At 71.0% G+C, this 56,091-nt stretch carries 52 protein-coding genes (1 of these 52 only partly in view); 30 read left to right on the top strand and 22 right to left on the bottom strand.

Annotated features, from left to right (window positions below; translation table 11 throughout):
• Window positions 1-114, top strand: the final stretch of a protein-coding gene (locus V5E28_RS35940) for an EI24 domain-containing protein (protein ID WP_336213712.1). The gene continues 630 nt to the left of window position 1, outside the view; only the last 114 of its 744 coding nucleotides appear in the window; its start codon lies beyond the left edge, outside the window; it ends in the stop codon at window positions 112-114.
• A gap of 281 nt (window positions 115-395) precedes the next feature.
• The gene (locus V5E28_RS35935; protein WP_336213710.1) at window positions 396-1,550 is read left to right on the top strand and encodes a DUF4192 domain-containing protein; all 1,155 of its coding nucleotides are present in this window, start codon (window positions 396-398) and stop codon (window positions 1,548-1,550) included.
• 41 nt (window positions 1,551-1,591) lie between these two features.
• Here V5E28_RS35935 and V5E28_RS35930 read toward each other — a convergent pair whose 3' ends face one another.
• Together V5E28_RS35930 and V5E28_RS35925 are read right to left on the bottom strand one after the other, a co-directional pair.
• A complete protein-coding gene (locus V5E28_RS35930; protein ID WP_336213708.1) occupies window positions 1,592-1,810 on the bottom strand; it encodes a hypothetical protein in 219 nt (72 codons plus the stop codon).
• Window positions 1,811-2,092: 282 nt separating this feature from the next.
• Entirely contained in the window at window positions 2,093-2,440 is a 348-nt protein-coding gene (locus tag V5E28_RS35925; RefSeq protein WP_336213706.1) for a hypothetical protein, read from the bottom strand.
• 141 nt (window positions 2,441-2,581) lie between these two features.
• Between V5E28_RS35925 and V5E28_RS35920 the strand changes: the two genes are divergently transcribed.
• On the top strand, window positions 2,582-3,166 hold the full coding sequence (locus V5E28_RS35920; RefSeq protein ID WP_336213704.1) for a DUF1707 and DUF4870 domain-containing protein: 585 nt from the start codon (window positions 2,582-2,584) through the stop codon (window positions 3,164-3,166).
• Window positions 3,167-3,557: 391 nt separating this feature from the next.
• On the opposite strand, the gene V5E28_RS35915 is transcribed toward V5E28_RS35920, so the two are convergent.
• From V5E28_RS35915 to V5E28_RS35905, 3 genes are all read right to left on the bottom strand, one after another.
• Window positions 3,558-4,319 (bottom strand): septal ring lytic transglycosylase RlpA family protein, encoded by a 762-nt coding sequence (locus tag V5E28_RS35915; RefSeq protein WP_336213703.1) that lies wholly within the window; start codon window positions 4,317-4,319, stop codon window positions 3,558-3,560.
• A 271-nt stretch (window positions 4,320-4,590) separates the two neighbouring features.
• Window positions 4,591-5,055, bottom strand: a complete 465-nt coding sequence (locus V5E28_RS35910) for a GNAT family N-acetyltransferase (protein WP_336213701.1) — start codon at window positions 5,053-5,055, stop codon at window positions 4,591-4,593.
• Window positions 5,056-5,178: 123 nt separating this feature from the next.
• Window positions 5,179-5,787, bottom strand: a complete 609-nt coding sequence (locus V5E28_RS35905; protein WP_336213699.1) for a CGNR zinc finger domain-containing protein — start codon at window positions 5,785-5,787, stop codon at window positions 5,179-5,181.
• Window positions 5,788-5,922: 135 nt separating this feature from the next.
• On the opposite strand from V5E28_RS35905, the gene V5E28_RS35900 reads away from it, so the two are divergent.
• The 5 genes from V5E28_RS35900 to V5E28_RS35880 are packed head-to-tail and all read left to right on the top strand — an operon-like array spanning window position 5,923 to window position 9,143.
• On the top strand, window positions 5,923-6,375 hold the full coding sequence (locus tag V5E28_RS35900) for a VOC family protein (RefSeq protein ID WP_336213696.1): 453 nt from the start codon (window positions 5,923-5,925) through the stop codon (window positions 6,373-6,375).
• Window positions 6,376-6,431: 56 nt separating this feature from the next.
• Window positions 6,432-7,319: a pyridoxamine 5'-phosphate oxidase family protein gene (locus V5E28_RS35895; RefSeq protein ID WP_336213695.1), complete on the top strand. Its 888-nt coding sequence runs from the start codon at window positions 6,432-6,434 to the stop codon at window positions 7,317-7,319.
• A 33-nt stretch (window positions 7,320-7,352) separates the two neighbouring features.
• Entirely contained in the window at window positions 7,353-7,544 is a 192-nt protein-coding gene (locus V5E28_RS35890; RefSeq protein ID WP_336213694.1) for a ferredoxin, read from the top strand.
• A 4-nt stretch (window positions 7,545-7,548) separates the two neighbouring features.
• The gene (locus tag V5E28_RS35885) at window positions 7,549-8,691 is read left to right on the top strand and encodes an NAD(P)/FAD-dependent oxidoreductase (protein WP_336213693.1); all 1,143 of its coding nucleotides are present in this window, start codon (window positions 7,549-7,551) and stop codon (window positions 8,689-8,691) included.
• Complete coding sequence (locus tag V5E28_RS35880) at window positions 8,688-9,143, top strand: nuclear transport factor 2 family protein (RefSeq protein WP_336213692.1); 456 nt, start codon at window positions 8,688-8,690, stop codon at window positions 9,141-9,143. The genes V5E28_RS35885 and V5E28_RS35880 overlap by 4 nt, the downstream gene beginning before the upstream one ends.
• 6 nt (window positions 9,144-9,149) lie before the next feature.
• Here the strand turns inward: V5E28_RS35880 and V5E28_RS35875 are convergent, their stop codons facing one another.
• From V5E28_RS35875 to V5E28_RS35865, 3 genes are all read right to left on the bottom strand, one after another.
• Window positions 9,150-10,091 carry a YbgA family protein gene (locus V5E28_RS35875; RefSeq protein WP_336213691.1) on the bottom strand — a complete coding sequence of 314 codons (942 nt, stop codon included), beginning with the start codon at window positions 10,089-10,091 and terminating at the stop codon, window positions 9,150-9,152.
• Between the two features lie 45 nt (window positions 10,092-10,136).
• On the bottom strand, window positions 10,137-11,663 hold the full coding sequence (locus V5E28_RS35870) for an ATP-dependent DNA ligase (RefSeq protein WP_336213688.1): 1,527 nt from the start codon (window positions 11,661-11,663) through the stop codon (window positions 10,137-10,139).
• A gap of 119 nt (window positions 11,664-11,782) precedes the next feature.
• Window positions 11,783-12,157 (bottom strand): FKBP-type peptidyl-prolyl cis-trans isomerase, encoded by a 375-nt coding sequence (locus V5E28_RS35865; protein ID WP_336213686.1) that lies wholly within the window; start codon window positions 12,155-12,157, stop codon window positions 11,783-11,785.
• A 67-nt stretch (window positions 12,158-12,224) separates the two neighbouring features.
• Here V5E28_RS35865 and V5E28_RS35860 point away from each other — a divergent pair, with 67 nt between their 5' ends.
• A complete protein-coding gene (locus V5E28_RS35860; protein ID WP_336213683.1) occupies window positions 12,225-12,980 on the top strand; it encodes an SDR family oxidoreductase in 756 nt (251 codons plus the stop codon).
• Window positions 12,981-12,984: 4 nt separating this feature from the next.
• On the opposite strand, the gene V5E28_RS35855 is transcribed toward V5E28_RS35860, so the two are convergent.
• A complete protein-coding gene (locus tag V5E28_RS35855; RefSeq protein WP_336213682.1) occupies window positions 12,985-14,424 on the bottom strand; it encodes a GuaB1 family IMP dehydrogenase-related protein in 1,440 nt (479 codons plus the stop codon).
• A gap of 98 nt (window positions 14,425-14,522) precedes the next feature.
• Between V5E28_RS35855 and V5E28_RS35850 the strand changes: the two genes are divergently transcribed.
• From V5E28_RS35850 to V5E28_RS35825, 6 genes are read left to right on the top strand one after another with little or no spacing between them, the layout of a single operon-like run.
• Window positions 14,523-14,975, top strand: coding sequence for a GyrI-like domain-containing protein (locus tag V5E28_RS35850; RefSeq protein WP_336213680.1), 453 nt, complete (start codon window positions 14,523-14,525; stop codon window positions 14,973-14,975).
• Window positions 14,976-15,011: 36 nt separating this feature from the next.
• A complete protein-coding gene (locus V5E28_RS35845) occupies window positions 15,012-16,163 on the top strand; it encodes a glycosyltransferase family 4 protein (RefSeq protein WP_336213679.1) in 1,152 nt (383 codons plus the stop codon).
• A gap of 11 nt (window positions 16,164-16,174) precedes the next feature.
• A complete protein-coding gene (locus tag V5E28_RS35840; protein ID WP_336213677.1) occupies window positions 16,175-16,891 on the top strand; it encodes a hypothetical protein in 717 nt (238 codons plus the stop codon).
• Entirely contained in the window at window positions 16,888-17,247 is a 360-nt protein-coding gene (locus tag V5E28_RS35835) for a hypothetical protein (protein ID WP_336213676.1), read from the top strand. Before V5E28_RS35840 ends, V5E28_RS35835 begins: the two co-directional genes overlap by 4 nt.
• Window positions 17,247-18,329, top strand: a complete 1,083-nt coding sequence (locus V5E28_RS35830; RefSeq protein ID WP_336213675.1) for a glycosyltransferase family 4 protein — start codon at window positions 17,247-17,249, stop codon at window positions 18,327-18,329. Before V5E28_RS35835 ends, V5E28_RS35830 begins: the two co-directional genes overlap by 1 nt.
• Window positions 18,326-19,054, top strand: coding sequence for a hypothetical protein (locus tag V5E28_RS35825; RefSeq protein WP_336213674.1), 729 nt, complete (start codon window positions 18,326-18,328; stop codon window positions 19,052-19,054). The genes V5E28_RS35830 and V5E28_RS35825 overlap by 4 nt, the downstream gene beginning before the upstream one ends.
• 1 nt (window position 19,055) lies before the next feature.
• On the opposite strand, the gene V5E28_RS35820 is transcribed toward V5E28_RS35825, so the two are convergent.
• Window positions 19,056-20,177, bottom strand: coding sequence for a CaiB/BaiF CoA transferase family protein (locus V5E28_RS35820; protein WP_336213673.1), 1,122 nt, complete (start codon window positions 20,175-20,177; stop codon window positions 19,056-19,058).
• A 153-nt stretch (window positions 20,178-20,330) separates the two neighbouring features.
• Between V5E28_RS35820 and V5E28_RS35815 the strand changes: the two genes are divergently transcribed.
• From V5E28_RS35815 to V5E28_RS35800, 4 genes are all read left to right on the top strand, one after another.
• On the top strand, window positions 20,331-21,875 hold the full coding sequence (locus V5E28_RS35815) for a serine/threonine-protein kinase (RefSeq protein ID WP_336213671.1): 1,545 nt from the start codon (window positions 20,331-20,333) through the stop codon (window positions 21,873-21,875).
• A complete protein-coding gene (locus V5E28_RS35810; RefSeq protein ID WP_336213670.1) occupies window positions 21,872-22,855 on the top strand; it encodes an NAD(P)-dependent oxidoreductase in 984 nt (327 codons plus the stop codon). The genes V5E28_RS35815 and V5E28_RS35810 overlap by 4 nt, the downstream gene beginning before the upstream one ends.
• Window positions 22,856-22,984: 129 nt before the next feature.
• Window positions 22,985-24,334, top strand: coding sequence for an FAD-binding oxidoreductase (locus V5E28_RS35805; RefSeq protein ID WP_336213669.1), 1,350 nt, complete (start codon window positions 22,985-22,987; stop codon window positions 24,332-24,334).
• Window positions 24,335-24,338: 4 nt separating this feature from the next.
• Window positions 24,339-25,598 (top strand): cyclopropane-fatty-acyl-phospholipid synthase family protein, encoded by a 1,260-nt coding sequence (locus V5E28_RS35800; RefSeq protein WP_336213667.1) that lies wholly within the window; start codon window positions 24,339-24,341, stop codon window positions 25,596-25,598.
• On the opposite strand, the gene V5E28_RS35795 is transcribed toward V5E28_RS35800, so the two are convergent.
• The 3 genes from V5E28_RS35795 to V5E28_RS35785 all read right to left on the bottom strand — a co-directional run bounded on the left by V5E28_RS35795 (window position 25,599) and on the right by V5E28_RS35785 (window position 28,758).
• Window positions 25,599-26,408, bottom strand: coding sequence for an alpha/beta fold hydrolase (locus V5E28_RS35795; RefSeq protein ID WP_336213666.1), 810 nt, complete (start codon window positions 26,406-26,408; stop codon window positions 25,599-25,601).
• A 62-nt stretch (window positions 26,409-26,470) separates the two neighbouring features.
• Window positions 26,471-27,025 carry an AAA family ATPase gene (locus V5E28_RS35790; RefSeq protein WP_336213665.1) on the bottom strand — a complete coding sequence of 185 codons (555 nt, stop codon included), beginning with the start codon at window positions 27,023-27,025 and terminating at the stop codon, window positions 26,471-26,473.
• Between the two features lie 197 nt (window positions 27,026-27,222).
• On the bottom strand, window positions 27,223-28,758 hold the full coding sequence (locus V5E28_RS35785; RefSeq protein WP_336213664.1) for a long-chain-fatty-acid--CoA ligase: 1,536 nt from the start codon (window positions 28,756-28,758) through the stop codon (window positions 27,223-27,225).
• 148 nt (window positions 28,759-28,906) lie between these two features.
• Here V5E28_RS35785 and V5E28_RS35780 point away from each other — a divergent pair, with 148 nt between their 5' ends.
• Genes V5E28_RS35780 through V5E28_RS35770 form a run of 3 tightly spaced genes read left to right on the top strand, consistent with a single transcriptional unit; the run spans window position 28,907 to window position 32,632 of the window.
• Window positions 28,907-30,454, top strand: a complete 1,548-nt coding sequence (locus tag V5E28_RS35780; protein ID WP_336213662.1) for a GMC family oxidoreductase — start codon at window positions 28,907-28,909, stop codon at window positions 30,452-30,454.
• A gap of 31 nt (window positions 30,455-30,485) precedes the next feature.
• On the top strand, window positions 30,486-31,739 hold the full coding sequence (locus V5E28_RS35775; RefSeq protein WP_336213660.1) for a cytochrome P450: 1,254 nt from the start codon (window positions 30,486-30,488) through the stop codon (window positions 31,737-31,739).
• A 53-nt stretch (window positions 31,740-31,792) separates the two neighbouring features.
• Complete coding sequence (locus V5E28_RS35770; protein ID WP_336213659.1) at window positions 31,793-32,632, top strand: alpha/beta fold hydrolase; 840 nt, start codon at window positions 31,793-31,795, stop codon at window positions 32,630-32,632.
• On the opposite strand, the gene V5E28_RS35765 is transcribed toward V5E28_RS35770, so the two are convergent.
• Window positions 32,601-33,647, bottom strand: a complete 1,047-nt coding sequence (locus V5E28_RS35765; protein WP_336213657.1) for a methyltransferase domain-containing protein — start codon at window positions 33,645-33,647, stop codon at window positions 32,601-32,603. The genes V5E28_RS35770 and V5E28_RS35765 overlap by 32 nt on opposite strands.
• Window positions 33,648-33,874: 227 nt before the next feature.
• Between V5E28_RS35765 and V5E28_RS35760 the strand changes: the two genes are divergently transcribed.
• Window positions 33,875-35,116, top strand: coding sequence for a cytochrome P450 (locus tag V5E28_RS35760; protein WP_336213655.1), 1,242 nt, complete (start codon window positions 33,875-33,877; stop codon window positions 35,114-35,116).
• An 18-nt stretch (window positions 35,117-35,134) separates the two neighbouring features.
• Here V5E28_RS35760 and V5E28_RS35755 read toward each other — a convergent pair whose 3' ends face one another.
• Window positions 35,135-36,946 (bottom strand): hypothetical protein, encoded by a 1,812-nt coding sequence (locus V5E28_RS35755; RefSeq protein ID WP_336213653.1) that lies wholly within the window; start codon window positions 36,944-36,946, stop codon window positions 35,135-35,137.
• 445 nt (window positions 36,947-37,391) lie between these two features.
• Between V5E28_RS35755 and leuS the strand changes: the two genes are divergently transcribed.
• A complete protein-coding gene (gene leuS / locus V5E28_RS35750; protein ID WP_336213650.1) occupies window positions 37,392-39,845 on the top strand; it encodes a leucine--tRNA ligase in 2,454 nt (817 codons plus the stop codon).
• A 33-nt stretch (window positions 39,846-39,878) separates the two neighbouring features.
• Here the strand turns inward: leuS and V5E28_RS35745 are convergent, their stop codons facing one another.
• Window positions 39,879-40,847: a TIGR03557 family F420-dependent LLM class oxidoreductase gene (locus V5E28_RS35745; RefSeq protein ID WP_336213649.1), complete on the bottom strand. Its 969-nt coding sequence runs from the start codon at window positions 40,845-40,847 to the stop codon at window positions 39,879-39,881.
• A 50-nt stretch (window positions 40,848-40,897) separates the two neighbouring features.
• Window positions 40,898-41,332, bottom strand: coding sequence for a hypothetical protein (locus V5E28_RS35740; protein WP_336213648.1), 435 nt, complete (start codon window positions 41,330-41,332; stop codon window positions 40,898-40,900).
• Between the two features lie 177 nt (window positions 41,333-41,509).
• On the opposite strand from V5E28_RS35740, the gene V5E28_RS35735 reads away from it, so the two are divergent.
• The gene (locus tag V5E28_RS35735) at window positions 41,510-44,659 is read left to right on the top strand and encodes a S41 family peptidase (protein ID WP_336213647.1); all 3,150 of its coding nucleotides are present in this window, start codon (window positions 41,510-41,512) and stop codon (window positions 44,657-44,659) included.
• 152 nt (window positions 44,660-44,811) lie between these two features.
• Here the strand turns inward: V5E28_RS35735 and V5E28_RS35730 are convergent, their stop codons facing one another.
• The 4 genes from V5E28_RS35730 to lexA form a co-directional block, all read right to left on the bottom strand.
• Window positions 44,812-45,492 (bottom strand): NPCBM/NEW2 domain-containing protein, encoded by a 681-nt coding sequence (locus V5E28_RS35730; protein ID WP_336213646.1) that lies wholly within the window; start codon window positions 45,490-45,492, stop codon window positions 44,812-44,814.
• Window positions 45,493-45,534: 42 nt separating this feature from the next.
• Window positions 45,535-46,647: a MalY/PatB family protein gene (locus V5E28_RS35725; protein ID WP_336213644.1), complete on the bottom strand. Its 1,113-nt coding sequence runs from the start codon at window positions 46,645-46,647 to the stop codon at window positions 45,535-45,537.
• A 238-nt stretch (window positions 46,648-46,885) separates the two neighbouring features.
• On the bottom strand, window positions 46,886-47,293 hold the full coding sequence (locus V5E28_RS35720) for a DoxX family protein (RefSeq protein WP_336213643.1): 408 nt from the start codon (window positions 47,291-47,293) through the stop codon (window positions 46,886-46,888).
• Between the two features lie 322 nt (window positions 47,294-47,615).
• Window positions 47,616-48,323, bottom strand: coding sequence for a transcriptional repressor LexA (gene lexA, locus V5E28_RS35715; protein WP_336213642.1), 708 nt, complete (start codon window positions 48,321-48,323; stop codon window positions 47,616-47,618).
• Window positions 48,324-49,703: 1,380 nt separating this feature from the next.
• Between lexA and V5E28_RS35710 the strand changes: the two genes are divergently transcribed.
• The 5 genes from V5E28_RS35710 to V5E28_RS35690 all read left to right on the top strand — a co-directional run bounded on the left by V5E28_RS35710 (window position 49,704) and on the right by V5E28_RS35690 (window position 55,070).
• The gene (locus V5E28_RS35710) at window positions 49,704-50,210 is read left to right on the top strand and encodes a LysM peptidoglycan-binding domain-containing protein (RefSeq protein WP_336213639.1); all 507 of its coding nucleotides are present in this window, start codon (window positions 49,704-49,706) and stop codon (window positions 50,208-50,210) included.
• Between the two features lie 341 nt (window positions 50,211-50,551).
• Complete coding sequence (nrdR, locus tag V5E28_RS35705) at window positions 50,552-51,007, top strand: transcriptional regulator NrdR (RefSeq protein WP_336213637.1); 456 nt, start codon at window positions 50,552-50,554, stop codon at window positions 51,005-51,007.
• A complete protein-coding gene (locus tag V5E28_RS35700; protein ID WP_336213636.1) occupies window positions 51,004-53,805 on the top strand; it encodes a vitamin B12-dependent ribonucleotide reductase in 2,802 nt (933 codons plus the stop codon). The genes nrdR and V5E28_RS35700 overlap by 4 nt, the downstream gene beginning before the upstream one ends.
• Window positions 53,806-54,135: 330 nt before the next feature.
• Complete coding sequence (locus V5E28_RS35695) at window positions 54,136-54,417, top strand: hypothetical protein (RefSeq protein WP_336213635.1); 282 nt, start codon at window positions 54,136-54,138, stop codon at window positions 54,415-54,417.
• A 74-nt stretch (window positions 54,418-54,491) separates the two neighbouring features.
• Window positions 54,492-55,070: a hypothetical protein gene (locus V5E28_RS35690; protein WP_336213633.1), complete on the top strand. Its 579-nt coding sequence runs from the start codon at window positions 54,492-54,494 to the stop codon at window positions 55,068-55,070.
• A 203-nt stretch (window positions 55,071-55,273) separates the two neighbouring features.
• On the opposite strand, the gene V5E28_RS35685 is transcribed toward V5E28_RS35690, so the two are convergent.
• Window positions 55,274-56,053, bottom strand: a complete 780-nt coding sequence (locus V5E28_RS35685; protein ID WP_336213631.1) for a maleylpyruvate isomerase family mycothiol-dependent enzyme — start codon at window positions 56,051-56,053, stop codon at window positions 55,274-55,276.
• Between the last annotated feature and the right edge of the window lie 38 nt (window positions 56,054-56,091).

Here is a 56,091-nt window from a genome sequence, read left to right as displayed (position 1 = left end):
ATCTTCCTGCTGTTCCTGGTGCCGTTCGTGGCGGTCATCGCGATGCCCGCCGCCGTCGCGGGCGCCGCCCTGCTGGTCCGGCAGCGGCTCACGCCGACGGTGGAGACGCCGTGAGACGTGCCGGGATCGCCGGAGGCTGAGGGGCCACCCTGCGGGCGTCGCGCCTGGGGTGTCCGGCCGGCCCCCGGCAGCTCGCCGGCTCCGGGCTCTTTGACAGGTACGTCCTTCGGTCGGGAGCTTGGCCTACAGGAAGCCCGCTGACTTCGAGGTCTTTCACCGGTACGACCTCCCGCGAGGATCGTTGTCCACAGGGCGCCCGCTGCTCCGGGCCGCCTATCCCCAGAACCGCTTTCGGCGCTCCGGGATCATCGCCGCCGCGGGCACGCTCCTTGTCCATGACGACCAACATCTCCGAGCCCTGCCTCACCCTGACCAGCCCCGCCGACGTCCTGGCAGCCGTGCCCTACCTTGTGGGGTTCCATCCCGACGACAGCCTTGTGGTGATCGGCCTCGATCGCGGCCAGGTCAAGGTGACGGCCCGCTGGGGGCTGCCGTTCCCGCCGGGCACGCTGGCGCCCCTCGTGCCGCTGCTCGCTCGCGAATCGGTGACCGAGGTCGTCCTGGTCGGTTACGGTCCCGGCGAGCGGGTGACTCCGGCGGTCGACGAGGCCAGGGCACTGGCCGCGCAGGCCGGAGTGGAGGTGGGCGAGGTCCTGCGCGCCGACGGCGGCCGCTTCTGGTCCTACGTCTGCGACAGCACTGCGTGCTGCCCGCCCGAAGGCACCCCGTACGATCCGAAGGCCAGCCGGATAGCGGCCGAGGCGACGGTGCGCGGCCTGGTCGCCCTGCCCGATCGCCGGAGCCTGGAGCGCACGATCGCGCCGGTGACCGGCCCCGTCCGGATGGCGATGCGCCGGGCGACCGCCGAGGCGGTCCATGACCTGCGAGCCAGGCTGTCGGCCTCGGCCGACGCCGACGCCTTCGCGAGGGAGTTCACGGCCCAGGGCCTCGCCAGGGTCCGCGCCGCGCTCGCCGCCCACGCCGCCGGAGGCCGCCTCGATGACGGTGAGGCGGCCAGGCTGGGTTTGGACCTTTCCGTGGTCAGGGTGCGCGACGAGGCTTGGACACTCCTTGAGGAGTCCCACGCCGGTCTGTGGAAGGATCTCACCCGCCGCCTGGAGCCGAGCTTCGTGCCGGCGGCGGCATCCCTGCTCGCCATGGCCGCCTGGCGAGCAGGAGACAGCATCCTGGCCACCATCGCCCTGGAGCGCGCCCTCACCGCCGACCCGCACTACTCCATGGCCAACCTGCTCATGCACGCTCTGCAGCACCTGGTGCCCCCGGGCATACTCAGCGGCCGCCTCCCCTCCCCGGCAGAGCTCGACGCCGCCATGGGCCAAGCCCGCGCGACCTGGCTGCTCCCGCTGCTCGACCTGGCCGGCGACGCCGCACCACCGTCCGGCGACGACCTGTCGGCCGGCAACGACGATCCGTCGCCCAGCGGTGCTCTGCCGCCCGATGGCGGACCTCCTGATGGGGGAGGTGGCTAGGTGCCGTGTCAGGCAACGTCGCCGGCTACAAGGCAGCGGCCTTATGCAAGGTGCCGGGCGAAGAACCGCAGCGCATCGTCGGTCTCGAACGCGGGGATTCCCCCGTGGTCGCCGGGGTTGGCGTGCAGCGTCTTCTCGATGGAACCCAGGGCGTTGAACAGCGCCAAGGCCTGGTCCCTGGGCACTCGCGTATCGTCCCATTGGAGCAGGAACTGCACCGGCACGGTGACCCGGGCGGCGGGTGCGGCCAGCCCGTGCACGCCGAGTAGGTCGAGCCGTACAACGCGGAGCCCGCCAAGTGCAGCGACCTAGCCTGGCCCCCTCGACCGGCTCCGGCCGAGGGGGGCCGTCCCCGGAGGCGGCGGTGCGCGATCGCCAGGGGCGACCGCTTCACCCGGCAGGTGTCGCTACTTCCATGCCTGCGGCCGCAGGGGCTCGTCGAGCTCGACCGGTCCGGCGAGGTTGTCGACCAGGCCGACCAGGGTGGCGAACGCGCACTCGGTGACCAGCTGCAGCAGGTCAGCCGGCCCAAGCCCGGCGCTCTAGTCCAGGCTGTCTCCTTCGCGGCGGCGACGATCGTTGTAGGCGCGCATGCGCTGGGGATATCCCGTGAGCTGCACGTCATAGACAGGCAACGCAAGGTCACGGGCCACCTTGCGGATCACTGCCGGGGAGCCGACCCTTCGCCGGGTCCATTCGCCGTCGTCGGCCACGGCGACAGCCGTCGTGTCGGTCGCGAACGTCTCAGGCTCGACGTAGAACTCAACGCCACGCCGCGAACGGGCAAAGGCGATGAGCGCTTCGATGTCGGCGTCTGTCGCCTCGCGATCGAACTTCGCGATTTTGGGGCCGCGCAGCCGCCGGATTCCGTAGCGGTCTCGCCATCTCATGAATCCTTTTTATACCGTCAAACGCCCGCGCGCGTCGGGGCTCATCTCGGGGATACCTCCGGGATTCACCCGATGCCACGCCTGCCCGCCGTAACGCAGTATGGACGATGACAGTCCGATCTAAGGAGAGGCATGGCTCTTATGGCTGGGGTACCCACACCCTCGAAGCCGGGACAGGTGCCGCCAGCTCACCTGCGCGTCACCAACCAGGACCGCGAACACGTGGTCGAGCACGTCCAGGCGGCTTACGCCGAAGGCCGGCTCGACAAGCTCGAGTTCGACGAGCGGCTGGAGCGCGCGATGACGGCGCGCACGCATGGCGACCTGATGCCCATCATGTCGGAGCTGTACGGCACGCAGTCGGTGCCGCGCCTGGCTCCGCCCGCGCCCATGGCGCGACCCGAGGCGCAGCCCGAGAGCAACGAGCGCCTCGGCGCCTCCGCGGCGCACCTGCTGGCTCTCCTCGGGTTCCCCATCCTCGGCCCGCTCATCCTGCTGCTGACGGGCGGCAAGACCTCGCCCTACATCCGGCGCCACGCCATGGAGGCGCTCAACTTCCACCTCACGGTCACGGGCGCCACCTTCCTGCTGCCGTTCACCGTCATCGGCATCGTGCTCCTGCCGGTGATCTGGGTGGGCGCCATCGTCCTGTCCATCGTGGGTGGAGTGGCGGCCCTCACCGAAAGCTCCTTCCGCTACCCGCTCACGATCCGCCTGGTGAAGTGACGGCGCCTCACACGGAACCTGCTTCGCGACCGTACAGCGGGCCTTCGCGCGCACGCCGGAGCGTCGCCTCCACGTGTGCCAGGCTCGCCTATGTGCCCGGAAGCCGGCATTCGCGATGCGGCCTTCGGGGTGTGCGGAGTTATGCGCAGGCCCGCCTTCGCGGGCGCAAAACTGATTGATTCCCGTAAGACGGTTCCCGGACCTTGGAAACCGTCTTCGTGGCGCATGTCCAACCCGCCTTCGTGCAGTTGAGGGCGGGTTTTCGTTCTCGGCTCTGGGTGATATATCCAGGATTCTGGGCGTCGGTCACGCAAGGATTAACTGCGTTCGTTCACTGGAAGAGCTGCTCGGTGTCTCGGGCCGGAAATCGAGCCGGTGAGCCGCTGAATGGTCAGCGGGCCAGGACTTCGTACTTGACCCTCATGACTCCGGCGTCCGTGCTGCCGATCTTGGCGAAGGCAGCTCTGGAGAGGTCGAGGCAGCGTCCGCCGACGTACGGGCCGCGATCGTTGATGCGCACCGTCACGGACTCACCGCTGGCCGGGGCCGTGACGCGGACCCTGGTGCCGAGGGCCAGGGTCCTGTGGGCCGCGGTCATCGCCGAGGGGTTGAAGCGCTCGCCGCTGGCCGTCATCTGGGGCTCGTCGTAGAAGGACGCACCGCAGGCACCCGAGGAGATGACGCGGGCCTTGGGCTTGGCCGACCTGGTCTCCGCCCTGCGCTCGGCTGCCTTGACGGGCTTCGGCGGGGACGTGGCGACTGTCCGGGGGGACTCGGCCTCCGTCGCCGGCGTGGGGGTGCCGGTCGCTCGCCTGAGGGACGCCGTGGCGGTGGGCTGGACGCCTGGCGAGCCGGCAGGGGACGCGGTGGCCGCACCGCCCGGCGAGGTGCTCGCCGGTGTGGTTGCTGCGGCGTTCGACGGGGTGAAGGCGGAGGCGGTCACGGAGGTGTTCAGGTGATTCGCCGCGGCCCAGGCGGTGGTGGAGGCGGCGGCGATGACGGCCACGCCTGCGGTGACGGTGACCCAGCGGCGCCTGCCCGGCGTCGACCGCCGCCGAGGGCTCGGCTCAGGGGAGTGCTGATCCTTGTCTTCAGGGGAAAGCGAACGGTGGGCGGGAAGCAGGCCGACCCTCATCGCGCGGTCGCGCCGCATGACCGAATGACCGAGCGGTCCGCTGGTGTGTTGCGATGGGCCGCAGTCCTACCGGTCCGTGCGAGGTGGGGGACCCCTTCAGGAGGCCAGGGTGGTAGGCGCGGCGCTGAATCTCGGTGCGGGTCCGCTGGGGCGGTCGGGCGAGGGTGGGTGTGACCTCTCGGAGGCGCGGCTCCGCGGTGGCCGGCTTGTCGCGCCGAGGTGCCGGTGCGATCGCCGGCAGATCAGCGGTGGCTGCAAGAAGAGCGGCCGGGACCGCGGCGCGGCCCGCTCACTGCTGCTCGGCGTGGTCCCGTGGCAGGTCGATCTGGTACTTGATGAAGCCGTGGTTCTCGGCCACCTTGTCGTACAGGTGGCGCGCGGTGATGTTCGAGGCCTGGGTGTTCCAGTACACGCGGGAGCATCCCTGGGTCGTGGCCCAGGTGGTGACGGCCTCGATCAACGCGCGTGCCACGCCCTGGCCCCGCACGTCCGGGGCGGTGAACAGGTCCTGCAGGTAGCACACGTCGGCGTCGGGCGCCGATGTGCTGCCGTGGACGAGGAAATGCGTGATGCCGACGAGCCTGCCGTCCAGCCTCGCTCCAAGGGCGTGCAGGCGCGTGTCCGCCTGGAATTCCCGCCAGGCCCGGTCGTACATTTCAGCCGGCTCGACCCGCTGGTAGAAGTCGATGTACGCGACGAACAGGGCCTCCCAGGCGTCTCTATCGGACGGGAGGAGTCTGCCGACGCTGATCACGTGATCGTCTCCTGAGGCGGGGGCGCTTGCGGGTGTCGAGCCTAGGGGCGAGTGGCCTGTCGTGGTACGGCCACTTTCCGGCTGAACGGAGAGACCACTCCTCGGCACGTGGGCGGAACGCCCTCAGGAGCTGTGCGGCCCGTGGTCGCGCACCTTGGCGTAGTGGCGGGCCGCTCGGGCGCGGTTGCCGCAGCCGGCCGAGCACCACTCGCGGCGCGGCGTCTCGCGGACGAAGTGGAGCCGGCAGCCGGGCCCCTGGCATGCGTGCACGCCGTGCCGTGCCGGCCCGCCGAACAGGGTGACCGCGTCATCGGCGAGCGCGGAGAGCGCGGCCGCCACCGGGCGGCCCTCGGCGCACACCACCACATGCGGCTCGGGGGCGACGCGCAGCTCGTGCCAGCGCGCGGCCTGCCGTGCGAGGTGGTTGAGCGTCGTGACCGCGCCGGGATCGGCATCCTGGCCTGCCGCGGCCGCGGCCGCCAACTGCCGGATCGTCTCGCGGAGCTCGCGGGCCAGGCGCAGGTCGTCGCCGGTCACGCCGAGCAGGTCGGCGTCCGACGGCCGGATCGCCAGGCGTGGGCGTACGTCCCGCAGCCAGGCGGCCAGGTGGTCGATGGTCTCCAGACCGTCCATGAGCCGGCCGCGAACCGCGTAGGCGGTGTTGCCGAGCTCGATCGGCAGCGGCTCGCCCAGGATGGGGGCTCCACCACCGGTGATGTCGGCCACGTTCATGCTTCTAACGGTACCGGCCGTTTGACGCCGTGAGAAACATCCGCCACTATCTAACGGTATCCACTCTATCGATCCATTAGAAATTCCGGTGGCGGAGCCTGCCTGGCCACCGGTACGCACCCACGGAGGTACCGCATGAGCACGCCCACTCTGCAGACCGGTCATGTCGGCTTGAACGTGACCGATCTCGCCCGCTCGATCGCCTTCTATCGCCAGGTCTTCGACTTCGAGATCCTCGGCGAGCAGACCGAGGGTGACCGCAGGTTCGCCTTCCTCGGCCGCGACGGCACCCTGCTGGTGACGCTGTGGCAGCAGAGCTCCGGCACGTTCGCCACCGGCCTGCCCGGACTTCACCACCTGTCGTTCCAGGTGCCCGACATCGAGGCGGTGCGGCGCGCCGAGACGGTCCTGCGCGATCTCGGCGCGGAGCTGGTCTACGACGGGATCGTGCCGCACGGCGAAGGCGCGTCCTCCGGCGGCGTGTTCTTCACCGACCCGGACGGCATCCGCCTGGAGATCTACGCGCCGGCCGGCGCCGAGACCGCATCGGCCCCCACGCAGGGTGCGCCGACCTGCGGATTCTTCTAGAAACCCCCGGCCCGGGCCGCCGCGCGTCCCGGGCCGGCCTCGAGAAAGGAGTCGCCATGCTCCACGAAGGCGAACAGCGGGTGCAGCGCCGCGCCGGAGTCACCGCCGGCAGCTGGGGATCGGCCGGCGTCGGCGCTGCCATCCCCCCGGTGGCAGCCGAGTTCCTCAGCCGGCAGCGCATGCTGGTGATCGCGGCGGCCGACGACGCCGGGGCGGTCTGGGCCAGCGTGCTGACGGGGCCGGCCGGCTTCACCGCCGCGCCCGACGCCCGCACCGTCGTCGCCGGCCTGTTGCCCCGCGACGGCGATCCGCTGGCCGGACGCTTCGACACCGAGCGGGACATCGGCATGCTCGCCATCGAGCCGGCCAGCCGCCGCCGGATGCGGGTCAACGGCCGGGCCCGCAGGGACGGCGACCGGCTCCGTGTGCACACCGAGCAGGTGTACTCGAACTGCCCGAAATACATCCAGACCCGTACGGTGGACGAAGACGACCTCCCCGTGGCGAGCACCACGGCGCTCACCAGCCGGACCCCGACCGCCGACCAGGTTCGGTGGATCTCCGCGGCCGACACCTTCTTCGTCGCCACCCGCGCGGCCGGCCTGGGCACCGACGTGTCACACCGCGGCGGCAACCCCGGCTTCGTCGAGGTGACCGGCGACCGGCGGCTCACCTGGCCCGACTATGTCGGCAACTCGATGTACATGACCCTGGGCAACCTCGACCTCGACCCGCGCTGCGGCCTGCTGTTCGTCGACTGGGAACGCGGTCACACGCTGCACCTGACCGGCCGCGCCCGCGTCGACTGGGCCCCGGAGCGGGCCGCGGCGGTGCCCGGCGCCCAGCGGCTGGTCGACTTCGACGTCGACCAGGTCGTCCAGGTCACGGACGCGGTCCGGCAGCGCTGGTCGTTCGGCAAGTACTCCCGGTTCAACCCAGCCTGAAAGCCCCCGAAGCCCAGCCCGAGAGGAGCCGTGATGCGCGTCAGTGTCGACATGACGCTCTGCCAGACCCATGCCCAGTGCGTGTTCGCCGCCCCGGAGGTGTTCTCCCTCGACGAGGACGACGAGCTGGTCTACGACACCGCGCCGGAGCACACCGAACGGCCCGCGGTCGAAGAGGCCGTCCGTGCCTGCCCCGTACAGGCCATCGTCCTGGACAGGGCCTGATCCGGTGCGCCGGATCGCCGTCGCCGGCGCCGGGCCGGCCGGTCTGAGCGCCGCGCAGGAGCTCCGCCGGCTCGGGTACGACGGCGAGCTCGTGATGGTCGGCGCCGAGCGCCATCGCCCCTACCGGCGGCCGCCGCTGTCCAAGGAGTACCTGCTGCCCGGAGCGGGCGGTGTCGAGCTGCCCGGCGCGGCAGACCTGGGCGCGAGCTGGCTGCTCGGCCAGCCGGCGACGGGCCTGGACCTGCCCGGACGCAGGCTCCTGCGAGGCCGCCTGCCGCCCGTCGCCTACGACGGGCTGGTGATCGCGACGGGGGTCCGCGCCCGCGGGCTGCCCGGTTCGGACGCGCTGCCGGGCGTGGTCACGCTGCGTGGCCTCGACGACGCCCGGAGGTTGCGCGCCGCCCTCGCCACCCGGCCCCGCGTGGTCATCGCGGGAGCCGGGTTCGTCGGTTCGGAGCTCGCCGCCACCCTGCGGACCCTTGGCCTGCCGGTCACCCTGGTCGGCTCCGGCCGGGTGCCGCTGCGCCGGCCGCTGGGGGAGCGCGTCGGCGCGATCGTCGCCGGCCTGCACCGCGCCCACGGCGTCGACCTGCGGCTCGGCCGCCGCGTCCGCGCCGCCACCGGCGGCGGCCGGGTCGAGCGGGTCCACCTCGACGACGGCACCGTGCTGCCGGCCGATCTCCTCGTGCCGGCCCTCGGCGCCGAGCCGGAGGTCGACTGGCTCCGCGGTTCCGGTCTGCGCCTCGACGGCGGCGTCGTGGTGGACCGGTGGGGGCTGGCCGCGCCGGGCGTGGCCGCGGCCGGTGACGTCGCCCGCTGGCCGTCCTCCCTTCTCGGGGGCCGGACGACCCGGGTCGAGCATTACAGCAACGCCGTCGGGCAGGGCGCCCACGCGGCCCGCGCGCTGCTGGGCGTCGGCGGCCGGTTCGACCCCGTGCCGTCGTTCTGGTGCCATCTGTACGGCCACCGGCTGCAATCCGTCGGTCTCACGGGCGCCGGCTACGAGACACGCCTGGTGGCCGCCGAGCCCGACGGCCGGTTCCTCGCCGAATACCGTCGTGATGATCGCGTTGTCGGCGCGGTCACCGCCGGTTTCCTCCGGAGGCTTCCCGACTACCGCAAGCTGATCACCAAGGAGTACGCATGACGCGCCCGCCCGTCCCGCCCTTCACCGCCGAGACCGCCCGTACCAAGGTCCAGGCCGCCGAGGACGCCTGGAACACCCGCGACCCGGAGCGGGTGGCGCCGGCCTACACGCCGGACTCGGTCTGGCGTAACCGCGACCAGTTCGTCACCGGCCGGGACGAGATCGGCGCCTTCCTGACGCGCAAGTGGGAGAAGGAGCTCGACTACGCGCTCCGCAAGGAACTCTGGGCGTTCACCGACAACCGCATCGCCGTCCGTTTCCAGTACGAATCGCACGACGCGGACGGGCAGTGGTGGCGCAGCTACGGCAACGAGCTGTGGGAGTTCGACGAGGGCGGCCTCATGGCGCGGCGGGAGGCGAGCATCAACGACCTGAGGATCACCGCCGCCGAGCGCCGGATCTTCGGCCCGCGCCCGCAGAGCGAGCACGGGCAGCCGTTCCCGCTCGCCTGATCGAGGTCAGGGAGTGACGTGGTTGCGCAGGGCCAGCTCGTCCGGATACGGGCGGAAGTACGTCTGCTCTGCGAGATAGGCGGCTTCGGCTCGCCGCGCGTGATGGCGCAGGAGCGCCATCGGCACGCTCAGCGCCACCCGCCTCGCCCGGTACGACTCGATCACGTCGAGCAGGTCGTCCCGGAGGACGTGGTCGAGATCGAGCATGCCGAGGCAGTGCTGCAACGCGTTCACGTGGCGGCCGACCGACGTCCGGTGGGTGAGCGCGCTCTTGAACGCCTCGGCGTACTCGGTGGCGAGAGGCTCCCGGGGACGGGTGCCTGACGCGGCGGCGAGGCGGCCCGTCTCCTGGTAGGAGGCGTGGGACATGATCTGCATCTTGTGCCTGGCCTGGAACGCCATCAGGTCGCGCGGCAGCCAGTCGCCCTCGAGGAGGGCGCGCAGGCGGGCGTGCGCGAAGACGCGTTCGACGAACGCCTCCCGCAGGACAGGGTCGTGCAGCCGGCCCTCGTCCTCCACCGGAAGCAGGGGGTGCGCGTCCATCACCGCGGCGGCGAACAGGCCGCGGTGTTTGTGGTCGACGACGGTGCCGCCCCGGTGCAGCGTCACGCCGCGGACTCCGCAGCTCGGGCTCTTGGCCTTGAAGACGTAGCCGTCGGCGTCCAGCCGCGGGATCCGGGAGGTGGCCAGCGCGTTCATGGGCTCGGTGTGGTCCTGACCGGTCCGGCGGGTGACGAGGTGGGGGCCGCCTTCGGAGTCTTCGAGGCGGAGCGCGTCACGGGGCGCGCCCAGCCCGATCTCCATCTCCGGGCAGATGGGGATCCAGTCGACGTGCTGAGAGAGCGTGTCGTCCAGGAACCTGTCGCGGCTGTGACCGCCGTTGTAGCGCACGGGGACGCCGAGCAGGCAGCTCGAGATGGCGATCCGCGGCCGTTCGGTGTCCCCCATGACTGCCCCATTCCCCGAACCGCCGCGGCCACGCGACTCGGGTGGTCACACCATCAGGGAGCGGACCGTCTCCACGGTGTCGGCCTCTTCGGGGCGCTTGTCGAGGCGGTAGCGCAGCACGCGGGCGAAACGCAGCGCCATGCCGCCGGGGTAGCGGGGTGAGCGCTGCACCCCGTCGAAGGCGATCTCCACCACCAGCTCGGGGCGGAGCGGGACCGTCCACTCGTCGGTGGGGCCGTCGGCCAGCTCCAGGAAACGCTCGGTCTGCCAGGCGAGGAGCTCGTCCGTCAGGCCCTTGAAGGTCTTGCCGAGCATGACGAAGCCGCCGGAGTCCGGGTCGCGGGCGCCGAGGTGGAGGTTGGACAGCTTGCCCTCGCGGCGGCCGTGGCCCCATTCGGCCGCCAGGACGACCAGGTCGAGGGTGTGGCGGGGCTTGACCTTGATCCAGCCGGCGCCCCTGCGGCCCGCGGCGTAGGGGGAGCCGAGGGACTTGACGACCAGGCCCTCGTGGCCGGCCTTGACCACCTCGGTGAAGAACTTCTCCGCCTCCGCCACGTCGGAGGTGACCAGGCGGGGGGTGAGGAGACCCGGGGGGACCGCCCCGGCCAGGGCCTGCTGCCGCTCGGAGTAGGGCAGGTCGAGCAGGTCGGCCCCGCCGACGCGGAGCGCGTCGAAGAAGAACACGTGCAGCGGGGTCTCCTCGCGCAACCGGGCGACGTTGGTCCTGCTGCTCGTGCGTGCGGCCGTCACCTGGAAGGGGTGCGGGCGGCCGTCGGGGCGCAGGGCGATCACCTCGCCGTCGAGCACCAGGTCGTCGGCGGCCAGCGCGAGCACGGCCTCGACCAGCTCCGGCACCTGGGCGGTGATGTCGTCGAGGGTGCGGGTGAACACCTTGACCTCGCCACCGGAGCGATGCGCCTGGACGCGGATGCCGTCGAGCTTCCACTCCAGGGCCGCCGGGGTGTGGGCCTTGTCCAGGGCGGCGGCGACATTGGGGGCGCTGCCGGCCAGCATGGGGGAGACGGCCCGGCCGACCTCCAGCTTGAAGGCCCGCAGCTGGGCCACTCCGCCCGCCAGCGCGGCCGCGCCCACCGCGGGCAACCAGCCGCGTAGCGTCAGCGCTCGCCGCACGTCGGCGGACGCGGCTCCCGACGCCTTGGCGATCGCCTCGATCATCACCCCGTCGAGCGCGCCCTGACGCAGCTCGCCGCTCAGCAGCTTGAGCATGAACGCCTGCTCCTGGCTGGTGAGCCCGCCGAACAGCTGCGTGACCAGGGCTTTGCGCGCCGCCTGTGAACCCTGGCCGGACACCGCCTTGATCTTCGTCAGGAGGGCGTCGACGTCGGTGAGCGTGGCCGTGGCCGCCAGTTTGGGGCCCGGCAGATCCTGCAGGCCGCGCCAGCCCACGCCGACCTGGCGCTGCGGCAGCTCGCCCGACAGATAAGAGATGGCGATCTCCGCCTCGTCCGGGCCGACCCGGCCGAGCAGCTCCGCCAGATGGCCGACCTTGCCGAGCCGCGCGGACGTGCGCGTCACCGCTTCGGACACCCGGACCACGTCGATCAGTAGCACACCGCTATGGTGCCTCACCCAGGCGACAATTCCCCAACCGAGGCCGTGCCGTATTCAAAAAGGCCTCCACCGGAGCAGGGACCCGAAAAGCTGAATTTCCGGATCCCTGCCCGAATGGGCTAGCGGACGCCGAGGAGGTCCACCACGAAGATGAGCGTCTCTCCCGGCTTGATGCGGGCGCCCGCGCCGGCGTTGCCGTAGCCGAGCTGCGGCGGGATGACGAGCTTGCGGCGGCCGCCGACCTTCATGCCCGCGACCCCCTTGTCCCAGCCCGCGATGACCCGGCCGCCGCCGAGCGGGAACTCGAAGGCCTGGCCGCGGTTCCACGAGGCGTCGAACTCCTCGCCGGTGGAGAACGCGACGCCGACGTAGTGGACGCTCACGTTGTGACCCGGCTTGGCCTCGGGGCCGTCCCCCACGACGATGTCCTCGATCTCCAGGTCGGCGGGCGGGTTGCCCTCCGGGAAGTCGATCTCCGGCTTCTCGAGTGCCACGAAGTGCTCCTGATGACGATGGGAATGAACCCGACGACTCTATGCGGTCGGGATATCGTCATCGTCCATGGCCGCACTTTCTCCCGATGCGATCCTGCTCACCGGGCGCGTCGCCGTGGTCACCGGAGCGGCCCGGGGGATCGGGCGGGCGATCGCGGAGACCTTCGAGGCCTTCGGGGCCCGGGTCGCCACCTGCGACCTGGACCAACCGTACGGTGAGCCGGCGATGACGCTGGACGTGCGCGACCCGATGGCCGTGGAGGTGTTCGGGCAGGCGGTGGCCGAGCGCTGGGGCCGCGTGGACGTGCTGGTCAACAACGTCGGGGGGACCTTCCACGCACCCTTCGCCGACGTCTCGGCGAAGGGCGAGCGCACCCTGATCGACGAGAACTTCACCCAGGTCACCGGCATGATCAGGCGCATGCTGCCGCTGATGGGCCCGGGCTCGTCGATCATCAACCTCACCTCCAGCGAGGCTCATCAGGCGGCGCCCGGGTTCGCCGTCTACGCGGCCATGAAGGCGGCTCTGGAGAGCCTGACCAGGTCGCTGGCGCTCGAGCTGGCCCCGCGCGGGATCAGGGTCAACTCGATCGCCCCCGACGCCCTGCCCACCGAGGGGGAGTCGGGGGTGCGCGAGCGCATGCTGGCCGCACCGCTCCCGTTCGATCCGGTACGGACTCCGCCGCTCGGCCATCTCGGCGATCCGGCTGACGCGGCGGGCGCGGCGGTCTTCCTGGCCGGCGATCTGGCCAGGTTCGTCACCGGCACGACCCTCCACGTGGACGGCGGCATCCACGCGGCGGGCGGCTGGCGGCGCACCTGAGGCGTCACCAGCTCTGGTGCAGCGGCATGCCCTCCGCATAGCCCGAGGAGCCCTGGATGCCGACGACGGCCTGCTGGTGGAACTCCTCCAGGTTCGAGGCGCCCGCGTAGGTGCACGAGGAGCGCAGGCCGGCCACGATCGCGTCGATCTGGTCCTCCACGCTGGGCCGCCGCGGATCCAGATACATGCGCGAGGTGGAGATGCCCTCCTCGAACAGTGCCTTCCGCGCCCGGTCGAACGGGCTGTCCTCGGCGGTGCGCAGCCGCACGGCGCGTGCGGAGGCCATGCCGAAGTTCTCCTTGTACTTGCGCCCGTCCGCGTCGGTGCGGGCGTCGCCGGGCGACTCGTAGGTGCCGGCGAACCACGAGCCGACCATCACGTTCGCCGCCCCGGCCGCCAGGGCGAGCGCCACGTCGCGCGGGTGGCGGACGCCGCCGTCGGCCCACACGTGCCGGCCGAGCCGGCGGGCCTCGGCCGAGCACTCCAGCACGGCGGAGAACTGCGGCCGGCCGACGCCGGTCATCATCCGGGTGGTGCACATCGCGCCGGGTCCGACACCGACCTTGACGATGTCGGCGCCCGCGTCGACCAGGTCGCGCACCCCTGCCGCGGTCACCACGTTGCCCGCCGCGACCGGCACGCCGGGGTCGAGCGCCCGTACGGCCCTCAGAGCGGAGATCATCTTCTCCTGGTGGCCGTGGGCGGTGTCGACCACCAGGCAGTCGACGCCGGCCTCCAGCAGCTCCTTCGCCTTGGCGGCGACGTCGCCGTTAACGCCGACGGCGGCGGCGACGCGGAGCCTGCCCTCGGCGTCGAGCGCGGGGGCGTAGAGGGTGGCGCGCAGCGCGCCGAGGCGGGTGAGGATGCCGACCAGGCGGCCGTCGCCGTCCACGATGGGGGCCAGGCGGTGGCGGCCCTCGTGCAGCCGGTCGAAGGCGGTACGCGGGTCGAGGCCGGCGGGCAGGGTCAGCAGCTCGCTGGACATCACCTGGGCGAGCTGGGTGTACATGTCCACGCCCTGGCAGTCGGCTTCGGTCACCACGCCGACCGGCCGGTTCTCCCAGTCGACGACGATGACCGCGCCATGGGCGCGCTTGGGCAGCAGTTGCAGTGCCTCGCCGACGGTGTCGTGCGGGGTGAGGGTGAGCGGGGTGTCGTGCACCAGATCGCGCTTCTTGACCCAGTCGACGACGTTCGCGACGACGTCGAAGGGAATGTCCTGCGGTATCACCGTGATGCCGCCCCGCCGCGCGATGGTCTCGGCCATGCGCCGGCCGGCCACCGCGGTCATGTTGGCCACCACGAGGGGGATGGTGGTGCCCGTGCCGTCGTGCGTCGAGAGGTCGACCGCGAGCCGGGAGTTGACCGACGAGCGCGACGGGACCATGAACACGTCGCTGTAGGTCAGGTCGTAGTGCGGCTCCATGCCGTTCAGAAATTTCACGTTCATCCATCTTATGAGGTGACAGTCTCAACAATGGAATTCCCCCTTTCTCGGGGGCTTATGATCGGCCGGGGTACTTATGGGGGATGGAGAGGCATGTGGACGTCACCAATCGGGACGAACTGGTCGTCGTAGGCTTTGCCGTACGCACCACGAACGCTGACGAGCTGGACCCTGACCGGGCCAAGCTGCCCGTGCTGTGGCAGCGGGCCGGTGCCCCCGGCGCGTTCGCGCACGTACCGGGCCGCGCCGACGAGCTTCTCTACGCGGTGCTCACCGACTACGAAAGCGACCACCACGGTGCCTACACGCAGATCGTCGGCATAGCCGTGCGCACCGTGCCACGGCTGCCCGAGGGCATGGTCGCCGTGCGCGTCCCGGCGGCCAGGTCGCTCAAGGTCGAAGCACGCGGGCAGATGCCGCAGGCGATCGTCGACGCCTGGCAGCGGGTCTGGAAGCACACCGAGTCCGGCGGCACGCCCGCCCGGTCGTTCGCCACCGATCTGGAGGTGCACCACCCCGGCGGCGCGGACCTTTACATCGCCGTCTGACGTCGTACGCCGGTGGGCGCCCCTAGGCTGTGGGCCGTGCGCGCGGCCTACTTCGCCTTCGACCGGTTCCCCTCCAGCAAGGGGTCGGCCGTGCACATCGGCCAGATGGCGGGCGAGCTGTCCGACCACTTCGGCGGCGGACTGCTGGGTGTGCTCGGCGGGGGCGGTCTGCCGCGCTACCAGCAGGAGGGCGACGTCCGGATAGCCCGGTTCGACATGCGGGTGCCCAACCTGATCGACCGGGCCGAGGCCTACTCGCACTGGGTGGCCGCGCATCTCCGGGCACACCAGGAGACGCTGGAGCTGGTGCACGTGCGCGACCCGTGGAGCGCGCTGCCGGCGCTCGGCCTTCCGGTCAAGCTGGTGTACGAGGCGAACGGGCTGCCGTCCATCGAGCTGCCGCACACCTGGCCGCAGGCGGCCCCCTCGACGCTGGCCAAGTTGCGGGCGCTGGAGCTGCGCTGCTTGGAGCGTGCTGACGCGGTCGTCGTGCCTTCGCGCGTTATCGGGGATGCCATCCGCAAAATGGGGATAAATCCGGAAAAGATCTACCACGTCCCCAACGGCGCGCACCCTGTCCCCTCCGGCCACGGCCCCAGCCCAGGCAGCCCCGCCACGGCCCCTGTCTCCCCGGCGGGTGCGGGACCGTACCTGATCTACGTCGGTGCGCTGCAGCGCTGGCAGGGCGTGGACGTGCTGTTGCGGGCCTTCGCCAGGCTGGCCGACCTGACCACGCTGCGCCTGGTGATCTGCTCGTCGGTGCCCGAGCGCCGCGCCAGGCCGTTCCAGCGCCTGGCCGAGCGGCTGGGCGTGGCGGAGCGGGTCGTGTGGCGGTTCACGCTGCCGCATGAGCAGGTGGCCGGTTGGCTGGCCGGGGCGGCGGTGTCCGTGGCGCCGCTGACCGCCTGCCCGCGCAACCTGGACCAGGGCTGCGCCCCGCTCAAGATCCTGGAGTCGATGGCCGCCGGCACCCCGGTCGTCGCCTCCGACCTGCCCGCCGTACGGGAGATCCTCGGCGACGACGGGCGGTTGGTCGCGCCCGACCGGCCGGCCGAGCTGGCGCGTGCGATCAGGATCACGCTGGAGTATCCCGAGGCGGCCCGCGAGCTCGCCGGGCGGGCCCGCCGCAGGGTGCCCACCTGGGCCGATTCCCGTGAGCGCCTCGCCGCCGTGTACCGCCGTGTGTAGGGTTTCGAAGCATGTTCTGGCGGAAGACACGGGCGGCCATCGCCGGGTTCCATCCGCTGCACCAGAAGCTCATCTGGGAGCGCACGCTGTCGGCGACGCTGCCGAGGGCGGAGTGGGCGGCGCTGATCGCCAGCCTGGCACGCCACGGAGCGGTCGTCCGCAGGCGCAAGTGGCGGCTGCCCGAGCGCACCGAGAGCGTGCTGGTGCCGCTGATCAGGCTGCTGTGCGAGGACGTGGACCGCGGCAGGGTCGGCGTCACGGCCGATCTGCGGGGCCGCGACGTGCCGGGCAAGGCCGGGCCGCGGCAGGACCTGCCGGTCGTGCGCCCGGTGCGCAGGGCCCAGCAGTGGTGGGTGTTCGACTCCTGGCTGAGCGTGCGCTCCGAGCTGCGCGACGGCAGCGTGCTGGAGCTCGCCGTCACCGACGTGGTCAGGCACCGCCACGTGGTGAAGGTCAATCCGCGCGGCAAGCGTAAGAGCAAGACCAAGACGAAGGCGGTGCAGCGCGTCTACGCGACCCGCTCGCTGGCCAAGGGCCAGCCGTTCCAGCAGCCGGGCAGCCCACCTCCGCCGTGGATCCGGGTGCGGCCGCGCGGCCGCTCCCGGATGGTGATCAGGGCGGTGGCCAAACTGCCCATGCCGAGGCAGGCCGACGAGCTGCCGCTGATGATGACGGTGGCGACCGAGCTGTTCCGGTGGACCCCGGCGAGAAGGAGGCGGAGCGCATGACCCCGTGCCTGGTGAGCACCGGATTCCTGGTGCTCGGCCGCTGCGGCAGGGCCTCGGTGACCGCCTGCGCCCGCTGCGGCCGGCCGGTGTGCGACCGGCACGCGGTGCCCGGCGCGTACGCCGGGCTGTGCCCCGAGTGCGCGGCCGCCCAGGGCTACGGCACGCCGTACGACCCGCTGTGGACGGTCGGCTACCGCGGTCACCACTCCCACCAGACCCTGCCCGCCTACACCCAGCCGGGCTGGTACACCGACTTCGACGACTTCGACCGGGGCGCGTTCGACCCCGAGGACCAGGCGGACTTCGGCGACCCCGGCGACTTCGACGACGGCGAGCGCGACTTCGTGGACAGCTGATGCGCATCCTGTGGATCACCGAGCACTACCCGCCGAGCCGCGGCGGTATGGCCGAGTCGTGCTACAGGATCGTGCGAGGGTTGCGCGGGGCGGGGGCCGAGCTCGACGTGGCCCACCTGACCAGGCGGGAGCGGCCCTGGCGGGTCGAGGCCGGGCAGGGCGGGCGGCTGCTGACCGCGCCGCTGGAGGACAACCCGGAGCACGCGCTGCGCAGGCTGTGGACGGTGCTGGCGGGCGAGCGCTACACGCACGTGGTGGCGTTCGGCGGCTCGTACGGGATGCTCGCGGCCCCGGTGCTGGCCGCCTGGCTGGGGGCGCCGCTGGTCACGCTGCTGCGCGGCAACGACTTCGACACCGGTGTGTTCTCGCTTCGGCGCAGGACGGCGCTGCTGGACGCGCTGCGGGCCTCGGACACGGTGTGCGTGGTGGCCTCGGGGCACGCGCCGCTGGTGTCGGCCCTGGTGCCCGGTGCGCGGGTGCGCTGGGTGGCCAACGGCATCGACACCTCCGGCTGGGAGCTGCTGCCTTCGGAGCGCGAGGCGGCCCAGGCCCGGCGCGCCGCCGCCGGCGGCAGGCGGATGATCGGGCTCGTCGGCCAGCTCAAGAACAAGAAGGGCGTCGGCTTCCTGCTCGACGCGCTGGCCGCCTCCGGTCACGCGGACGCCTTCCACCTGCTGCTCGTCGGCGAGCTCGAGGAGCGGCTGGCGGTGCCGGTCGAGCACACCCGGCTGCCGTTCCTCGACCGCTACGAGCTGCCCGCCGTCTACGCCTCCTGTGACCTGGTGGCGCTGCCGTCGTTCTACGACGGGCTGCCGAACGTCGCCCTGGAGGCGGCCGCCCTGGGCGTCCCGCTGCTCGCGTCCGACGCGGGCGGGCTGGCGGACCTGGTCGACGACCGGATCGGCTTCCGGTTCAGGGCCGGGGACCCGCACGACTGCCGCAGGGCCGTGGACCGGGCGGCCAGGGCCACCGGCGAGGAGCTGGCCAAGCTCGGCAGGGCGGCGGGGGAGCGGGTGCGCGGGGACTTCACGGTGGCCGCCGAGACGGAGGGCTACCTGCGGGTGTTCGGCGAGATCGAGTGATCGTCTGCTATGCACGCGGCGGCGGCTTCGGCCATCTCACCCGCGTCCGCGCCTACCTGCACACCGTCCATCCGGGCGCCGAGGCGACGATCCTGACCGAGTGGCCGGACCGGCTGCCGGACGCGGCCGAGATCGTGGTCGACGCCTTCCCCGCCGGGCTGGAGGGTGAGCTCACCCGGGCCGGGCTGCCGCCGGGCGTGCCGGTGGTGCACCTGGCGCGGCTCCTGCGGTGGGACGCCTACCGGCCGCTGATCTCCCAGACGCCGCGGTTCGACCGGACGTGGCTGGTCGAGCCGGTGTCCGGGCCGCACCTGGCGTTCCTCCGGTCGGTGTCGGCACGGGTCGAGCCGCTGGCGCTGACCGACCCGCCGGCCGGCGACGTGCCCGTCCTGGAGGCGGGCGGCTGGCTGGTCGTGCACTCCGGGCCGCCGGAGGAGACCATGGAGCTGGTCGCCTACGCCCGCGAGAGCGCCGCCGCCGAAGGGGCCCGACCCCGGATCACGCTGGTCTCGCCGGTCGCCCCGGCCGGTCTGCCACCCGAGGTGGCCCATCTGGCCGCCCGCCCCGCCTGGCCGCTGTTCGCGGGCGCCGCGCGGATCATCTCCGCCGCCGGGTTCAACACGGTCCGGCAGGCCGCGCCGCACCGGCACAAGCATCGCGTGCTGCCGTTCCCGCGCCGGTTCGACGACCAGTTCACCAGGGCCGCCCGCCTTCGGGCCGGGTGAGTCAGGCCAGCACCCCCTGGGAGCGCAGCTTGGCGGCGGCCTCCGCGGTGATCCCCCAGGAGGAGAGGTCTTCGAGTCTGGTCGCGGGGGCCAGGTCCTGGGCGGGCGTGCCGAGCAGGCGCGGCGCGGGCGCCGGCTGGCTGACGCCGCCGACCTGGACGAAGCCGCCCCGGGCGATGTTGTGCGGGTGGTCAGGCGCCTCCGCCATGGACAGGACCGGCGAGACGCACGCGTCGGAGCCCTCGAACACCGCCTCCCACTCGGCGCGGGTCCTGGACTTGAACTCCCGCGCCAGCCGCTCCTTCAACGCCGGCCACTGCTGCCGGTCGCCGCGGTCCGGCAGGTCCGTCAGGCCCATGAGGGTCACCATGGCGTCCCAGAACTGCGGCTCCAGCGAGCCCACCGCCAGATACTGGCCGTCGGCCGTCTCGTAGGTGTCGTACATCGGGGCGCCGGTGTCGAGCAGGTTCGTGCCGCGCGGGCCCCAGCCGCCGCTCCGCACGCCCTGGTAGAACATCGCGAACAGGATCGCGGCCCCGTCGACCATGGCCGCGTCGATGACCCGGCCCTGGCCGGTGCGCCCGCGCTCCAGCAGCGCCAGCAGCACGCCGTAGGCGAGCATGAGACCGCCGCCGGCGAAGTCGCCCAGGATGTTGATCGGCGGGGTGGGCTTGTCGCCCTCGCGGCCGAGCATGGACAGCACCCCGGAGATCGCGATGTAGTCGATGTCGTGACCCGCGGTCGGAGCCAGTGGCCCGTCCTGTCCCCAGCCGGTCATCCGGCCGTAGACCAGCCGCTCGTTCACCGCGTGCAGGTCGTCGGGGCCGATGCCGAGCCGCTCGGCCACACCCGGCCTGAAGACCTCGATGACCACGTCGGCGCCGCGCACCAGGTCCTTGAACGCGGCCACGCCCTCGGGTGACTTCAGGTCCAGGCCGATCGTGCGCTTGCCGCGATCCATGACGTCCGTGCGAGGCCGGTCGGACACGGCGGAGACCCGGTCCACCCGCAGCACCTCGGCGCCGTGGTCGGCGAGCATCATCCCGGCGAACGGCCCGGGCGCCAGCCCGGCGAGCTCGAGCACGCGGATCCCGGACAGCGGGCCCTGTCGGGCTTCGGACATGAACGACTCCTCGGGTGGATCTGGGCGACCTAGGGCGACATCAGTAGAACAACATTCGGTGACTCGTGGCAAGACGCCTCCCCGACCGTCCGCCAGAGGCATATGAGGTATGGGAAACTTGCCCACTATTCGGGTGGTCTACAGGGGTAGGACATGGTTTCGGATAGCAGCCGGTTGATCGCCAAGCGCTACGAGTTACTTCGCGAGCTTGGCCGCGGGGGGATGGGCGTGGTCTGGGAAGGCCGCGACACGCTGCTCAACCGCCAGTGCGCGATCAAAGAGGTGGTGCTCCCGGACGGGTTGCCCCGGGCCGACCACGAGCGCCAGCTCGTCCGCACCGCGCGCGAGGCGCGCACCGCGGCCAAGCTCAACCATCCCGCGGTCGTGGCGATCTACGACGTGGTCGAGGAGGACGGCCGCCCGTGGATCATCATGGAGCTGGTGAGCGCCTCCTCGGTCGAGGACGTCGTCGCCGCCTCCGGAGCCCTTCCGGTGCGGCAGGCGGCCGACCTGGGACGGCAGGTGCTGTCCGCGCTGCGCGCCGCCCACGAGCTCGGCATCCTGCATCGCGACGTCAAGCCGAGCAACATCCTGCTGACCGACGAGGGCAGGGCCGTGCTCACCGACTTCGGCATCGCCACCGCCGAAGGCGACTCCTCGCTCACCAGCACCGGCATGGTGACCGGCTCGCCGAGCTTCCTGGCGCCCGAGCGGGTGCGCGCCGCCGAGGCCGGCCCGGCCTCCGACCTGTGGTCTCTGGGCGCCACGCTCTACGCCACGCTGCTCGGCCGCTCGCCGTTCGAGCGGGGCGAGCCCATGGCGACACTCAACGCCCTGCTCAACGAGGAGCCCGACTACCGCAGGATCCCGCCGGCCATGCATCCGGTGCTCAAGGGGCTGCTGCGCAAGGAGCCGGAGGATCGGCTGACCGCGCAGGAGGCCGACGAGTTGCTCGCCGCGATCTCCGCGGCCAGGCCCGCCCATGCCGATCAGCACGTGCCGCCGAGCCGGCCGCGCCGTACCAGCCGCGCGCTCCTCGCCGCGGCCACGGCGGCGGTCCTGGTCGTGGCGGCGGGCACGGTCACCTACCTCAAGCTCGCCGCGCCCGCCGAAGGCTCGCCGCGCCTGGCGCAGCACGCGGCCGCCACCAGCCCGCTGCCGAGCGCGCCGGCCACGCCCACCACGCCGGGGGTGAGCGCGACGCACACGCTCACCCCGACGCCCTCCCCGACCGTGACCCGCTCGCGGGTGCGCGCCTACACCTCGACCGACGGCTGGTCGATCGCGCGGCCCGTCGGCTGGAGGGGCGCGCGGGGGGAGTCCTACACCGAGTGGACCCGGCGTGACGGGAGCGGCCACCTGGGCGTGGCGGCCGTCTACGCCGAGGTGGACCCGCACCAGCTCCTGCGCGACGCGGAGGAGCTGGTGCGACGCGACGCCGGGGACGTGCGCAACATCGGCCGCAGGACGGTCAGCCACCAGGGGATCAGGGCCGTGGAGTGGGAGTTCGCCTGGACCGCGGGGACGGGCGGTGACACGCCGTGGGCCGCGCAGGGGACGAGGTACCGCGAGGTGCGGCGCGCCGTCGCGGTCGGCGACGCCGCCTACATCCTGTCCTGGACGTTCACCGAGGCCCAGTGGCGGCGCAACGCCGGGCTGATGCGCAAGGTGATCGGGAGCTTTACGGTGGGCGCATGACGCCCTGGAACCTCCTGGCACTCCCGCCCCTGCCCGAAGACCTGATCCGCAGGCTGCTCTCCCCGCTCGCAGACCGGGTGGAGGTGCGGGTGCCGGCCGCGCGCGACCGCGACTCGCTGCTCGCTGCGCTGCCCGGGGCGGAGCTCGTGCTCGGCGACTGGACGGGCGTGCTCACGCTGGACGCCGAGGCGGTCGCGGCGGCGCCCCGGCTGGCGTTCGTGCAGCAGCCCTCGGTCGGCGTGGACGGTCACGACCTGGCCGCCCTGGCCGCGGCGGGGGTCGCGGTGGCCAACACGGCGGGCGTCAGCGCGGTGGCGGTGTCGGAGTGGTGCCTGGCCGCCGCGCTGTCGCTGACGCGCAGGCTCGCCGAGGCGGACGGCGCGGTCCGCGCGGGCGGCTGGCCGCAGCAAGGGCTGCGTCCCCGCGAGCTGCACGGCCAGCGCGTCGGGATCGTCGGCTACGGCCCGATCGGCGTGGCCTGCGCAGCCCTGTTCGGTGCGCTGGGCTGCGAGGTGTCCTACTGGACGCGCACGCCCCGGCAGGACCCCGGCTACACCGAGCTGGAGACGCTGCTGTCCACCAGCGACGTGGTGGTCGCGGTGATCGCCCTGTCGGAGGAGACCCGCGGCCTGATCGACCCGGCCCGGCTCAAGCAGGGCGCGATCCTGGTCAACGCGGCCAGGGGCGGAGTCGTCGACCAGGACGCGCTGGTGGCCGCGCTGCGTGAGGGCCACCTGGCCGGCGCGGCCCTCGACGTCTTCGACACCGAGCCGCTGCCGGACGGCGATCCACTGCGCGAGCTGCCCGGCGTGCTGCTCTCGCCGCACGTGGCCGGCGTGACCCCGGAGTCCACCGGACGCCTGGTCACGGTCACGGTGGACAACCTCGCCGCCGCGCTGGACGGGCGTGAGGTGGCGAACGTGGTGAACGGAGTTTCTGCGGTGATCCGTAGAAAATTCTCGGATTCGCCTGCTTTGTAGTGGTTCTAGTGGCACGATAAACAGTTTTCGTGTCTTTAACGACCCCGGTCTGTTCCGGGTTCCGCCGGAGAGATACCGTCTTCTCGACGATCTCTACCGGCTCAAGGGGGTGCTTGCGTGAAGACGACGATGTCGACACACCAACGGGCAGTAGAGCACATCAGGCAGTCGTACGCCGAGATCCCCGGCGACGCCTCGCCACGCCTGGCCAAGGCCACGTCCAACCTCTTCAGGTTCCGCGATTCCGGCAAGACCGCGAAGCTGTCGGCCAGGGACCTCGACGAGGTCATCAGCGTCGATCCCGACACGATGACCGCCGAAGTCCAGGGCATGACCACCTACGAGCATCTGGTGGACGCCACCCTCCGGCACGGGCTCATGCCGTACGTGGTCCCCCAGCTCAAGACCATCACCCTCGGGGGAGCGGTGACGGGGCTGGGCATCGAGTCCACCAGCTTCCGCGACGGGTTGCCGCACGAGTCCGTCGAGGAGCTGGAGATCCTGACCGGCGACGGGCGCGTCGTCGTCGCCCGCGCGGACAACGAGCACCACGAGCTGTTCAAGGCGTTCCCGAACTCCTACGGCACGCTCGGCTACGCCCTGCGGATCAGGATCAAGCTGCGCGCGGTCCAGCCGTACGTCCGGCTCACGCACGTCAGGTTCACCGACGCCGACAAGTGCATGCTGGCCATGCAGGAGATCTGCGAGAGCATGGAGTACGACGGCGAGCCCGTCGACTTCGTGGACGGGGTCTTCTTCGATCCGCAGGAGATGTACGTCACGGTCGGCCGCTTCGCCGATCGCGCGCCGTACGTCTCCGACTACACCGGCATGCGCATCTACTATCAGTCGATCAAGCAGCGCAACCGAGACTGGCTGACGATCCGCGACTACCTGTGGCGCTGGGACACCGACTGGTTCTGGTGCTCGCGCGCGTTCGGCGTGCAGCAGCCGGTGGTCCGCTCGCTGATGCCACGCCGCTGGATGCGCTCCGACGTCTACCGCAAGCTCGTCGCGCTCGACCGCCGCTACGGGGTGACCGCCAGGGTCGACAGGTGGCGCGACCAGCCGGTGCAGGAGTCGGTCATCCAGGACGTGGAGGTGCCGGTCGAGCGGGGCGCGCAGTTCCTGGAGTTCTTCCACGACAAGGTCGGCATGACGCCGGTGTGGATGTGCCCGCTGCGAGCCGGCTCACGCTGGCCGCTCTACCCGCTGGAGCCGGGCAAGCTGTACGTCAACTTCGGCTTCTGGGGCATGGTCCCGTTGCCTCGGGGACAGTTCGACGGCTACTACAACCGGCTCATCGAGAGCTCTGTGCACGAGCTCCACGGGCACAAGTCTCTCTATTCGACCTCCTTCTACGCCCGTGACGAGTTCTGGCAGCTCTACAACGGCGATGCCTACTGGCCGGTCAAGCGGGAATACGACCCCAACGGTCGCCTGCTGGACCTGTACGACAAGTGTGTACGGGGAAGGTGATGAGATGGCTCTCGCGTCCATCTTCGAGAAGATCGTCGGCTCTGACGCGAACATCGCGTTCATGGCCTACGACGGCAGCAAGGCGGGCCCGGACGGCGCGGACGTCGCCATAGAGGTGAAGTCCCCGATCGCCGTCGCCTACCTGGCGCAGGCTCCCGGGGAGCTGGGGCTGGCCAGAGCCTACGTCTCCGGCCACATCGACGTGCATGGCGACCTCTATACGCTGCTCGACCGCATGTGGAACATCACGACCAACGACCTGACCGCGGCCGAGAAGCTCGCCGCGGTCCGGTCGCTGGGCGTGAAGCCGCTGCTGATGCGCGTGCCGCCGCCGCCGCAGGAGATCCGCCAGAGCGCGCTGGCCAGGCTCGGCTCCCGCCACGCCAAGCAGCGCGACGCCGAGGCCATCCACCACCACTACGACGTGTCCAACCGCTTCTACAACTGGGTGCTCGGGCCGTCCATGGCCTACACCTGCGCGACCTTCCCCGAGGAGACCTCCTCGCTCGAAGAGGCCCAGTTCGCCAAGTTCGACCTGGTGGCGCGGAAGCTCGGCCTGGAGTCCGGCATGCGGCTGCTCGACGTCGGCTGCGGCTGGGGCGGCATGGTCATCCACGCGGCCAAGCACTACGGCGTCAAGGCCCTCGGCGTGACGCTCAGCAAGCAGCAGGCCGAGTGGGCCCAGAAGGCCATCGCCGAGGAAGGGCTGCAGGACCTGGCGGAGGTCCGCTTCATGGACTACCGCGACGTCACGGAGTCCGGCTTCGACGCGGTCAGCTCCATCGGCCTGACCGAGCACATCGGCAGGGACAACCTGCCCGACTACTTCGGTTTCCTCTACGGCAAGCTCAAGCCGGGCGGCCGCCTGCTCAACCACTGCATCACCCGGCCCACCGGCAAGGAGAAGACCTTCAACAAGGGCGGCTTCATCAACCGCTACGTCTTCCCCGACGGTGAGCTGGAGTCGGTCGGCGTGCTGGTCAGGGAGATGGAGGACCGCGGCTTCGAGATCCGCCACGAGGAGAACCTCAGGGAGCACTACGCCAGGACGCTCAGGTTCTGGTGCGACAACCTGGACGCCAACTGGGAGGAAGCCGTCCAGGAAGTCGGCATGGGCACCGCGCGGGTCTGGGCCCTCTACATGGCGGGCTGCATCGTCGGCTTCGAGCGCAACAAGGTCCAGCTCCACCAGGTGCTCGGCGTCAAGCTGGACCGCGACGGCCGCTCCGGCGTCCCGCTGCGCCCGTCGCGCGACTGGCCCTGATCAGCGCTCCAGCACGTCGTTCAGCGCCTTGGCGAACTCGGCCGGGTGCGTGAGGAAACCCACGTGCCCGCCGGGGAAGTCCGCGACCTCGATGCCGAGCTGTTCGGCGAGGATCACGGACGTGCCGTAGCCGAGGGTCTCGTGCGTCCCGGCGCCGTTCGCCACGGCGAACGGCCCATCGCGCAACGCGTCCAGGTCCGGCGCGAACCGCACGAACGACCGCAGCTCGTACTCCAGGCAGAAGGGCAGGTTGGCGGCGACCCGCGCCAGCATCGCGGCGACCGGAGCGGGTAGCGCGGCGCCGGGTTCGGGCGGGCCTTCCACGCCCAGCTCGTCGCTCAGCCGCCGCAGGGCCACCTGGGCGCCCTCGCGCCGGAAGACGTCGTGCACCTCCTGGAACACCGCGTGCCAGTGCTCGGCGTCGGGCAGCAGCTCGATGAGGAGCGGCTCGTGCGCCACCAGGGCCCGGACCTGCTCGGGATGGCGGGCGAGCACGTCCATCCCGACCATGCCGCCGTAGCTGTTGCCGAAGATGTAGGCGGGCTCGCGGGTCAGTGCCCGCAGCAGGAGGTGGGCGTCGCGGGCGTGCTCCTCGATGCGCTGCTCGCCGACCGGGCCGGTGAGGCGGCTGCGCGAGTTGCCGCGCGGGTCGTACGTGATCACCGTGTAGCCGTCGGCCAGTTGCAGCGCCAGCGGCGCGTACATGGCCGCGTCGCCGTCGCCGCCGTTGATCAGCAACAGGACCGGTCCCGCCCCGCGCACCTCGTAGTAGAGCTCGGCGCCGGGCACGGCCAGCGTGCCAGTCTCCATGATCCCTCCGTGGTCTCGCCGTCCACGTTCTGATCGCTCGCCGGCCCCCGCGCGTTTCGCCCTCACCCCGATCGGTCCGAGAGCGTGGCGACGACGAACCGGGCCCGCTCCTCCACCCCGGCCCGAGGCAGCGTGACCAGCTCGTAGCCGTGGGCGGCATAACCCGCCACGCACGCCTCGTAGACCCGCTCGGCCTCGTCCAGGCTCTGCTCGCGCTCCGCGTCCCGCTCGTAGATCTCCGGCCACGGCGGCGCGGCGAAGACCCGCCTGCCGTAGCGGACCGTCTCCGCGGCGCGGCGCATGTGACCGGGGACCGGCCGGCTCAGCGTCTCGAGATAGCAGACGACGTCCACGACCCCGCGATCGAACAGCACCGTGCCGTGCTCGGGCGCCTCCCGGTGGTTGCGCAGATCCCAGGAGAGCATCAGCTCGGCGAACAGCCCGGGATCGAGCCAGGGCAGCGCCGGGCCGGAGAGGCCCACCTGCTCCCTGATGATCGCCCGCCCCGCCTCGGGACGGGTGGCGAAGCCCTTCCCGCGCAGGTGCCGGAGCAACGTGCTCTTCCCGGCTCCGGGCCCACCGGTGATGACCACGAATCGGTCGATGTTCCTGGGCATGCTGCAGCCTTCCCTCGCTCGGGTGGAGTGATCGGGACCTCGCGAGGGATCCGCCGGACCGGCGCGAGGGGGACGGCGCCGGGAGCCGCGAGACAGGCGGCATGACATCGGTTCGGCCGTCAGGCCCACCCTAGCCGCACCCGGACAGCGCGAAGGCCCTCTGCCCGGCGGGGAGAGGGCCTTCGCGGGAGTCGGGGTCAGCGCAGTTCGCGCTTGAGGATCTTGCCCGTGGCCGTCATGGGCAGCGCGTCGCGGAACTCGACGATGCGCGGATACTTGTAGGCCGCCATGGTGTCGCGGCTCCAGGCGATGAGCTCCTCCTCAGCCAGCGAGGATCCCGGGGTGCGGATGACGTACGCCTTGATCTCCTCGCCGTGGGAGTCGTGCGGGACGCCCACGACGGCGGCGAGCGAGACCGCGTCGTGCGTCATCAGGACCTCCTCGACCTCCCGCGGGTAGACGTTGAACCCACCACGGATGATCATGTCCTTGGCGCGGTCGATGATCGAGTAGTAGCCGTCGGCGTCACGGGTGGCGATGTCGCCGGTGCGGAACCAGCCGTCGCGCATCACCTCGGCCGTCGCCTCGGGCCGGCCGTAGTAGCCCTTCATGATGTTGTGGCCGCGGATCGCGATCTCGCCGGGGCCCTCGCCCTCGACTGTCTTCCAGTCGCTGTCGATCAGCTTCATCTCCACGCCCCAGATGGGGGTGCCGATCGTGCCGGGCCTGGTGGGGCGGCCGAGCTGGTTGAAGCTGGCGACGGGGGCGGTCTCCGACAGGCCGTAGCCCTCCAGGATGCTGATGCCGAAGGTCTGCTCGAAGTCCTTGAGCACCTCGACGGGGGAGGCGGAGCCGCCCGCCGCGGCCACCCGCAGCGTGGTGGGCACCGCCACGTTCTCGGCGTGGATCTTGGTGAGCATGGCCCAGTACATGGTCGGGACGCCGGCGAAGAACGTGACGCCTTCGCGCACCATGAGGGCGAGCGCCTCTCCGGGCTCGAAGCGCGGCATCAGCACCACGGTGGCGCCGCGCATGAAGCCGGTGTTCATGACGACCGTCTGGCCGAAGGAGTGGAACAGCGGCAGCACCGCGAGGTAGGTGTCGCCGTCGTCGTTCCTCGGGAACATCTTGTCGTTGACCATGACGTTCATCAGCATGTTCTGGTGGCTGAGCTCGGCGCCCTTGGGCTGGCCGGTGGTGCCGGAGGTGTAGAGGATCACGGCGGTGTCGTCGGCCGCGGTCTGCACGGTCTCGAACTCCCCGGACATGCCGTCCAGCGCCGCCCAGAAGGACTCGCCGTACTCCGATTCGGTCGCCAGCGGCGTGGCGGGCAGCACGAAGAAGTGCTCGCACCCCTCCGCGCCCTCGAAGCCGGCCTTGCCGCGCTCGCCCAGCGGCAACTCGGGGGTGCCCTCGAAGCAGAACAGGGCCTTGGCGTCGCTGTCTTCCAGGTGATAGGTGATCTCCCTGGACTGCAACAGCACGTTGAGCGGCACCACGGTCGCCCCGGCCTTGAGGATGCCGAAGTAGACGAACGGGAAGTAGGGCAGGTTGGGGCAGGCGATCGCGACCTTGTCGCCCTTGCCGATGCCGCGCGACACCAGCAGGTTCGCGACCTGGCGGGCAACAGTGTCGATCATGGAGTACGGCAGCCGCATGTCGCCGAAGACGATCGCGGTGCCCTCCGGAGTGTTTCTCGCACTGTCTTCCAGGACGCTCGACAGGTTCAGCATGGCGCCTTCCTCCCTCTGTATGGCCTTCGCGCGACATCCTCGCAGTTAGGCATACCGACCGGTAGGTAACAGAGGTTACAACTGCATATGGACGCGCCCCGCGCCCTGGAGTAAGCAAGTACAAAGTTACTTACCCCTGGGAGGGGTCATGGAGTACGACTACGTGATCGTCGGGGCGGGGTCGGCCGGATGCGTGCTGGCGAACAGGCTCTCGGCGGACCCCGAGGTGTCCGTGGCCCTGGTCGAGGCCGGGGGGCAGGACGACAAGCTCGAGATCCGGATGCCCGCGGGCTTCGCCAAGCTCTTCAAGACCGACTACGACTGGAACTTCACCACCGCCAAGCAGGGCGAGATGGCGGGCCGCGAGCTCTACTGGCCCAGGGGCCGGGTCGTGGGCGGCTCCTCCTCGCTCAACGCCCAGATGTGGGTGCGCGGCTGCCAGCAGGACTACGACCAGTGGGAGATCCCCGGCTGGTCGTACGAGGACGTCCTGCCGTACTTCACCAAGGCCGAGCGGCGGATCGGCAGCAACCACGGCGGCGTGTACGGCTCGGCGGGACCGCTGTTCATCTCCGAGCTGCGCAGCCCCAACGTGACCACCGCCGCCTTCCTCAAGGCCTGCGAGGAGCTCGGGTTCGAGCGCCTGGCCGAGCTGAACGGCCGCTCGAACGAGGGCTACAGTCCCACCCCCGTCACGCAGGACCGCGGCCGCCGCTGGAGCGCCGCCGACGGCTACCTGCGTCCCGCGCTCAAGCGCCCCAACCTGACGCTGATCACCGAGGCGAACGTGGACCGCGTCGTCTTCGACGGCACCCGGGCCACCGGCGTCGAGCACAGCGGCGGCGCCGTGCTGCGGGCCCGGCGGGAGGTGATCCTCTCGGCGGGCGCGATCGGCTCGCCGTACCTGCTCCTGCGCTCGGGGGTGGGCGCGGCCGACGAGCTGCGCGACGCGGGCGTCCCGATCGTCCACGACCTGCCCGAGGTGGGCAAGAACCTGCAGGACCATCTCTCGTCGGGCGTGTTCGTCACGTGCAAGCAGCCGGTGACGCTGACCAAGGCCGAGTCCATCGGCAACCTGCTGCGCTACATCGTGCTGCGCTCCGGCATGCTCACCACGAACGTGGGCGAGGCGGTCGCGTTCCTCAGGACCTCGCCCGAGGAGCCGGCGCCGGACATCGAGCTGATCTTCGCGCCGGGGCCCTTCATCGACCACGGCCTGACCCCGCCCACCGGCCACGGCCTGACCGTCGGCGTCGTGCTGCTGCAGCCGGAGAGCCGCGGCAGGATCGGGCTGAACGGCCGGGAGGTGCTGATCGACCCCCGGTACCTGGCCAAGGAAGGGGACGTCAAGCGGCTGGTCGCCGGGCTGAAGGTGGCCAAGCAGGTGTTCGCCACCGCCGCGATGAAGCCGTGGGCGGGCGGTCCGATGGCTCCCTACGACGCTCCGGAGAGCGACGAGGAGCTCGAACTGTGGGTCCGTGACCAGAGCAAGACCCTCTACCACCCGGCCGGCTCCTGCCGGATGGGCACCGACGCGGACTCGGTCGTGGACCCCTCGCTGAGGGTGCGCGGCGTCGAAGGGCTCAGGGTGGTGGACGTGTCGATCATGCCGACGCTCAACCGCGGCCATACGCACGCCCCGGCCGTCATGATCGGCGAGAAGGCCGCCGAACTGATCGCGAAGACTCCGTCTTGACGTAAGTGAACGCTTGCTCAAGGCTGGTCGCATGACGGTCTCCGCGGAAACGGACCTCTCGCAGATCCCGTTCTGGGGCCTGCCCCAGGCCGAGCGCCTGGCCGCCTTCCGGCGGCTGCGGCAGCTCGACCGGCCGGTGTTCGTGTCCGAGCAGGTGGTGCCGTTCATCGGGGGCGGACCCGGCTACTACGCGCTGGTACGCCACGCGGACGTGACCGAGGCCAGCCGCAACGCGGCCGTCTTCAGCAGCGAGCCGTGCTCCAACAGCATCCCCGACATGCCCCGCTGGCTGGCGGTCTACTTCGGTTCGATGATCAACATGGACGACCCGCGGCACGCCAGGCTGCGCAGGATCGTCTCCAGGGCGTTCACGCCGCGCGTGCTGGCCAAGATGGAGGAGGACCTGGCCCGGGCCGCCGCCGAGATCGTGGACGCGGCGGTGGCGGAGGGCCCGGGAGACTTCGTCTCCCAGATCGCTGCCAAGCTTCCCGTACGCGTCATCTGCGACATGATGGGGATTCCGGCGAAGTTCCATGACATGGTGCTTCGCCGGACCAACGTCATCCTCGGCAACGCCGACCCCGAATACACCGGCATCGACCCGGGCTTCAACCGGGTCAAGGTGGCCCGCGGCCTGGGCAAGCTGCTGCACGCCGGCTTCTCGCTGAACCGCCTGGCCGCCCGCCTGGGCGACGAGCGGCGCAAGCGTCCCACGGGCGACCTGGTCAGCCTGCTGGTCGGCGGCGAGGAGCGGCTCACCTCGCAGGAGCTGGGCTCGTTCTTCATCCTGCTGGTGGTCGCCGGCAGCGAGACCACCCGCAACGCCATCGCGCACTGCCTCAAGCTCTTCACCGACCACCCGGACCAGCGCGAGCTGCTGCTGGCCGACTTCGAAGGCCGCATCGGGGGCGCCTGCGACGAGATCGTCCGCCACTCCACCCCGGTGATCCAGTTCCGCCGCACGCTCACCCGTGACCACGAGATGAACGGCATGCAGTACAAGCAGGGCGACAAGGTGCTGCTCTTCTACAACTCCGCCAACCGTGACGAGTCGGTCTTCGATCACCCGGACGCGTTCGACATCACCCGTGACCCCAACCCGCACGTCGGGTTCGGCGGCCCCGGACCGCACTACTGCCTGGGCGCCCACCTGGCGCGCAGGGAGATGACCGTGATGTTCCGGGAGCTGTTCACCCGCCTGCCGGGAATCAGGTCCGAGGGAGAGCCCGCCTTCCTGCTGTCGAACTTCATCAACGGCGTCAAGCACCTGCGCTACACGTTCTGAACGGCTCGCGCGGTGCTACTCCTCTCGCCAAGCGGATGCTAGGTTTCGCAGCCATGGAGATCAGGACAGTCCACGCGAACGGAATGGAGTTCGCGTACTTGACCATGGGGGAGGGGCCGCTGGCCCTGTGCCTGCACGGCTTCCCCGACACCGCGCACACCTGGCGCCACCTGATGCCCGCGCTCGCCGAGCGCGGTTACCGCGCCGTCGCGCCGTTCATGCGCGGGTACGCGCCCAGCGAGATCCCCGCCGACGCCGCCTACGAGGGCGACGCGCTGGCCGCCGACGCGCTCGCGCTGCACGCCGAGCTCGGCGGCGACGAGGCCGCGGTGCTCATCGGGCACGACTGGGGCACGTTCCCGGTGTACGCCGTGGCCGACCGCTTCCGTTCGGCCGTGTCCATGGCGGTGCCGCCGACGGCCGCGCTACTGGCAGGCTTCCTGCGCTACGAGCAACTCAAGCGCTCGTTCTACGTCTTCCTCTTCCAGACAGGGCTGGCCGAGTCCGCCGCGGCCGGCCCTGGCTTCCTGGAAGGGCTCTGGCGTGACTGGTCACCCGGCTACGACGCGAGCCAGGACCTGGCCCACGTCCGCCAGAGCATCGGCGAGCCCGCCAACCTGGCGGCGGCCATCGGCTACTACCGCGCCATGCTGGGCACCACTCCGCCCTCGGGGCGCCACCCGGCCGCCGGGACCGCCACCACCACGCCCATCCTCTACCTGCACGGCGTCCAGGACGGCTGCCTGGACCCCGAGCTGGTCAAGGACGCCCCGCAGCACCTGCCGAAGGGCTCGCGCGCGACGCTGGTCCCGGGCGCCGGGCACTTCCTCCACCTGGAACAGCCCGCCGAGGTCAACGGGCTCATCCTCGACTGGCTCGGCCCCGCTTCCTGAGGACCGTCAGCACCGGATGCCGCCCCGACAGGCTCACCGCCACGCGCCTCACGGCCTCGAAGCCGCGCGGATCCTGCGGCAGGTCGTGCAGCAGCGCCACCACCACGCCGTCGTCGGCCAGCACCCGGCGCACCTCCCGCCACAGCAGCCCGGGATCTCGCGCGAGCAGGCCCGCCGGCGGCACCTGCCGCCCCCACGGTGGGTTGACCAGGACCCGATCCACGCTCGCGCCGGCCACCGGCAGCCGCCCCCCGTCGGCCACGGCCCAGACCAGGCGGCTCTGCCGGCCCGCGCGGGCGGCGTTCGCGGCGGCGGTGGCGACCACGCCGGGAGCGTGGTCCAGCCCGAGCAGGCGGGCCCGGGGCGCGAACGCGCACGCCTCGATCAACGTCGTTCCGGCGCCGCAGCAGGGATCGAGCACCGTGCCCGCCTCGCCGAGGCGGCCGAGCTGGGACATGGCGGCGGCCAGCGGCGGATGCAGGGTGCCCGCGATCGAGCCCGTCTTGTACGGCCTGCGGTGCAGCGGCGTGCCGGACGCCCGCAGTGCGATGAGGGCTCGCTCGCCCTCGATCGTGACCCGCCAGGCCACCGAGCCGCGCGGCGGCACCCCACCGCCCGCGCGCGAGTGGTAGGGCAGGCGCGTGCGCCTGGCCAGCTCGGCGCCGACGGCGTCCTCGATCTCGAAGCGGGTGTAGTTGCGCCGTCCCACGAACGACGCCGAAACCTCAACGCCGGGGCCCCGCCCGCTCAGGCTGCCCGCATCGAGCTCGCGTGCCGCCCGCGCCAGGCGGCGCAGCGCGGTCCGGTCGTGGCCGATCCCGTCGACCACGGCCGCCGCGAGCAGCACGTCGTCGGCGGTGCGCAGCCCCAGCAGGGCGGGCCCGGGGTCGGCGGTGTCGAACCAGACCTCCCGATGGCGCAGCGCGCGCACCGAGCCGAGTCCGGAACGCTGGATCTCCGCGGCGACCAGGGGCTCGATGCCATGCACCGCCCTGGCCACGGCAAGGGTATGCACGTGTCCTTCTCCCACGTAGCGACCCGGGACGGCGGCCGGCCGTCCCGCATCACCGGCGGTGGGTCGTCCACGGCCCGCCGGCGGATCGCTAGCGCAGGTAGAAGAACGTCATACGGCGAATCGTAGCGATCACCGAGGCCACCGCGCCACAGGTTTTCCGGCCCGCGTACGTACGGTGTACGTCGAAAGCATTGACGTATGCGCCCTCAGGCTCGAATGATGGCCTCATGAGCGTCGTTGACTTCGATCTGTCGGACCAGAACTTCTGGGCCAAGCCCATGGCCGAGCGCCGGCAGGCGTTCGACGTGCTGCGCGGGCTGGAGACACCGGCCTTCTTCGAGGAGATGGAGATCTCCATCGCGCCTCGGGGGCCGGGCTACTACGCCCTGGTCAGGCATGCCGACATCCTCGAAGCCAGCCGCACCCCGGACGTGTTCTGCTCCGGCGACGGCGGCGCGACGAACATCCCGGACATGCCCGCCGAGTTCACCGAATACTTCGGCTCCATGATCAACATGGACGATCCGCGGCACGCCCGCCTGCGGCGCATCGTCTCCCGGGCCTTCACGCCCAAGATGATCAAGCAGTTCGAAGCCGACGTGGAGAGCGCCGCCACGAGGATCGTCGACGATCTGCTGGCCAAGGGGCCCGGTTGCGACTTCGTCACCGAGGTCGCCGCCCGTCTGCCCCTGAAGATCATCTGCGACATGATGGGCATCCCGGAGCGCGACTACGGCTACGTCTTCGACCGCTCCAACATGATCCTCGGCGGCTTCGACCCCGAGTACACCGGTCCCGACCTCAACCAGATCGCCGAGCGCCTGCTCACCGCCGGCATGGAGCTCCAGCAGCTCGTCCAGGACCTGGCCGCCCACCGCGCCGAGCATCCCACCAACGACCTGACCTCGTCGCTGGTCAACGCCAACATCGACGGCGAGCGGCTGACCATGCAGGAGCTCGGGTCGTTCTTCATCCTGCTGGTCGTGGCGGGCAACGAGACCACCCGCAACGCCATCTCCTACGGCCTGCGCCTGCTCACCCGCAACCCCGACCAGCGGGCACTGTGGCTGAGCGACTTCGACGGCCACACCGCCACGGCGGTCGAGGAGATCGTCCGGCTCGCCTCGCCGGTCAACTACATGCGCCGCAAGGTCACCCGCGACCACGAGATGAACGGCCACCTCTACCGCAAGGGCCAGAAGGTGGTGCTGTACTACTGGGCGGCCAACCGCGACCCCGAGGTGTTCGCCGACCCCAACCGGTTCGACGTCACCCGCCACCCGAACCCGCACGTCGGGTTCGGCGGGCCGGGGCCGCACTTCTGCCTCGGCGCCCACCTGGCCCGCCGCGAGATCACGGTGATGTTCCGCGAGCTGCTGAGCCGCGTGCCGCAGATCGAGGGCGGCAGTCCCGACCGGCTCCACTCCAGCTTCATCAACGGCATCAAGCACATGGAGTGCACGTTCTGAGCCTGCCGGCCGGTCCCGTCAGCTGAGCTTGAGCTGCTTCACCACGGTGTTGACGTCCGGCAGCAGCGCCTTGCCCTCGGCGGGGATCGACATGTAGACGATCGCCGGCACGTCGCCGCCGGTGTTGACCGCGGCCGTGACGATGGTGGCCTTCTCGGTGGGGGAGGTCAGCGAGTAGGCGATGAGCCTGCCGGTGGCGTCGCCCACCTTGAGCGGCTGCTGGGCGATCTTGCGGACCTTGTTGCCGGCCGGGAAGAAGCGCTTGCGCGCGTCCACCACGACGGCCTTGATCACCGGCTCCAGGTCGTCGGCCGAGGTGAAGGAGGACGACAGCCTGGAGGGCAGCGGGCCGGTGAGGATCTGGCCGGCGGTGTCCGAGTCGATCAACGAGTACTGCCGGGTGTCGAAGCCGTAGGTGCCCTTGACCGTGAGCCGCTGGTCGAGCCGCCAGGTGCCGCCGAGGCGCGGGACGGTGATGCCCGCCGGGGCGTCCGGCACGGTGCCGATCACCGGCGCGGCCTTGCCCCGGTACGTCGGCAGGCGGCCGAGCGAGGTCGTCGGCTTCTTCGTGGCCGGGGCGGACGTCGTGGCCTTGGCGTCCGGGATGTTCGACTTCGGTTCCTCGCCTGCCAGCGGGCCCGCGAGGAACGCCCACAGCACGGCGGCGACCAGCGCGATGGCCACCGAACCGGCCAGCGCGTAGATCCAGATGGGCTTGCCCGGCTCGTCCAGCGACTCCGGCTCGCCCATCTCCTGGTAGTTGTCGCCGAAGACGGTGTTCCAGAGCTCCTGCTGGCGCTCGGGCGGCGGGGTGCGCGAGCCGCTGATCTGGCCCGCCGTGACGAAGGGGCGGTCCGGGTCGGAGGGGTCGCGGCTCAGGTTGTGACCGGGCCTGGCGTGGCCGGGCTGGTGCTCCCCGGGCGGGCCGCCGTCCGGTGCGGGCCGCTCGTCCACCCGGCCGTCCGGCTGGACGCCCGGCTGGGCGTACATCATGGTGCGATCGTCGGCGGGAGCGCCCTGACCGCGCGGTACGGCGCGCTCGTCGAGCGGGGTCGCGGCCTGGTGGCGCGGCGCGCGCCCGTCGGGTGGTGGTGCGGTCTGGTTGTACGGCGCGGGACCGTCGAGGGGCGAGGCGCCCTGGTCGTACGGCGCGGCGCGGTCGTGCGCCGGGGCCGGCGCGGGGTTGTACGCGGCGCCGGGGGCGCTCACGGGGGCCTGCTGCGGCCAGGGGGCGGGGGAGGAGAGGTTGGCCCAGGCGCCGGGAGGCGGTGTGGCCGGAATCTCCGCCCAGGCGGGGACGGGGTCCTGCACGGGCGTCTCCGGCCATGCGCCCTGCGCGGGCCGGCCGCCCTGGGCCGGCTGCGCCGTCTCGGGCCATGAGGGCTGGGCGGGGTGCGAGGGGTCGGGCCGGCCGCCCCGGTTGGGCTGCGGCGTCTCGGGCCAGGAGGGCGGGACCGCCTGTGAGGCGTCGGGCCAGGAGGGCTGGGGAGCCGGTGCCGTCTCGGGCCAGGAAGGCTGAGAGGGGTGGGCGGTCTCGGGCCAGGAGGGCTGGGGGGCCTGCGCGGTGTCGGGCCAGGAGGGCTGGGGGGCCTGTGTGGCGTCGGGCCAGGAAGGCTGGGCCGGCTGTGCGGTCTGGGGCCAGGAAGTGGGCACGTCGTCGCGGGCCGGCTCCGCCCAGGACGGCTCGGGCTGCGGGCCCGCGGCAGACTGGGGCCAGGACGCCGGGACGTCGCGCTGCGGGGGCTCCGGCCACGAGGTGGGGGCTTCCCGCTGGGGCGCCTCGGGCCAGGACGGTGGCAGGTGCGGTGCTCCGGAATTCTCCGTTGCCATTGCTGCCGGCCCTCCCGAGGTTTTGTCCGGATTAGACGTATCGTGCATGATCTCATGGGATCTTCCAGGAGATCCGCCCGGTTCCGCAGGGAAACGGGCGAAGCCGTGCGGATCGGTCGGCGGATCCTGCATAGGCAGGTCGGCCTCCGAGCGTACGGGCTCAGCTGGATGCACCACGGCGACGACAGTATTCTAAAGGGACATATGAGGTCACAACGGATAGATCACCATCAGGTCTCACCAGACCTGAAGAGTCCATTGTGCCCCCGTACCTCGATCGACTGCCTGCATTCTCCTGAAGACGTGCGCTAGGCTTGACCTATGCGTTCCGCGACCCTGCTTCTTAGCGGGCCGCGACGGCTCTGAAGTCTCGCCGTCGCGGCTACCCCTCGTTGCACACGAGGGGTTTTCTTATGGGTCCGAGTCAATCAGAAGGACAACCGCCGTGAGTGAGTACGACCCGCAGGCGCTGCAGGCCAAGTGGCAGCAGCGATGGGAGGAGCTGGATCCGTTCCGGGCGAGCGAGGACGCCGCCGACACCCGGGAGCGGCGCTACATGTGCGACATGTTCCCCTATCCCTCCGGTGACCTCCACATGGGCCACGGCGAGGTGTTCGCGATCGCCGACGTCGTCGCCCGCTACTGGTTCCAGCGCGGCTACAACGTGCTGCACCCGATCGGCTGGGACTCCTTCGGCCTGCCCGCAGAGAACGCCGCCATCAAGCGCAACGCGCATCCCGCCGAGTGGACCTACGCCAACATCGAGACGCAGGCCAACTCCTTCAAGCGCTACGGGATCTCCTTCGACTGGTCGCGCCGCCTGCACACCAGCGACCCCGACTACTACCGGTGGAACCAGTGGCTGTTCAACCGGTTCTTCGAGCGCGGCCTGGCCTACCGCAAGGGCGGACTGGTCAACTGGTGCCCCAACGACCAGACGGTGCTGGCCAACGAGCAGGTCGTGGCCGGCAAGTGCGAGCGCTGTGGCGCCGACGTGATCAGGCGCGAGCTGACGCAGTGGTATTTCAAGATCACTGACTACGCGCAGCGGCTGCTGGACGACATGGACCAGCTGGAGGGCGGCTGGCCCGAGCGCGTGATGACCATGCAGCGCAACTGGATCGGCCGCTCCGAGGGCGCCGACGTGCTGTTCGAGATCGAGGGCCGCGACGAGCCGGTCCACGTCTACACCACGCGCCCCGACACCCTGTTCGGCGCCACCTTCTTCGTGGTCGCGGTCGACGCGGCGCTGGCCGACGAGATCGTCACCGACGAACAGCGCCCGGCGTTCGAGGCCTACCGCGCCGAGGTCGCCAAGCTGAGCGACATCGAGCGGCTGTCCACCGACAAGGACAAGAGCGGCGTCTTCCTGGGCCGCTACGCGATCAACCCGGTCAACGGCGAGCGGATCCCGGTCTGGGCCGCCGACTACGTGCTGTCCGACTACGGCCACGGCGCCATCATGGCCGTGCCCGCCCACGACCAGCGCGACCTGGACTTCGCGATGAAGTTCAAGCTGCCGGTGAAGGTCGTCGTGCACACCGGCCTGGCCGACCCCGGCGAGACCGGCGTCGCCACCCCCGGCGAGGGCAGGCTGGTCAACTCCGGCCCGCTGGACGGCCTGACCAAGACCGAGGCCATCGCCAAGATCATCGAGGTCCTGGAGGTCGACGGCAGGGGAGAGGGCACGGTCAACTTCCGGCTGCGCGACTGGCTGCTGTCCAGGCAGCGGTTCTGGGGCACGCCGATCCCGATCATCCACTGCCCCGACTGCGGCGAGGTGCCCGTCCCCGACGAGCAGCTGCCCGTCACGCTGCCCGACCTGCGCGGCGAGGCCCTGTCGCCCAAGGGCGTCTCCCCGCTGGCCAGCGCCACCGAGTGGGTCAACGTCGAGTGCCCCAAGTGCGGCGGCGCCGCCAGGCGCGACACCGACACGATGGACACCTTCGTCGACTCGTCCTGGTACTTCCTGCGTTACTGCTCGCCCGGCTACACCGAGGGCCCGTTCGACGTCGAGCAGGTCCGCAAGTGGGGTCCGATCGACCAGTACGTCGGCGGCGTCGAGCACGCGGTGCTGCACCTGCTGTATTCGCGGTTCTTCACCAAGGTGCTGCACGACATGGGCATGGTGAGCTTCACCGAGCCGTTCCTGCGGCTGCTCAACCAGGGGCAGGTGATCAACGGCGGCAAGGCCATGTCGAAGTCCCTGGGCAACGGCGTGGACCTGGGCCAGCAGATCGACGACTTCGGAGTCGACGCGGTGCGCCTGACCATGGTGTTCGCCGGGCCGCCCGAGGACGACATCGACTGGGCCGACCTGTCTCCGGCGGCGTCGCAGAAGTTCCTGGCCCGCGCCTTCCGCGTCATGGACGAGGTGGCGAGCCCGCCCGGCGTCTCCTTCGACGGCGGCGACCTCGAGCTGCGCAAGTTCACGCATCGCACCATCGACGAGGTCACCAGGCTGGTCGAGTCCCACCGCTTCAACGTCGCGGTGGCGCGACTGATGGAGCTGACGTCGGCCGCCCGCAAGGCGATCGACTCCGGCCCCGGCGCCGCCGACCCGGCGGTGCGCGAGGCGGCGGAGGCGCTGGCCGTCATGCTGTCGCTGGTCGCCCCCTACACCGCCGAAGAGGGCTGGGAGCGCCTGGGGCACACGGGCGGCACGGTGGCGAAGGCCGGCTGGCCGGTCGCCGACCCGGCGCTGCTGGTGCAGGAGTCGGTCACCTGTGTCGTGCAGGTGGCGGGCAAGGTGCGCGACCGGCTGGAGGTCTCGCCCGACATCTCCGAGGACGAGCTGAGGGCGCTGGCCCTGGCCTCGGAGAAGGTACAGGGCCACCTGCGAGGCGAGCCCCGCAACGTGATCGTGCGCGCCCCCAAGCTGGTCAACATCGTCCCCTGACCGCCGGGCCGGATCCCCCGCGCCGCGCCGCCGTCACAGGCGGCGCAGCGCGGGCAGCAGTTTCTCCTGCGCCCAGCCGAAGAACGGCTCCTGCTGGTCGGCGCCGATCTGCACCAGCGCGACGTGCGTGAAACCGGCCTCGACGTACTTCCTGGCCGCCTCCACGACCGCGTCCACGTCGTCGCCGCACGGCACGCTCCGCGCGACGTCCTCGGGCCGGACCGTGCCGGCGGCGGCCGCGAAGTTCACCGGCGCGGGCAGCTCGGCCATGACCTTCCAGCCGCCCACGGCGGACCAGCGCCACAGGCGGTGGGCACGCTCCTTGGCGGCTTCGGCGTCGGTGTCGTAGGAGACGGGGAGCTGGCCGTACACCGGCTTGCCCTCGCCGCCGTCGGCCCTGAACTGCCGCACCACCTCCGGCATCGGCTCGTTGATCACGAGGATGTCCCCGTACTCGGCGGCGAGCCGCGCCGACGCGCCACCGGAGGCGGCGATCGCGATCGGGACGGGCGTGTCCGGCAGGTCGTACAGCTTGGCGGAGTCGACGTCGTAGAACTCACCCTGGAAGGTGACGTAGTCGCCGCTGAAGAGCTCTTTGATGATCTGGATGGCCTCGCGGAACATGCGGTGCCGGGTGTCGGCGGGCGGCCAGCCCTCGCCGATCACGTGCTCGTTCAGATTCTCGCCCGCGCCGAGGCCCAGCGTGAAGCGGCTCTGGCTCAGCTCCGCCATGGTGGCGGCCTTCTGTGCCACCACCACGGGGTGATAGCGCATGATCGGGCAGGTCACGTACGTCATCAGCGGCAGGCGCTCGGTGGCCTGCGCGGCGGCGCCCAGCACCGACCAGGCGTACGGTGAGTGGCCCATCTCCTCGAGCCACGGGAAGTAGTGGTCGGAGATGACGGCGTAGTCGAAGCCGGTCCGCTCGGCCATGGCGGCGAAGTCCACGAGCTGGCGAGCAGGAGTCTGCTCGCACATCAAGGTGTACCCGAATTCTGCCATGCTGTCCGAACTACCCGCTTATGTCCGGATTAGCTGTCGGCAAGCGGAGATCAATACTGGTCGGCCTCCCGGTCGGCGAGTTCCTCCAGCACCAGGCCGAGACCGATGGCCAGCAGCCAGATGTCCTTGACCAGCGGGATGCCCTGCGGGGTGGGCCGGAGGCTGCCCTCCCGGCGCAGGCCGGGCGTCCTGAGATAGAGCCCGACCAGTCCTCCGGCGAACCCGGTGAGCGCGGCCCCGGCCAGCAGTGAGGGCACCACGGGGAGCAGCAGGGCGGTGCCGAGCGCGATCTCGGCCCGCGACAGCAACCGGGTGAACTGCTGCGGGTCCAGCTTGCCGAGGAAGGGATAGGCGGTGGTGGCCATGCCGTGCACTCCCGCGGCGGCCGCCTCGTCGGCGTTGACCTTGCCCATGCCGGAGTTCAGGATGACGGCGCCGGCCGCCAGGCGGCCGGGCAGCTGGTGCGCGCGGGTGAACAGTTTCATGAATGCCTCACATCTACACGAAGCGGACGCGAGACACCTTCCCTGGCTCTCTGTCGCGTATCCCGTCCGTGACGGGTCTTGACGGAGACTTCACAGCCGCCCGACGGCGTCCCCTCCAGCGGGGAGGACGGAAAATAATTTCAACCCAATGATGTGCCGCCCATTAGGGTTCAGTCTGTGACAACTGGCGCTTACCTGAGATACCCCCATCTACACGTTGACCTGGTCACCTTCGTCGCAGACGACGATGTCTGGCTCGCACCTCTGGACGGCGGCCGGGCGTGGCGATTCACCGCCGACCGGACCCCCGTCTCGACCCCGAGATTCTCCCCGGACGGCAGCCGCATCGCCTGGACCAGTACCCGCGAAGGCGCTCCCGAGGTGTTCGCCGCCGAGCTCGAAGGGGGGCAGAGCGAGCGGCTGACCCACTGGGGCGCCGCGACGACCCAGGCGCGCGGCTGGAGTGCCGCCGGACAGGTGCGCGCCATCAGCGCCACCGGTCAGGGCGGGCGCATCAGGACCTGGGCCCACGAGATCCCGCTCGACGGAGGCCCCGCCGTCCGCCTGCCGTACGGATGGGTGAGCGACGTCTCCACCAGCGGCGATCGGGTGGTCACCGTGTCGCCGATGTGGCGCGAGCCGAGCAGCTGGAAGCGTTACCGGGGTGGCACCGCGGGCAAGATCTGGGTCGACGCCGAAGGGTCCGGCGAGTTCACCCGCCTGTTCGCCGACAGCGCCGCTCAGCACTGGGCGGCCATGTGGGTGGGCGACAGGATCGCCTTCCTCGCCGACACCGACGGCGTCGGCAACCTCTACTCGAGCCTGCCCGACGGCTCCGACCTGCGTAAGCACAGCGCCCACGAGGAGTTCTACGCCCGCCACGCCACCACCGACGGCGAGCGGATCATCTACAGCCACGCCGGCGACCTGTGGCTGCTGGAGAGCCTGGACGCCGAGCCGCGCCCGCTGGACGTCAGACTCGGCGGACCCCGCCCGTCCCGCGCCCGGCGTCCCGCGCCCGCCCGCGTCGGCTCGTTCTCGCCCGACGCGACCGGACGCGCCAGCGCCGTAGAGATTCGCGGCACCGCCCACTGGCTCACCCACCGCGACGGCCCCGCCGGCGCGCTGCGCGTCCTGCCCGGAGTCCGGGTACGGCTGCCGCGCGCGCTCGACGCCGAGGGCCGTGCCATCTGGGTGTCCGACGCCACCGGCGAGGACGGCCTGGAGATCGGCACCCCCGGCGGAGAGGTCCGCACGCTGGCCGCCGGTGAGCTCGGCCGCGTCCTCGCCCTGGCCGCCTCGCCCGACGGCAAGCACGCCGCCGTCGCCACCCACGACGGCCGGCTGCTCGCCGTCGACCTGGAGAGCGGGCAGCTCAGAGAGCTCGACCGGACCGCGCACGGCGACATCAGCGGGCTGACCTTCTCACCCGACTCCGCCTGGCTGGCCTGGGTGCACCCGCACGAGGAACCCCTGTCGCAGATCAAGATCGGCCGCATCGACGGCACCTCGTCGATCGACGTGACCCCGCTGCGCTTCTCCGACTCCAACCCCGTCTTCACCAAGGACGGCAAGCACCTGGCGTTCCTGTCGGTCCGGACGTTCGACCCGGTGTACGACGCGCACGTGTTCGACCTGTCCTTCCCCGCCGGCTGCCGGCCGTACATCGTCCCCCTGCGCGCCACCACCGCCTCCCCGTTCGACCCGAGCCTGCAGGGGCGCGGCTTCAACGGAGAGGACGACCACCCGCCGGCGGACGAGAAGAAGAAGGACGACACGCCGCCGCGCACCGAGGTCGACCCCGAAGGGCTCCCGTCCCGAGTGGTGCCGGTCCCGGTGCCCGCCGCGAACTACAGCAACCTGCGCACCGCCAAGGACGCGCTGGTCTGGCTGCGTCACCCGCTCACCGGCCGGCTCGGCGACGGTACGGAACCCGCCGGCGAGATCATCCTGGAGCGCTACGACCTCAAGAAGCGCGCCAAGTCCGAGCTCGGCAAGGAGTTCAAGGCCTTCGAGGTCAGCGGCGACGGCACCCGGCTGGTCGTCAACGGCAAGAACGGCCTGCAGACCCGCGCCGCCGGCGAAGGCGACGAGGTCGTCACCATCGACCTCGACCGGGTCGCCGTCCAGCTCGACCCCGTCGCCGAGTGGCGGCAGGGCTACCTCGAAGCCGGGCGGCTCATGCGCGACCACTACTGGCGCGAGGACATGAACGGCGTCGACTGGCAGAGCGTGATCGACCGCTACGCGCCGCTGGTCGAGCGCATCGGCGCCTACTCCGAGCTGATCGACCTGCTCTGGGAGGTGCAGGGCGAGCTCGGCACCTCCCACGCCTACGCCATCGCAGGCGGCTCGCCCGTGGACCCGCGCCGCCGCCAGGGACTGCTCGGCGCCGACCTCGCCCGCGACCCCGACGGGGTGTGGCGCGTCGAGCGCATCCTGCCGGGCGAGACCTCCGACCACGACGCCCGCTCACCGCTGCTCGCCCCGGGTGTCGCCGTGCGTCCCGGTGACGCCATCACCGCGGTGAACGGCCGCCCCGTCGAGGCCGAGCGCGGCCTCCTCCCGCTGCTGGCGGGCACGGCCAACCAGCCCGTCGAGCTGACCGTACGGCCTTCGACGGGCGGCGACCCGCGCAGGGTCGTGGTCACGCCCATCGCCGACGAGACCCCGCTGCGCTACCACGACTGGGTCGAGGGCCGCCGCGCCCACGTCAGGCAGGCGTCCGGAGGCAGGCTGGGCTACCTGCACGTGCCCGACATGGTGGCCTCCGGCTGGGCCCAGTTCCATCGCGACCTGCGTACGGAGATGGCCTTCGAGGGGCTGGTCGTGGACGTGCGCGAGAACAGCGGCGGGCACATCTCCGAGCTGGTGCTGGAGAAGCTGTCGCGGCGGGTCACCGGCTGGATCCGGATCCGCGGCTACGAGCCGATGCGCTACCCCGGCGACTCGCCGCGAGGCCCCATCGTCGCCGTCACCGACGAGTTCGCCGGCTCTGACGGCGACATCGTCAGCGCAGGCATCAAGAACCGATCCATCGGCCCCCTCGTAGGCGTGCGCACCTGGGGCGGCGTGATCGGCATCGACTCCCGCTACTCCCTCGTCGACGGCACCGTCGTCACCCAGCCGCGCTACTCCTTCTGGCTGGAGGGACACGGCTGGGGCGTCGAGAACCACGGCGTCGACCCGGACATCGAGGTGGTCATGGCCCCGCAGGACCGCGTCGCGGGGCGGGACCCGCAGTTGGACAGGGCGATCGAGCTCGCCCTGGCCGCCCTGGAAGAGCGCCCGGCGGCCAGCCCGCCCGATCTGCCGCCGCTCTCCTAACCGGAAGGCCTCCATACGACGACCCGTCCGGCGAGTTCGTAGCCGACCCGTACGGAGGCCCGTCCAGCGGCGCGGTGGCGACCAGGAAAGGTTCGTCGAGCGGTTCGAGCGGTGATTCGGACGGGAGGATTGCCGCGCAAGATCTCCGGCCGTCACGAGACGCGAGGGTCGCCCCACACCGCGACGCTGCGGAGGCACGCCTCCGCCTCCACCCTGAGGATGATCTGGGAGGCCCCGCCGAGTCGCACGTCGAGGGAGGCCGGGCGATCGGCCTGGGCCGCCACCGAACCGGCCTCCTCATCGTCGCCCGCACGGCCGTCCTTGTCGCTGTCGGCGAACACCGTGAACGTCACCGTGTCCTCCGTGTTCGCGGCATCCGTCACGGCGACGACGGACTGGAAGCGCTGATAGTCGCGGTCCAGTCTGAACAGGGTGGTGGACGAGCCTTCCCCGCAGCCCGTGGTGAAACCGAGGCTGCGCTTGTGCACCTGGTCGCCCACGCGCCGGGAGCCCTTGATCGGCGCGGAGCCGGTAGAGGACAGGTCCGCCAGGTAGTGCCCGCCGCCCGCCGCCGCGGGCCGGCTCGGGTCCGGCGACGCCTCAGCCGTCACGGTCACGGTGGCGGCCGCCGTGACGGTGACCGTGGCCGTCGCGATGGGAGCGGACGTGCTCGCCGCCTGGCTGGCGCCCTGATCCTTGCCGGCCAGGAAGGTCATGACCGCCACCACCACGCCCGCCAGCGCGGTGATCACGGCAGCCAGAATCTGCCCGTTTCTGGCCTCTCTCGCCGCTCTGACCGCCGGATCGGCCCCGTCGCGCTGATGCGTCGCCATTCCATCCTCGCCGGGGGGAGACTGGGTGGAGGAACACGGCGATCATAGCGTCGCGGCGGCGATCCTCCGCAGGACCTCTGCCAAGACGGGCTCGCTGGTGGCGAAGTTGAGCCGCACGTGCGTCTCGCCACCGGGTCCGAAGAAGGCGCCGTCGCTGAGCAGCACCTTCGCCTCCCGCTCCAGGGCCTCCGCCACGCCGGGACGGCCGTAGTCGAGCCACGCCAGGTAGGTGGCCTGCGGGATCCGGTACGTGACGCCGGCGGGCAGGCGGGCGGCGATCGCGTGGCGGTTGCGGTCGAGCAGTGCCCGGGTCTCCTCCAGCCAGGCGTCGCCGTGCCGCCAGGCCGCGACCGTCGCCTCCACCCCGAACACGTGCGCGGAGCCGAACAGGAAGGGCGGCTGCGCGTCGAGCGCCTCGCGCACCCCGGACGCGCCGAGGTGTGCGACCGAGCAGCGGACGCCGCCCAGGTTGAACGCCTTGGTCGCCGAGGTCAGGGTGACGGTGCGGTCCGGGAGGATGGTCGCGAACGGGATGTGGCGGTGCGGTTCGTACACCAGGTCGGCGTGGATCTCGTCGGCGATGACCATCAGGTCGTGCCGCTCCGCGTGCTCGGCCAGCTCCTCCAGCTCCTCGCGGCTGAAGACTCTGCCGGTGGGATTGTGCGGGTTGACCAGGAGCAGCACCTTGCACCCGGACAGGTCGGGCACCTCGAACCGCCACGAGTCCCCGTCAGGCCGCAGCTGGATGGACCGCAGCGGCCGGTCCATCGACTCAAGCGTGCTGAGGAAGGGATGGTAGGCCGGAGTGTGCAGGGCCACCGCGTCGCCCGGGCTGGTCCAGACGTGGAGCAGCACCTGAAGTGCCTGGTTGATGTCGGAGTAGGAGCGCACCAGCCGGGGGTCCGGGCTCCAGCCGTACCTGGTGGCCATCCGCTCGGCGAACGCCTCCGCCAGCGGGCCGCTCGCCGGGTCGTCGAACCACACGGGATAGCCGAGGTCGCCGTCGGCCCGCCGGTGCAGCGCCTCGATCACCGCCGGGGCGGTGGGCAGGTCCATGTCGGCGACCCAGGCAGGAATGACACCTGGGCCGGCTTTCGCCCACTTGAGTCCATCGTTGGTCGTCTTCATGGTTTCGCCTACGAATGCGTCGCTCACGTGAGCATTCTAGAAATGAGGGACAAGTCCACCCACGCTGGTGTGTCCCATCCCGCGACACACCAGCGTCAGGCAGTCACCGCCGGTTCGCCGGTGGCATCAGGCTGTCACCGTGGGGTCGTCTGCGGGTGTCGGGCGGTCACCGTGGGGTCGCTGGTGGGTGTCGGGCGGTCACCCCAGGGTTGCCCGGCGGTGTCAGGTGTCAGGCGTCACCCTAGGTTCGCCGGTGGATGTCCGGTCACCGGCGGGTGACGAGCGCCCACAGCCGGACGATGCTGTCCCTGCGCCCCCAGGCGATGATCGCGCTCACGACGAGCAGGGCCAGCGGCATGACCACGCTCCCGCCGGACACGAACGCCTCGGTCACCACCGCACCGGCCATCAGACCGGCGAACGCCATCCCGGCGAGCCCCGCGAGCACCGGGACGAACAGTGCCACGGCTCCGGCCACCTCAAGAGCACCTATCAGGGTGCGGAACCAGTCGCCCCAGCCGATCGCCTCGAAGGTGGAGGCGGCCGGTTCGGCGCCGGCGAACTTACCGGCGGCCGCAATCAGGAACCAGGCGGCGGCGACTACTTGAAGCACCCAGAGAGCAATGTTCCCGGCGCGGCTCTTGCGGCGATCTTTCGCTTCGATGAGTGTCATGCCCACGACGCTACGGATCATCGTCACCAGGAGGAATCACGCTAGCTACCCGGTGATGGTGTACGTAGATGCACTCCCAAGCCCTTACGCGCCGAGGTACCTCACGCCCAGAACGCCGGGACGCATCGTCGCACGTCGGCGCGCGACGGCACGGCCGAAGCGGACGCGCCGCGTGGCAGGGCAAGCTGCCTGGCAGGGCAAGCTGCCTGGCAGGGCAAGCTGCGGTGCGGCCATCAAGACCACACCGCTTTACCTGCCCGTGCTGGTCACCCGTGCCGGATCGATGCCCGTGCTGGGCACCCGTGCTGAATGCCTGCGGGTGTCAGAGGCGGCGGAGGACTGCCACGACCTTGCCCAGGACGCTGGCCTCGTCGCCGGGGATCGGCTCGTAGTTGGCGTTGTGCGGCACCAGCCAGACGTGACCGTCCTTGCGCTTGAAGGTCTTGACCGTGGCCTCACCCTCGATCATGGCGGCCACGATGTCGCCGCTCTCCGCGACGGGCTGCTGGCGGACCACGACCCAGTCGCCGTCGGCGATGGCGGCGTCGATCATCGAGTCACCGGCGACCTGCAGGAGGAACAGCGTGCCTTCACCGACGAGCTGCTTGGGGAGGGCGAAGACGTCCTCCACGCTCTCCTCGGCCAAGATCGGTCCACCGGCGGCGATGCGGCCGACCAGCGGGACATAGGCGGCGGTGGGCCTGCTGACCGGGGCCTCGTCCTCGCTCGCGTCGGGATCGACCCAGAGCACCGGCTCACCCGGCAGGCGAACCTCCAGAGCACGCGGGCGGTGCGGGTCACGCCTCAGATAGCCCTTGCGCTGCAAGGCGGTCAACTGGTGCGACACGCTGGACGTGCTCGTCAACTGCACGGCCTCGCCGATTTCACGCATGGAGGGCGGATAGCCGCGCTGCTGAACGGAGTCGCGGATCACCTCGAGGATCTTGCGCTGCCTGGGGGTCAGCCCCAGGGAGTCACGTCGGCGCACCGCGAGGTCAGTGACCCCGTTTGCGTCATCCCGCTCGCTCATGCTCTGCCTCCTCGCCCGGCGGGCCGCCTCACCGGCGAGCCTCCCGGTCCGTGGTCTTGATGTCGCACACAGCGACCGTATCGCTGTTGAAGATCATCTTCAAACAATTGTTCGAGTCTTCCTCGAATTTGCTTGCAGCGTGGTGTACAACATCGTACGGGAGTTCGATCGACATCGTGTTCGATTTGCCGATCTTTATGTGGCCGTTTCTCCGGCCACGACGGCGGGAGGTCAATCGTGCGAGCGACCACAATCACAGACCCGACCAGCGACGACGTCAAGCGGCTCACTCTCGTGGCGGAGGCTGTCCAGGGGAGGGGCGGCCCGGCGGACACCTCGGATCACGACCCCGCGCAGTCCCGCACGGACGGCACTCGCGACGGTTCGGCGACGGATCCGGGTTCCGAGGGCGGGCGGGTACGAGGTGGCGGTCCTGATGGTGGTGTCTTCGACGGCGGCGTTCGCCGGGATGACACTCCCGCGAGTGGGGTCGCGGGGACGGGCGGCGAGCTGCCCGCTGCTGACGGCCGTCAGGACGTTCCCACGGCAGCCCGACGTGAGGCGTCCGGGGATGGTGGCGAAAGTGGCGGGCGTATGGACGTGTCCGAGAGTCTCCAGGGTGTGGATGGTCCTGAACACCAGGGTGTGGACCATCTCGACGGCACCGCGGGTGAGATCGGTGCTCCGCGGTCGAGGGGTGACGTCGGCGCCGAGGACGCCGATGCTCCTGAGGTGAGGGCGGAGCCTCGGGAGGCGATGGAGCGGAATGGCCCTGGAGGGCGTCCGTCCCGCGCCGGGCGAGCTCCCCGCGCGGCCTCCGCGGGTAGGCCGCGGTTGTGGCTCGTGCCTCCACCCCGCCTGGACCAGGACACGCCCGCCCCGCCGTCAAAGGCACGGCGTGCGCGCGGTGACGAGCGGGCGAGTGTGCGTCCGGGTCGTGATGACGAGCGGGCCAGAATGCGGGATGCGCGGCCCGGTGAGCGGGCGAGCGGGCGGGCCGTGCGCGGTGATGAGCGGGCGAGGAGGCGGGCTCCGCGCGGTGATGAGCGGGCCAGGGGACAGGCTGCGGCTGACGATGAGCGGGCGGGGGCACGACCGGTGCGTAGGGGATGGGCAGGGGCGCGGGCGGCGCGTGATGAGGTCCGGGCCGCTGTGCCACCGACTCGCGGCGGTGCGCGGGTGGATGACGGGCCGTACGACCAGATGGCGCAGGACACGCCTCCGGAGCGTGGCCGGACAGAGGTCGGGCGGGGCGGTGAGCCGGCGAGTTCCGGCGAGGCGCGGCGCTCTGGTGTGAGTTCTCGCCGGACGCGAGCGCCTCGGCGGGCTTCTGGTGAGAGCGGCGGCCTCTCCTCGGAGGCAGGCGCCTCTCGGGGTGGCATGGCCGTCCATGACTCGCGCGGCGGCCGGCGTCCGGGGCGTGGCGGCCGCTCGCGTCGCGGCGGGACGGCGATCCGGTCGCGCGGCGACGAGGCCCTTTCCGGCCGGGGAGGGCGCGCTCCCAAGGGCGGCCCCGCGGGCGGCCCCAACGACGGCGCGGTCCTGGTCGACGCTCCGAGGCCGCCCAAGCCTCCGGTGCGCCTGACCCGCCGTGGCCGCGCCGTACTCGTCATGGGCATGGCCCTGCTCTCGCTCGGCGGGTTCTGGCTCGGGACGCGGGCGGCGAGTCACGCGTCCGCGGAGGCCGTCACGCCGGCCGGCGCGCGCCTGCCGTGGGTGGAGGTCCACAAGGGGGACACCATCTGGACGATCGCCGACGCCATGGCCGGCCCGGGCGACGACCCGGCGGTCGTCGCGACCGAGATCCAGCGGCTCAACGGTCTCAGCGGCTCCCTGGTGCGGACCGGCGCTCGCCTCTACGTGCCACCCGGTCTCGCCACGCCTTAACAGGCGGGAAAATGAGTGACCGGCGCGGACGGTCGAGCCTGCTGTGAGCGCGGTTCACCGGCGTGGCGCGCAGCAACGAAGGTGACGCGCGAGGCGACACGCCCGGGAAGAAATTCGAGGCCGGGGCTGATCAGCGACTTCCACGCGAACGCGCCCCTTCAACTTGCGTTCATGGTCGCACCCTCCTACGGTTGGACCACAACATCTAGTAGTTACACCGATGTAGTTCACCACACCTTGTGTTTCTGTGACCGCACCATGGCAAGCCGTGGCGCGTGCGAGAGCGTACGGTGACGCGGGTTTCGCGCCGGTGGTGACCCCGGTTCGGAGGAGGCGTAAGCGTGCACTGTCCGTTCTGCCGCCACCCTGACACCAGGGTCATCGACAGCCGTTCCACCGAGGACGGCGCGGCGATCAGGCGTCGGCGGACGTGTCCCGACTGCGGTCGCCGGTTCACCACGCAGGAGACCGTACTGCTCATGGTGAGCAAGCGCAGCGGAGTGACGGAGCCATTCTCGCGGGAGAAGGTCGTCGCGGGCGTGCGGCGGGCCTGTCAGGGCAGGCCGGTCAGCGAGGACTCCCTGGCACAGCTCGGCCAGAGCGTCGAGGAGGCCATCCGGGCCAGGGGCGCGGCAGAGATCGCCTCCAACGAGGTGGGGCTGGCGATCCTCGGGCCGCTGCGCGAGCTGGACGAGGTGGCTTATTTGCGGTTCGCATCGGTATATCGCGGTTTCGAAAGCCTGGCGGACTTCGAGGCCGAGATCGAACAGTTGAAGGCGGAGAAGGGGGAGTCATGACGGAGACGTCCAGCGGTTCAGTGGCGCGCGGAGGCAAGCGTCCCCGCAAGGGCCTGAAGATGAAGCGGATCTTCACCAAGCCCGGCGTGCACCCGTATGACGACATCACGTGGGAGCGCCGCGACGTCGTCATGACCAACTGGCGCGACGGCTCGATCAACTTCGAACAGCGGGGCGTCGAGTTCCCAGAGTTCTGGTCGGTCAACGCGGCCAACATCGTGACCACCAAGTACTTCCGCGGCGCCGTGGGCACGCCGCAGCGTGAGTGGAGCCTGAAGCAGCTCGTCGACCGCGTCGTCGGCGTCTACACCAGGACCGGCATCGAGCACGGCTACTTCGCCTCCGACGAGGACGCCGAGATCTTCGACCACGAGCTGAAGCACGCCCTGGTCCACCAGGTGTTCGCCTTCAACTCGCCGGTCTGGTTCAACGTGGGCACCCAGTCGCCGCAGCAGGTGTCGGCGTGCTTCATCCTGGCCGTGGACGACCAGATGGAGTCGATCCTGGAGTGGTACAAGGAAGAGGGTGTGATCTTCAAGGGCGGCTCGGGCTCGGGGGTCAACCTCTCCCGCATCCGCTCCTCCAAGGAACTGCTCTCCAGCGGCGGTACGGCCAGCGGCCCGGTGTCGTTCATGCGCGGCGCGGACGCGAGCGCGGGCACCATCAAGTCCGGCGGCGCCACCCGCAGGGCGGCCAAGATGGTCGTGCTCGACGTGGACCACCCGGACATCGAGGAGTTCATCGAGACGAAGGCGCGCGAGGAGGACAAGGTTCGCGCGCTCCGCGACGCCGGGTTCGACATGGACCTGGGCGGCAAGGACATCGTCTCGGTCCAGTACCAGAACGCGAACAACTCGGTGCGCGTCTCCGACGAGTTCATGCGCGCCGTCGGGAAGGGCGACAAGTTCGGCCTGCGTGCCCGCCTGACCGGCGAGGTGATCGAGACCGTCGACGCGCGGGACCTGTTCCGCAAGATGGCGAAGGCGGCGTGGGAGTGCGCCGACCCGGGCGTGCAGTACGACGACACGATCAACGACTGGCACACCACCCCCGAGACCGGGCGCATCACCGCGAGCAACCCGTGCAGCGAGTACGTCCACCTGGACAACTCCTCCTGCAACCTGGCCAGCATCAACCTGCTGAAGTTCCTGAGGGACGACGACTCCTTCGACGTCGCGAACTTCGTCAAGCTGACCGAGCTGATCATCACGGCGATGGACATCTCCATCACCTTCGCCGACTTCCCGACCGAGAAGATCGGCGAGACCACCCGCGCCTACCGGCAGCTCGGCATCGGCTACGCCAACCTGGGCGCGCTGCTCATGGCCACCGGCCACGCCTACGACTCCGACGGCGGCCGGGCGGTGGCCGGGGCGATCACGTCGCTGATGACGGGTGTGTCCTACCGCCGCAGCGCCGAGCTGGCCGGCGTGGTCGGGCCGTACGACGGTTACGCCCGCAACGCCGAGCCGCACAAGCGGATCATGCGCAAGCACGCCGCCGCCAACGACGACCTGCGCACCATCGGCTCGATGGACATCAAACTCCACGCCGAGGCGTCCCGTCAGTGGTCGGAGTGCCTGCGGCTGGGCGAGAAGCACGGCTACCGCAACGCGCAGGCCTCGCTGCTCGCGCCCACCGGCACCATCGGCCTGATGATGGACTGCGACACCACCGGCATCGAGCCCGACCTGGCGCTGGTCAAGTTCAAGAAGCTCGTGGGCGGCGGGTCCATGCAGATCGTCAACCAGACGATCCCGCGCGCGCTGCGGCAGCTCGGCTACCAGGAGGAGCAGGTCGAGGCCATCGTCGAGTACATCGCCGAGCACGGCCACGTCGTCGACGCCCCCAGCCTGCGGCCCGAGCACTACGAGGTGTTCGACTGCGCGATGGGCGAGCGCGCCATCGCGCCCATGGGCCACGTGCGGATGATGGCCGCCACGCAGCCGTTCCTGTCGGGCGCCATCTCCAAGACGGTCAACCTGCCCGAGTCGGCCACCATCGACGACATCGAGCAGGTCTACCTGGAGGGCTGGAAGCTCGGGCTCAAGGCGCTGGCGGTCTACCGCGACAACTGCAAGGTGGGCCAGCCGCTGTCGGCCGGGGGCAGCAAGAAGGAAGAGGCCAAGGCCACCGAGCCCGAGGTCAAGGTGATCGAGGTCAACCGGCCGACCCGGCGCCGGATGCCCAACCAGCGGCCCAGCACGACGACCCGGTTCACCGTGGGCGGCGCCAAGGGCTACATGACGGCCTCCTCCTACCCTGACGACGGCCTCGGCGAGGTCTTCCTCAAGATGTCCAAGCAGGGTTCGACGCTGGCGGGCGTCATGGACGCCTTCTCCGTGGCGATCTCGATCGGCCTGCAGTACGGAGTGCCGCTCGAGACGTACATGAGCAAGTTCGTCAACATGCGCTTCGAGCCCGCCGGGATGACTGACGACCCGGACATCCGGATGGCCACCTCGGTGATGGACTACATCTTCCGCCGCCTGGCGCTGGACCACCTGCCCTACGACGAGCGGGCGGCGCTGGGCATCTTCTCGGCGACGGAGCGGGCCGCGCAGCAGCGCGGGGAGGACCCGGCGGCGCTGCAGGAGACGGTCGACCGCGAGGCGCTGGCCCAGTCGGCGCCGATCGAGGAGAAGCCCAAGCCGGAGCCGGTCAAGGAGCTGACGCTCGAGAGCCACCAGCGCTTCACGGCCGACGCGCCGCTGTGCATGACGTGCGGCACCAAGATGCGGCCGGCGGGCAGCTGCTACGTCTGCGAGGGCTGCGGCTCGACCAGCGGCTGCAGCTGAAAACGGGCCCTCATCGATTGAAAGTCAGCAGGTCAGAGGCCTGGCGCCCGGCGAGATCCAGCACCAGGCCTTTCCTGTCACCGATCCATGCATCTAATGCAACTCTCGGCGGGCGGGGAAGTGGCCTGTTAGGCACCCGAAGGTGATCCCTTCCCTCGCACGGGGGAAGGGATCACCGGCGTTTCACACCTTTGGGGGATCCTGTCCGATCGACGACTCCGGAAGACTCGACGGCGTCAAGATCGGTCGGCTCAGGAGGTTCGGGTTCAGGTGACACAAGGTTCGGCGGGGGTTCCCGCCGCGATGAGTATGAGTGCGCGATGGAGCGCGGTGCGCAGGCTCGCTGGCTACGCCGCGGCTCTCAGCATGTCGCTCTACCTGGCAGTCAAGCTCGTCTGGGTCGCCGCGGCCTTGCTCGGGCACGGTCCGGACGACTACGGCACCGCCGACTGGGTGCTGCTGAACGCCGTCACAGTGGTGATGGCGGTGACCGGGATCGCGCTGGGGCTGGCGCTTGCCCAACGATGGGGCCGTCGGCTGCCCGCCGTACCGGTGATCTTCTTTTCCTGGGTGGGTGCGGGCTTCCTGTCCCGATGCTTCCCTACACGGTGATCAGTGGTGTCCTCGGCGCACTAGGGATCGACCTGGGTGGAGGCGACGGCTCCGCATCGGCTCCGCGAGGGGAGATGGTCTTCCTCACCATCGGCTTCGCCGGAATGGCCGTGGGGCTGGCCGTGGCCTTGCCGATCTACCTGAGGGAGAGATGGCCGCGGGCCTTCCGCGGCCACGTCGGGGACGGCTCTGCCCGCTCATCGACGCTGGTCACGGTGGCGATGGCCGTGGCCGCCGGGCTGGGCCTGCTCTGGTTCTACTGGGCGCTGGGCGGGACGCTGGGTCTCGACCCGGCTCACCGCGACCACTGGGATCTCAACGGGCGGCTGCTGAACGCCAGTTCGGGACTGTGGGTCCTGCTCGGAGCCTGGAGCATCTGGGCGATCACGCGCCGTCGGCCTGTCCGGCTTCGGCGGTGGATCCCGATGACGCTGGCTTTCGGGGCTTCAGGCTCGCTGTTCGCGTGGAGCTGTTGGAAGCTGCCGATGGTGATTCTGCGGCCCGGAGGTTTCGCGACCGCCGAATACACGATGGTCGCAGTCGTTCAGCACGCTTTGAGCATCGGCGTGGGCCTGGGTTTCATGGCCGTCGTCCTGCGGGTCGTCCGGAGGGAAGGCGCTGCGCCGCTGGGGAATACCGCAGCTCTCGAATAAGTACGCTGCCCCAGTAACACCTGAGGGTGTGACCGCCCCGAAGCGGGGAGCCGCAATGAGGCTCCCCGCTTCGCCGTCTCGCTTGCTACCGTCTCGGCTGTGAATGAGGAGCGATCAGCCGGCCCCCGAGGCTTCAGGTAGCCCGTCAGGAGATGCCTGGCGGGGGCGACGCCACAGCCGGTGGCCGCCTCGCCGCACCCGGTTCACAGGGGCGGGACCAGTGTGAAGTAGCGGTCGAGCATCGCCTTGTCACCCTGTACGTCGAGCCGATCCGCAGGGATCCGTCCCCAGAGCCACAGCATCAGGTCCGAGGCCGTGCCCGAGAGCTCGACGTCCGGGGCCTGCGTCGCGAGGCGCACGTCCGGGCCGTCGAAGCGGACCGTCCAGGCGCCGGGGCCGTCGGTGCGGCGGAAGCCGTAGGTCTCGCCCGCCCCGGCGGGCGCCCCCAGCCTGGCTCGGCGGGCGGGGGCCATGATCTCGAAGGTCTGGGCGACGGCGTCGGCGGCCAGCTCGGCGTCGACCGGCCGGACCTCGCCCGACGCGCCCTGGGCGTCCCAGCGGTGCACGGCCGCCTCGATGGTCTGCATGCGCAGCCAGAAGCCGACGGTCTGCTCTTCGGACCAGGTCCACACCGGCTCGGCGGGGTCTCGATCGCGGAAGCGCGCCTCCAGGGCGGTCGCTCCCCGAGCGAACCAGTCGATCAGGGTGGCGGGCATCGGCTCGGCCGCCGGGGTGGAGGCGCCGGGGGCGGGCCAGCCGTCGCGGTCGTCGGGCAGGCCGAGATCGGCGGGGTCCGGGGGCGCGGGAGGTTCGGTGCGCCGATCGTCGATCAGCTTGGTCAGGAACCGGTGGACGCCACCGAGGTGAAGCACCAGGTCGGACATGGCCCAGCCGGGACACGACGGGACCAGGCGGGACGCGCCCGCGCGGGCGGCGGTCTCGAAACCCTCGATCTCACGGTGAAAGTGCGACAAGAGGTCCATGGTGCGACTATGCCATCAAGTCGAAGGCAGGGGACCGT

The sequence above is a fragment of the Nonomuraea sp. LPB2021202275-12-8 genome, assembly GCF_037044575.1.
In the GTDB taxonomy this organism is placed as follows: Bacteria; Actinomycetota; Actinomycetes; order Streptosporangiales; family Streptosporangiaceae; genus Nonomuraea.
This window is presented reverse-complemented; position numbering and strand designations above follow the sequence as displayed.

What these genes read in the sequence shown, in the direction of transcription:
- V5E28_RS35935 (WP_336213710.1), top strand. Translation starts at nt 396, where the DNA reads ATGACGACCAACATCTCCGAGCCCTGCCTCACCCTGACCAGCCCCGCC.
- V5E28_RS35925 (WP_336213706.1), bottom strand. Translation starts at nt 2,440, where the DNA reads ATGAGATGGCGAGACCGCTACGGAATCCGGCGGCTGCGCGGCCCCAAA.
- V5E28_RS35920 (WP_336213704.1), top strand. Translation starts at nt 2,582, where the DNA reads ATGGCTGGGGTACCCACACCCTCGAAGCCGGGACAGGTGCCGCCAGCT.
- V5E28_RS35915 (WP_336213703.1), bottom strand. Translation starts at nt 4,319, where the DNA reads ATGCGGCGCGACCGCGCGATGAGGGTCGGCCTGCTTCCCGCCCACCGT.
- V5E28_RS35905 (WP_336213699.1), bottom strand. Translation starts at nt 5,787, where the DNA reads ATGAACGTGGCCGACATCACCGGTGGTGGAGCCCCCATCCTGGGCGAG.
- V5E28_RS35900 (WP_336213696.1), top strand. Translation starts at nt 5,923, where the DNA reads ATGAGCACGCCCACTCTGCAGACCGGTCATGTCGGCTTGAACGTGACC.
- V5E28_RS35895 (WP_336213695.1), top strand. Translation starts at nt 6,432, where the DNA reads ATGCTCCACGAAGGCGAACAGCGGGTGCAGCGCCGCGCCGGAGTCACC.
- V5E28_RS35890 (WP_336213694.1), top strand. Translation starts at nt 7,353, where the DNA reads ATGCGCGTCAGTGTCGACATGACGCTCTGCCAGACCCATGCCCAGTGC.
- V5E28_RS35880 (WP_336213692.1), top strand. Translation starts at nt 8,688, where the DNA reads ATGACGCGCCCGCCCGTCCCGCCCTTCACCGCCGAGACCGCCCGTACC.
- V5E28_RS35875 (WP_336213691.1), bottom strand. Translation starts at nt 10,091, where the DNA reads ATGGGGGACACCGAACGGCCGCGGATCGCCATCTCGAGCTGCCTGCTC.
- V5E28_RS35860 (WP_336213683.1), top strand. Translation starts at nt 12,225, where the DNA reads ATGGCCGCACTTTCTCCCGATGCGATCCTGCTCACCGGGCGCGTCGCC.
- V5E28_RS35840 (WP_336213677.1), top strand. Translation starts at nt 16,175, where the DNA reads ATGTTCTGGCGGAAGACACGGGCGGCCATCGCCGGGTTCCATCCGCTG.
- V5E28_RS35835 (WP_336213676.1), top strand. Translation starts at nt 16,888, where the DNA reads ATGACCCCGTGCCTGGTGAGCACCGGATTCCTGGTGCTCGGCCGCTGC.
- V5E28_RS35830 (WP_336213675.1), top strand. Translation starts at nt 17,247, where the DNA reads ATGCGCATCCTGTGGATCACCGAGCACTACCCGCCGAGCCGCGGCGGT.
- V5E28_RS35820 (WP_336213673.1), bottom strand. Translation starts at nt 20,177, where the DNA reads ATGTCCGAAGCCCGACAGGGCCCGCTGTCCGGGATCCGCGTGCTCGAG.
- V5E28_RS35815 (WP_336213671.1), top strand. Translation starts at nt 20,331, where the DNA reads ATGGTTTCGGATAGCAGCCGGTTGATCGCCAAGCGCTACGAGTTACTT.
- V5E28_RS35810 (WP_336213670.1), top strand. Translation starts at nt 21,872, where the DNA reads ATGACGCCCTGGAACCTCCTGGCACTCCCGCCCCTGCCCGAAGACCTG.
- V5E28_RS35805 (WP_336213669.1), top strand. Translation starts at nt 22,985, where the DNA reads ATGTCGACACACCAACGGGCAGTAGAGCACATCAGGCAGTCGTACGCC.
- V5E28_RS35800 (WP_336213667.1), top strand. Translation starts at nt 24,339, where the DNA reads ATGGCTCTCGCGTCCATCTTCGAGAAGATCGTCGGCTCTGACGCGAAC.
- V5E28_RS35795 (WP_336213666.1), bottom strand. Translation starts at nt 26,408, where the DNA reads ATGGAGACTGGCACGCTGGCCGTGCCCGGCGCCGAGCTCTACTACGAG.
- V5E28_RS35790 (WP_336213665.1), bottom strand. Translation starts at nt 27,025, where the DNA reads ATGCCCAGGAACATCGACCGATTCGTGGTCATCACCGGTGGGCCCGGA.
- V5E28_RS35785 (WP_336213664.1), bottom strand. Translation starts at nt 28,758, where the DNA reads ATGCTGAACCTGTCGAGCGTCCTGGAAGACAGTGCGAGAAACACTCCG.
- V5E28_RS35780 (WP_336213662.1), top strand. Translation starts at nt 28,907, where the DNA reads ATGGAGTACGACTACGTGATCGTCGGGGCGGGGTCGGCCGGATGCGTG.
- V5E28_RS35775 (WP_336213660.1), top strand. Translation starts at nt 30,486, where the DNA reads ATGACGGTCTCCGCGGAAACGGACCTCTCGCAGATCCCGTTCTGGGGC.
- V5E28_RS35770 (WP_336213659.1), top strand. Translation starts at nt 31,793, where the DNA reads ATGGAGATCAGGACAGTCCACGCGAACGGAATGGAGTTCGCGTACTTG.
- V5E28_RS35760 (WP_336213655.1), top strand. Translation starts at nt 33,875, where the DNA reads ATGAGCGTCGTTGACTTCGATCTGTCGGACCAGAACTTCTGGGCCAAG.
- V5E28_RS35755 (WP_336213653.1), bottom strand. Translation starts at nt 36,946, where the DNA reads ATGGCAACGGAGAATTCCGGAGCACCGCACCTGCCACCGTCCTGGCCC.
- V5E28_RS35745 (WP_336213649.1), bottom strand. Translation starts at nt 40,847, where the DNA reads ATGGCAGAATTCGGGTACACCTTGATGTGCGAGCAGACTCCTGCTCGC.
- V5E28_RS35740 (WP_336213648.1), bottom strand. Translation starts at nt 41,332, where the DNA reads ATGAAACTGTTCACCCGCGCGCACCAGCTGCCCGGCCGCCTGGCGGCC.
- V5E28_RS35730 (WP_336213646.1), bottom strand. Translation starts at nt 45,492, where the DNA reads ATGGCGACGCATCAGCGCGACGGGGCCGATCCGGCGGTCAGAGCGGCG.
- V5E28_RS35720 (WP_336213643.1), bottom strand. Translation starts at nt 47,293, where the DNA reads ATGACACTCATCGAAGCGAAAGATCGCCGCAAGAGCCGCGCCGGGAAC.
- lexA (WP_336213642.1), bottom strand. Translation starts at nt 48,323, where the DNA reads ATGAGCGAGCGGGATGACGCAAACGGGGTCACTGACCTCGCGGTGCGC.
- V5E28_RS35710 (WP_336213639.1), top strand. Translation starts at nt 49,704, where the DNA reads ATGGCCGTCCATGACTCGCGCGGCGGCCGGCGTCCGGGGCGTGGCGGC.
- V5E28_RS35700 (WP_336213636.1), top strand. Translation starts at nt 51,004, where the DNA reads ATGACGGAGACGTCCAGCGGTTCAGTGGCGCGCGGAGGCAAGCGTCCC.
- V5E28_RS35690 (WP_336213633.1), top strand. Translation starts at nt 54,492, where the DNA reads ATGGTCTTCCTCACCATCGGCTTCGCCGGAATGGCCGTGGGGCTGGCC.
- V5E28_RS35685 (WP_336213631.1), bottom strand. Translation starts at nt 56,053, where the DNA reads ATGGACCTCTTGTCGCACTTTCACCGTGAGATCGAGGGTTTCGAGACC.